This is a genomic window from Borrelia sp. A-FGy1, assembly GCF_014084025.1.
Taxonomy (GTDB): Bacteria; Spirochaetota; Spirochaetia; order Borreliales; family Borreliaceae; genus Borrelia.
The window spans coordinates 397,253-454,923 of sequence record NZ_CP043682.1 but is presented as its reverse complement, the minus strand read 5'-3'; the positions used below and the strand labels follow the sequence as shown (position 1 = coordinate 454,923).

43 protein-coding genes, 4 tRNA genes and 3 rRNA genes (2 of these 50 running past the window's edge) are annotated in these 57,671 nt (G+C 29.5%); 31 read left to right on the top strand and 19 right to left on the bottom strand.

Annotated features, from left to right (window positions below):
- Window positions 1-1,197, top strand: partial view of a DNA topoisomerase (ATP-hydrolyzing) subunit A gene (gene gyrA, locus F0310_RS02120; protein WP_182117314.1) — the final stretch only. It extends 1,236 nt beyond the left edge of the window; only the last 1,197 of its 2,433 coding nucleotides appear in the window; its start codon lies beyond the left edge, outside the window; the stop codon is at window positions 1,195-1,197.
- Window positions 1,198-2,841: 1,644 nt separating this feature from the next.
- Here the strand turns inward: gyrA and F0310_RS02115 are convergent.
- Window positions 2,842-3,420, bottom strand: a complete 579-nt coding sequence (locus F0310_RS02115) for a YigZ family protein (protein WP_182117698.1) — start codon at window positions 3,418-3,420, stop codon at window positions 2,842-2,844.
- A gap of 110 nt (window positions 3,421-3,530) precedes the next feature.
- Between F0310_RS02115 and F0310_RS02110 the strand changes: the two genes are divergently transcribed.
- A complete protein-coding gene (locus F0310_RS02110) occupies window positions 3,531-3,920 on the top strand; it encodes a DUF1893 domain-containing protein (RefSeq protein ID WP_182117313.1) in 390 nt (129 codons plus the stop codon).
- Window positions 3,921-3,926: 6 nt separating this feature from the next.
- Here F0310_RS02110 and F0310_RS02105 read toward each other — a convergent pair whose 3' ends face one another.
- Window positions 3,927-4,247, bottom strand: a complete 321-nt coding sequence (locus F0310_RS02105; RefSeq protein ID WP_182117312.1) for a hypothetical protein — start codon at window positions 4,245-4,247, stop codon at window positions 3,927-3,929.
- 260 nt (window positions 4,248-4,507) lie between these two features.
- On the opposite strand from F0310_RS02105, the gene rsmI reads away from it, so the two are divergent.
- From rsmI to F0310_RS02085, 4 genes are all read left to right on the top strand, one after another.
- Window positions 4,508-5,182, top strand: a complete 675-nt coding sequence (rsmI, locus tag F0310_RS02100; protein ID WP_182117311.1) for a 16S rRNA (cytidine(1402)-2'-O)-methyltransferase — start codon at window positions 4,508-4,510, stop codon at window positions 5,180-5,182.
- A 32-nt stretch (window positions 5,183-5,214) separates the two neighbouring features.
- A complete protein-coding gene (gene radA, locus F0310_RS02095) occupies window positions 5,215-6,615 on the top strand; it encodes a DNA repair protein RadA (protein ID WP_182117310.1) in 1,401 nt (466 codons plus the stop codon).
- A gap of 145 nt (window positions 6,616-6,760) precedes the next feature.
- A 16S ribosomal RNA gene (locus F0310_RS02090) occupies window positions 6,761-8,296 on the top strand.
- A gap of 56 nt (window positions 8,297-8,352) precedes the next feature.
- A tRNA-Ala gene (locus F0310_RS02085) sits at window positions 8,353-8,426 on the top strand.
- Window positions 8,427-9,992: 1,566 nt separating this feature from the next.
- Here F0310_RS02085 and F0310_RS02080 read toward each other — a convergent pair.
- A tRNA-Ile gene (locus tag F0310_RS02080) sits at window positions 9,993-10,066 on the bottom strand.
- A gap of 143 nt (window positions 10,067-10,209) precedes the next feature.
- Here F0310_RS02080 and F0310_RS02075 point away from each other — a divergent pair.
- The gene (locus F0310_RS02075) at window positions 10,210-10,770 is read left to right on the top strand and encodes a DNA-3-methyladenine glycosylase (RefSeq protein WP_182117697.1); all 561 of its coding nucleotides are present in this window, start codon (window positions 10,210-10,212) and stop codon (window positions 10,768-10,770) included.
- 6 nt (window positions 10,771-10,776) lie between these two features.
- On the opposite strand, the gene purB is transcribed toward F0310_RS02075, so the two are convergent.
- Genes purB through hpt form a run of 3 tightly spaced genes read right to left on the bottom strand, consistent with a single transcriptional unit; the run spans window position 10,777 to window position 13,973 of the window.
- Window positions 10,777-12,171 carry an adenylosuccinate lyase gene (gene purB, locus F0310_RS02070; RefSeq protein WP_182117309.1) on the bottom strand — a complete coding sequence of 465 codons (1,395 nt, stop codon included), beginning with the start codon at window positions 12,169-12,171 and terminating at the stop codon, window positions 10,777-10,779.
- Window positions 12,156-13,439, bottom strand: coding sequence for an adenylosuccinate synthase (locus tag F0310_RS02065; protein ID WP_182117308.1), 1,284 nt, complete (start codon window positions 13,437-13,439; stop codon window positions 12,156-12,158). The genes purB and F0310_RS02065 overlap by 16 nt, the downstream gene beginning before the upstream one ends.
- Window positions 13,440-13,448: 9 nt before the next feature.
- Window positions 13,449-13,973 carry a hypoxanthine phosphoribosyltransferase gene (gene hpt / locus F0310_RS02060; protein WP_182117307.1) on the bottom strand — a complete coding sequence of 175 codons (525 nt, stop codon included), beginning with the start codon at window positions 13,971-13,973 and terminating at the stop codon, window positions 13,449-13,451.
- A gap of 133 nt (window positions 13,974-14,106) precedes the next feature.
- Here hpt and F0310_RS02055 point away from each other — a divergent pair, with 133 nt between their 5' ends.
- The 5 genes from F0310_RS02055 (at window position 14,107) to F0310_RS02035 (ending at window position 24,176) form a co-directional block, all read left to right on the top strand.
- Entirely contained in the window at window positions 14,107-14,949 is an 843-nt protein-coding gene (locus F0310_RS02055) for a Cof-type HAD-IIB family hydrolase (RefSeq protein WP_182117306.1), read from the top strand.
- A gap of 725 nt (window positions 14,950-15,674) precedes the next feature.
- Window positions 15,675-18,611 (top strand): 23S ribosomal RNA (locus F0310_RS02050).
- A gap of 23 nt (window positions 18,612-18,634) precedes the next feature.
- A 5S ribosomal RNA gene (gene rrf, locus F0310_RS02045) occupies window positions 18,635-18,745 on the top strand.
- Between the two features lie 35 nt (window positions 18,746-18,780).
- Window positions 18,781-23,247, top strand: coding sequence for an ATP-binding protein (locus F0310_RS02040; RefSeq protein ID WP_182117305.1), 4,467 nt, complete (start codon window positions 18,781-18,783; stop codon window positions 23,245-23,247).
- On the top strand, window positions 23,247-24,176 hold the full coding sequence (locus tag F0310_RS02035; protein ID WP_182117304.1) for a diguanylate cyclase: 930 nt from the start codon (window positions 23,247-23,249) through the stop codon (window positions 24,174-24,176). The genes F0310_RS02040 and F0310_RS02035 overlap by 1 nt, the downstream gene beginning before the upstream one ends.
- A gap of 65 nt (window positions 24,177-24,241) precedes the next feature.
- Here F0310_RS02035 and F0310_RS02030 read toward each other — a convergent pair whose 3' ends face one another.
- The 5 genes from F0310_RS02030 to F0310_RS02010 all read right to left on the bottom strand — a co-directional run bounded on the left by F0310_RS02030 (window position 24,242) and on the right by F0310_RS02010 (window position 29,157).
- Window positions 24,242-24,406 carry a hypothetical protein gene (locus F0310_RS02030; protein WP_182117303.1) on the bottom strand — a complete coding sequence of 55 codons (165 nt, stop codon included), beginning with the start codon at window positions 24,404-24,406 and terminating at the stop codon, window positions 24,242-24,244.
- Between the two features lie 784 nt (window positions 24,407-25,190).
- Window positions 25,191-25,832: an adenylate kinase gene (locus F0310_RS02025; RefSeq protein WP_182117302.1), complete on the bottom strand. Its 642-nt coding sequence runs from the start codon at window positions 25,830-25,832 to the stop codon at window positions 25,191-25,193.
- A 36-nt stretch (window positions 25,833-25,868) separates the two neighbouring features.
- The gene (locus tag F0310_RS02020; RefSeq protein WP_182117301.1) at window positions 25,869-27,077 is read right to left on the bottom strand and encodes a TraB/GumN family protein; all 1,209 of its coding nucleotides are present in this window, start codon (window positions 27,075-27,077) and stop codon (window positions 25,869-25,871) included.
- A gap of 23 nt (window positions 27,078-27,100) precedes the next feature.
- Window positions 27,101-28,261, bottom strand: coding sequence for a chemotaxis-specific protein-glutamate methyltransferase CheB (cheB, locus tag F0310_RS02015; RefSeq protein ID WP_182117300.1), 1,161 nt, complete (start codon window positions 28,259-28,261; stop codon window positions 27,101-27,103).
- Between the two features lie 35 nt (window positions 28,262-28,296).
- Window positions 28,297-29,157 carry a CheR family methyltransferase gene (locus tag F0310_RS02010; RefSeq protein WP_182117299.1) on the bottom strand — a complete coding sequence of 287 codons (861 nt, stop codon included), beginning with the start codon at window positions 29,155-29,157 and terminating at the stop codon, window positions 28,297-28,299.
- A gap of 147 nt (window positions 29,158-29,304) precedes the next feature.
- On the opposite strand from F0310_RS02010, the gene F0310_RS02005 reads away from it, so the two are divergent.
- A complete protein-coding gene (locus F0310_RS02005) occupies window positions 29,305-30,324 on the top strand; it encodes a peptidylprolyl isomerase (RefSeq protein ID WP_232535937.1) in 1,020 nt (339 codons plus the stop codon).
- Window positions 30,321-30,917, top strand: coding sequence for a diacylglycerol/polyprenol kinase family protein (locus F0310_RS02000; RefSeq protein ID WP_182117298.1), 597 nt, complete (start codon window positions 30,321-30,323; stop codon window positions 30,915-30,917). Before F0310_RS02005 ends, F0310_RS02000 begins: the two co-directional genes overlap by 4 nt.
- Window positions 30,918-30,924: 7 nt before the next feature.
- Here F0310_RS02000 and F0310_RS05920 read toward each other — a convergent pair whose 3' ends face one another.
- The 3 genes from F0310_RS05920 to F0310_RS01985 are packed head-to-tail and all read right to left on the bottom strand — an operon-like array spanning window position 30,925 to window position 33,168.
- Window positions 30,925-31,695: a hypothetical protein gene (locus tag F0310_RS05920; protein WP_182117297.1), complete on the bottom strand. Its 771-nt coding sequence runs from the start codon at window positions 31,693-31,695 to the stop codon at window positions 30,925-30,927.
- Entirely contained in the window at window positions 31,692-32,573 is an 882-nt protein-coding gene (locus F0310_RS01990; RefSeq protein ID WP_182117296.1) for a DNA/RNA non-specific endonuclease, read from the bottom strand. The genes F0310_RS05920 and F0310_RS01990 overlap by 4 nt, the downstream gene beginning before the upstream one ends.
- A gap of 4 nt (window positions 32,574-32,577) precedes the next feature.
- A complete protein-coding gene (locus F0310_RS01985) occupies window positions 32,578-33,168 on the bottom strand; it encodes a hypothetical protein (protein WP_476577975.1) in 591 nt (196 codons plus the stop codon).
- A 227-nt stretch (window positions 33,169-33,395) separates the two neighbouring features.
- Here F0310_RS01985 and F0310_RS01980 point away from each other — a divergent pair, with 227 nt between their 5' ends.
- Both F0310_RS01980 and manA read left to right on the top strand, forming a co-directional pair.
- Entirely contained in the window at window positions 33,396-35,270 is a 1,875-nt protein-coding gene (locus F0310_RS01980) for a fructose-specific PTS transporter subunit EIIC (protein ID WP_182117294.1), read from the top strand.
- Window positions 35,267-36,382 carry a mannose-6-phosphate isomerase, class I gene (manA, locus tag F0310_RS01975; RefSeq protein ID WP_182117293.1) on the top strand — a complete coding sequence of 372 codons (1,116 nt, stop codon included), beginning with the start codon at window positions 35,267-35,269 and terminating at the stop codon, window positions 36,380-36,382. The genes F0310_RS01980 and manA overlap by 4 nt, the downstream gene beginning before the upstream one ends.
- Window positions 36,383-36,420: 38 nt before the next feature.
- On the opposite strand, the gene F0310_RS01970 is transcribed toward manA, so the two are convergent.
- Together F0310_RS01970 and F0310_RS01965 are read right to left on the bottom strand one after the other, a co-directional pair.
- A complete protein-coding gene (locus F0310_RS01970; protein WP_182117292.1) occupies window positions 36,421-37,143 on the bottom strand; it encodes a DUF3996 domain-containing protein in 723 nt (240 codons plus the stop codon).
- A 10-nt stretch (window positions 37,144-37,153) separates the two neighbouring features.
- Complete coding sequence (locus tag F0310_RS01965; protein WP_182117291.1) at window positions 37,154-37,765, bottom strand: DUF3996 domain-containing protein; 612 nt, start codon at window positions 37,763-37,765, stop codon at window positions 37,154-37,156.
- 1,177 nt (window positions 37,766-38,942) lie between these two features.
- On the opposite strand from F0310_RS01965, the gene proS reads away from it, so the two are divergent.
- Complete coding sequence (gene proS, locus F0310_RS01960; RefSeq protein WP_182117290.1) at window positions 38,943-40,409, top strand: proline--tRNA ligase; 1,467 nt, start codon at window positions 38,943-38,945, stop codon at window positions 40,407-40,409.
- A 35-nt stretch (window positions 40,410-40,444) separates the two neighbouring features.
- Here the strand turns inward: proS and F0310_RS01955 are convergent, their stop codons facing one another.
- Window positions 40,445-41,635 carry a dicarboxylate/amino acid:cation symporter gene (locus tag F0310_RS01955; protein WP_182117289.1) on the bottom strand — a complete coding sequence of 397 codons (1,191 nt, stop codon included), beginning with the start codon at window positions 41,633-41,635 and terminating at the stop codon, window positions 40,445-40,447.
- A 135-nt stretch (window positions 41,636-41,770) separates the two neighbouring features.
- Here F0310_RS01955 and F0310_RS01950 point away from each other — a divergent pair, with 135 nt between their 5' ends.
- Window positions 41,771-43,297, top strand: coding sequence for a hypothetical protein (locus F0310_RS01950; protein ID WP_182117288.1), 1,527 nt, complete (start codon window positions 41,771-41,773; stop codon window positions 43,295-43,297).
- On the opposite strand, the gene F0310_RS01945 is transcribed toward F0310_RS01950, so the two are convergent.
- Both F0310_RS01945 and F0310_RS01940 read right to left on the bottom strand, forming a co-directional pair.
- On the bottom strand, window positions 43,294-43,953 hold the full coding sequence (locus tag F0310_RS01945; protein ID WP_182117287.1) for an ankyrin repeat domain-containing protein: 660 nt from the start codon (window positions 43,951-43,953) through the stop codon (window positions 43,294-43,296). The genes F0310_RS01950 and F0310_RS01945 overlap by 4 nt on opposite strands.
- Before the next feature lie 44 nt (window positions 43,954-43,997).
- A complete protein-coding gene (locus tag F0310_RS01940) occupies window positions 43,998-45,266 on the bottom strand; it encodes a hypothetical protein (protein WP_232535935.1) in 1,269 nt (422 codons plus the stop codon).
- A gap of 75 nt (window positions 45,267-45,341) precedes the next feature.
- On the opposite strand from F0310_RS01940, the gene F0310_RS01935 reads away from it, so the two are divergent.
- The 13 genes from F0310_RS01935 to rpoC form a co-directional block, all read left to right on the top strand.
- A complete protein-coding gene (locus tag F0310_RS01935) occupies window positions 45,342-46,364 on the top strand; it encodes a tetratricopeptide repeat protein (protein ID WP_182117285.1) in 1,023 nt (340 codons plus the stop codon).
- A gap of 13 nt (window positions 46,365-46,377) precedes the next feature.
- On the top strand, window positions 46,378-47,223 hold the full coding sequence (locus tag F0310_RS01930) for a hypothetical protein (RefSeq protein WP_182117284.1): 846 nt from the start codon (window positions 46,378-46,380) through the stop codon (window positions 47,221-47,223).
- Between the two features lie 84 nt (window positions 47,224-47,307).
- Window positions 47,308-47,380 (top strand) — tRNA-Thr (locus F0310_RS01925).
- Window positions 47,381-47,401: 21 nt separating this feature from the next.
- Window positions 47,402-47,581, top strand: a complete 180-nt coding sequence (gene rpmG / locus F0310_RS01920) for a 50S ribosomal protein L33 (RefSeq protein ID WP_182117283.1) — start codon at window positions 47,402-47,404, stop codon at window positions 47,579-47,581.
- Window positions 47,582-47,600: 19 nt separating this feature from the next.
- Window positions 47,601-47,673, top strand: a tRNA-Trp gene (locus F0310_RS01915).
- Between the two features lie 26 nt (window positions 47,674-47,699).
- Window positions 47,700-47,870, top strand: coding sequence for a preprotein translocase subunit SecE (gene secE / locus F0310_RS01910; protein ID WP_182117282.1), 171 nt, complete (start codon window positions 47,700-47,702; stop codon window positions 47,868-47,870).
- A gap of 9 nt (window positions 47,871-47,879) precedes the next feature.
- Entirely contained in the window at window positions 47,880-48,434 is a 555-nt protein-coding gene (gene nusG, locus F0310_RS01905) for a transcription termination/antitermination protein NusG (protein ID WP_182117281.1), read from the top strand.
- Window positions 48,435-48,480: 46 nt separating this feature from the next.
- Window positions 48,481-48,915, top strand: a complete 435-nt coding sequence (gene rplK / locus F0310_RS01900; protein ID WP_182117280.1) for a 50S ribosomal protein L11 — start codon at window positions 48,481-48,483, stop codon at window positions 48,913-48,915.
- Complete coding sequence (rplA, locus tag F0310_RS01895) at window positions 48,915-49,589, top strand: 50S ribosomal protein L1 (protein WP_182117279.1); 675 nt, start codon at window positions 48,915-48,917, stop codon at window positions 49,587-49,589. Before rplK ends, rplA begins: the two co-directional genes overlap by 1 nt.
- A 10-nt stretch (window positions 49,590-49,599) precedes the next feature.
- Complete coding sequence (gene rplJ, locus F0310_RS01890) at window positions 49,600-50,088, top strand: 50S ribosomal protein L10 (RefSeq protein ID WP_182117278.1); 489 nt, start codon at window positions 49,600-49,602, stop codon at window positions 50,086-50,088.
- Between the two features lie 73 nt (window positions 50,089-50,161).
- On the top strand, window positions 50,162-50,530 hold the full coding sequence (rplL, locus tag F0310_RS01885; protein WP_182117277.1) for a 50S ribosomal protein L7/L12: 369 nt from the start codon (window positions 50,162-50,164) through the stop codon (window positions 50,528-50,530).
- An 84-nt stretch (window positions 50,531-50,614) separates the two neighbouring features.
- Entirely contained in the window at window positions 50,615-54,082 is a 3,468-nt protein-coding gene (gene rpoB / locus F0310_RS01880) for a DNA-directed RNA polymerase subunit beta (RefSeq protein ID WP_182117276.1), read from the top strand.
- A gap of 14 nt (window positions 54,083-54,096) precedes the next feature.
- Window positions 54,097-57,671, top strand: the 5' portion of a protein-coding gene (gene rpoC, locus F0310_RS01875; protein WP_182117275.1) for a DNA-directed RNA polymerase subunit beta'. It continues 559 nt past the right edge of the window; only the first 3,575 of its 4,134 coding nucleotides appear in the window; its start codon is at window positions 54,097-54,099; its stop codon lies beyond the right edge, outside the window.

Here is a 57,671-nt window from a genome sequence, read left to right as displayed (position 1 = left end):
AAGGAGTTTAGTTTATCAGAGATTCAATCTAATGCTATTCTTGATATGAAGTTACAAAGGTTAACATCTCTTGAAATAGAAAGAATTGAAGAAGAGTTTAAACTTATCTTAGCTTTGATAAAGGATTATGAAGATATTCTTTTAAATCCAAAAAGAATTGTTGACATTATAAGGGAAGAGGTGATTAATTTAGGTTTAAAATTTGGCGATAAGCGCCGAACAAAAATAATTTATGATGAGGAGGTTTTAAAAACAAGTATGGCAGATTTAATGCAGAAAGAAAACGTTATTGTTATTCTTACAAAGAAAGGTTTTATTAAGAGAATCTTACAGGATGAATATAAACTTCAAGGTATAGGTGGTAAAGGTCTTAGCTCTTTTGATTTGCAAGATGGAGATCAAGTTAATATTTCTTTGTGTGTAAGTACTCATGACTTTTTATTTATGATTTCAAATGAGGGAAAACTTTATGTAATTAATGCATATGAGATTAAGGATACTTCTAGATCTTCAAAGGGACAAAATATACGTGAACTTGTTAATTTGGGAGAAACAGAAGAAATATTAACCATAAAAAATTGCAATGAGTTAACAGAGAATAATTATTTGTTAATAACAACTGCTAGTGGAAAAGTAGCTCGTATTGAAATGGAAGGACTTAAAACAATTAAGGCAAGAGGAGTTATTATTATTAGGCTTGTTGATAAAGATTTCGTTACAAGTGCTGAGATTGTTTCTAAAGATGAGAAAATTATTTGTATTTCTAAGCGAGGGAACTCTTTTATATTTAATTCAAATGATATTAGACTTACACATAGGGGAACTCAGGGTGTATCTGGCATGAAGGTTAAAGAAGGTGATGTTTGCATTAAGTCTTTAGTTCATAGGCAAGGATCTTATCTTTTAATTGTTTCTGAAAATGGATATGGAAAGAGATTAAATATATCTAAATTAACTGAGCTTAAAAGAGGAGCTACTGGTTACACTAGCTATAAAAAATCAGATGAGAAAGCAGGTGAAGTTGTTGATGCTATTACAGTAATGCAGGGAGATGAAATATTCCTTATAAGTAGGAGTTCAAAGATTTTAAGAACATCGGCAGATAAAATATCTGAGCAAGGTAAAGATGCTAGAGGAATTCAGGTATTGTCTCTTGATGAGGATAAGTTAGTATCTGTTTCAAAATTTATTAAATGATAAGTTAATATTAACTGTATTTTTAGAATGTTCCAGGGAACATTCTTTTTTTTGTTAATTGATATTTATGTAAAGTAATTTTATAAAACTTCGTGGTGTTTTTAATAATATTATAATAGATAGATTTTATTTAAAAATAATGAGAAAAATATTTAGGCTTTATGTCTTCTATTTCTAATTATAAAATGTCTTTTAATAGTTAGAAAATAAAATTTTAGTACAATTTTATTGTGTTATATCCTTTTTAAGATTGAAAATAGTTTTTTATTTATCTCATCTAATTTAGTATCTTCTAATGCTTGTATTAGTAATTCTGTTATTTTTGCAATCCCTTCAGATTTGGTAGTGTTTTATTAGATTTGGTTTTGGTGTTTTTTATGATTTGCATTTTTTCATAGATGGATCAATAATTTTAAAGATTTTATTTTTTACTAAAGATTTTTTTTAAAAATAAGTAAGATGGAATTTTTGCAATTTATTAGGGCAATATATTTTATTACATTACAAATTGTTTAGGAATATTTGATAAGGAATTTATATCTCTGAATATTAATGAATAAGTTTTGTCCTTTTTGAATCCCATGCTCTGCTATATTAGTCAATTATTGATTGCTTTCAAGTAGTTTTTATAGTTATTTTTAATATCCTTTCAATTTTTGTATATTCTTTGTTGAATATATTAAGATCTCATACTGCTTCGTCTTTAAGAATTCAGCTATTACTTTTTTAATTGTCATATTTAAAATTCTTAATTTTGGTAATAGTTAATTATTGTTTTATAATTTTTGACCCTTAAATCTATTAATGTCCCTAGGTCATTTGACATTTTTATTCTTCAATTTTACAAATTATTTCTTTTGTAAGTTTTAAAAAGCCTCAAGATGTATTGTCTTCTTTGTTACACATATGTGCTGGTTATTTTTCCTTCTTTTGATTTATATATACTTATATTTTTCTTATTTTAGCATTTAAAGAAGTTTTAAAATATTTTTTAATTTTCTTTATTCTTATTTCTAACGGTAACGGTATTTATAAAAATAACAGTAATCTTTTTAGCTTTTCTTTATTTGCTAAGATACTTATTTTATCTAATATATGATTAGTTCCTTTAAAAGCAAAAGTTCTGTTTCTATTTGTATTGAAACTTTCAAAAAGAGTATTTATTGTTAGTATTGAGGTAGCATAGGATATCCATAAGGATAAAATCATAGTTGTCTTTTTATATTTCATGAGAAAATTTTTTAAAACTTTTCCCTTGTGATTCCATTTTTTAATTTCTTTTCAAGCAATGTTAAGTTTAAAACTTGAGTGAATTTTATTTAAATTAAAATTTTGAATAAATTGAATTTTTTGTTTTTTTAAATAAGCTTATAACTTAAATTTGATTCCTTACTCTTCTTTTTTAAGTTTTTAGTATACCATGTGTTTCTTTACAGATCAATAATCTATTAAAAAAAATATTAAGAAGAGGTGCCTTTCCATTGAATAAGCAATGTTTAGTTCCTATTTGTTTTAAGAATGCCTACTACTCTTTTAATTAATAATAGAAATTATTTTCATAAAAATTTTATCTTGTTGTAATTGTGGAGCATGAAATATATAAAATTTTATTAGAGTAATGAAATGAATTACAAATAAAAATAATTAAATTAAAGAATTTTCTTTTAAAAATAGTAAAATATCTGCTTTATTTTTTTGATTAAATGTTATTGTAGTATTTATTTTTTCTAAAAAACTTGCATCTGTAATTTTAATTCCTATTCTTTTTTTTATTCTTATAAGTAAGATATATTGATTATAGTTTAAATTTAGATTTAAAGTTTCCATTTCTTCTTTTTCTATTAATTTTGATTTATTTATTAATTCTCCTGCTGACTTGTAATATGCTTTGATTAGACTTCCTTTTCCAAGTAGAGTTCCTCCAAAATAGCGTATTGTGATTATTAGGGTGTCTGTTAAATTATTATTTAATATGGCATCTAGTGTAGGTTTTCCTGCTGTTAAATGTGGTTCTTTGTCGTCACTCATTCCATTTATAAAAGAAATTGAATTGCCTATTCTAAAGCCATATACAACATGCGATGCATTTTTAAATTTTAATCTATATTCTCTTAATATTTTATTTATTTCTTCTTTTTTCTCTACATGAAAAATATATGATAGAAAGATGGATTTCTTTACTTCAATTTTTGAGTGGATACTTTCTTTAGGAGTTAGCATTATATAATTTATAATATATCATATTTTTTATGTTGAAGTATTTTTAATTTATGTATATTATTAATAGTAATTGTTTTTAGTAAGTACTGAAATCAAGTTTTTGAGGCGTAGAAATGATATCAGGATTGAATCCTACATTAAGGTTATTTAAGGACCATAGGATACTTTATTCTAATATGGAAAGAGGTTTAAAACCGCTTTTAGAAGTTGACAATTTTATTAATAAGTATATTCAGAATAAGGAAGGTTTAGAGATATATGATAAAGTTGTGGGCAAGGCTGCTGCTATTATTATATATAATATTGGACTTCAAAATGTTCAAGCTGGTGTTATTTCTCAACCAGCAAAGGACTTTTTGGAAAGTAGGGGAATAAGAGTAACTTTTAAAAAATTGGTAGAGCGAATAAATGATAAGGCTGAAAATTTGATTGAAAGCTTAGAAAATCCAGAAGAAGTATATAAGTATATGATAAAAAGTGGAATTATTATGAATAACTTTTAATTAAGTTCACTTATTAGCTGATTTAGAGTATACAGAAAGGATTAACATTATATTATACGCTAATATTATTAAGCTACCCCAACTTAAATAAAAGTTGGTTTTTTCATAATCGAAAATCCACATACCCGCGTAAACTCCTAAAAAGCCTCCAATTGATGAAGTAAATATAAGTAGATTAGGTTCAATTTTATGTTTAATAATTTGGTTTTTTCCATTTTGAATACTTTCTTTTTCTGAAAATTTACTATCAAAAAAAACCATAACAAGTCCAACAAGAGTAATGCACAAAAAATAAATTATAAACATTTTTCTAATGAGCTTAAACATAAAACTTACCACCTTTGAATTTTTCAGTTGCCAATATTACCCAATAGCATAAATATAAATATAACATAAAATAAGCATTTTCTCATATAAATATATAATATTGAATATTTAATAAATTTAATATAATTAATTTTTGTATAATGTTTCTTTAAATGATAAAGTATAATTTTAAAAATTAATAAATTAAATAACTTTTTATAATATTAAGCTTAATATAATTGAGTAGTTATATTTGTTAATTTTAATATAAGGGAGATTGTGTGTTATATATTGTTGGAACACCCATAGGTAATTTAGGAGATATTACTTATCGTGCTATTAACATTTTTAAATTGGTGGATGTTATATTTGCTGAGGATACGAGAATTACTAAAAGACTTTTGTCTCATTATGGTATTGTTAAAAAGTTAATTTCTTGTAATGCAGTAACAGAAGGTAGGAAAATAGAATTATTATTGGAGTATTTATCTAGTGAAAAAAGTGTAGCTTTTCTTAGCGATGCAGGTACACCTTGTCTGAGTGATCCTGGTGGATTACTTGTTGATGCAGCATTGAAAAATGGGTATAGAGTTTCCCCTATTCCAGGAGTCAGCTCTTTTAATACAATTATTAGCGTAAATCCTTTTAAGGATAAGGTTATAGTATTTGAAGGATTTTTGCCAACTAAGGGAGTTAAAAGGGTGAAGAGGATTGAAGAACTTTATAGTAGAGGCGATGCATTTGTGATTCTTGAATCCTGTCATAGAATTTTAAAATTGTTATTTGAAATTTCTTTAGTTAATTTAAATGCCCATGTTCTTGTTGGACGTGAGATGACAAAAGTATATGAAGAATATAAAGTAGGTAAGCCTTTAGAATTAAAAAAATATTTTGAAGAGAATAAGAAAGTTAAAGGAGAGTTTACAGTTTTAGTGAGTAGGAAAATTAAGGGTTAAATTTATAGTCTTTCTGTTTAATAATTGGTACTATGGCAAGAAATAAGGAAAGGGAAATTTATAAGTGTTTAAATTGTGGATATAAATCTTTTAAATGGCTAGGTAAATGTCCTGAATGTTTAAGTTGGGAAAGTTTACAATCTTACACCGAAGTGAAATCTAGTTTTGTAAAAAATGTAGGTCATGTGAAAAATGAGATTTATTCTTTGAAGGAGTTTAAGCAAGTTGATAAAATTAGACATATGACAGGAATTGAAGAGTTTGATAGAGTTCTTGGTCATGGGATTGTGATTGGTAGTGCAATTTTAATAGTAGGAGAGCCTGGAATTGGAAAGTCAACTTTATTGCTTCAAATTTCTAATCTTATCTCACTAGCTAGTAAAAATGTACTTTATCTTGCGGGGGAAGAGTCAATATCACAAATTAAATTAAGATCAAATAGACTTAAACTTTTTATTGATATTTTGATAACTAACGAGGTCAATGTTGATTCTTTGATTGAAATGGTTAAAGGTATTAAGCTTGACTTTATTGTTGTTGATTCTATTCAAACTTTGCACTCAGAAGAGGTTCAAGGTGGACTTGGAGGAGTATCTCAATTAAAACATTGTGTTTATAAGCTTGTGGAATGGGCAAAAAGGAAAGATATAACTTTATTTTTAGTAGGTCATATTACAAAGGATGGCATTTTGGCAGGGCCAAAGATAATAGAGCATATGGTAGATGGTGTTTTTTATTTTGAAGAGGCAGAAAAATCTTTGCGAATGCTTAGAGCAACTAAAAATAGATTTGGTTCTATTAATGAAATAGGTATTTTCGAAATGACAAGTTTAGGGCTAAATGAAATTAAAGATCCTTCTTCTGTTTTTTTGGAAAAAAAAGAAAGTATATCTTCGGGGATTGCTGTTGGAATTATTAATAAAGGAAGTAGAGTTTTATTTGTTGAGATACAGGCTTTAATTACAAAGACAGGTATGAATATTTCTAGAATTTTTTCAGAAAAGATAGATTCTAAAAAAATATCAAGAATATTGGCAGTTCTTAGTAAATATTTGAATCTAAATTTTAATAATGATGATGTATATGTTAATGTATCTGGTGGTCTTAGAATTGATGATATAGAAATTGAACTTGCTATTTTGGTTGCATTGTTTTCAGCTAAGACAGACATTATCATAAATCAGGAATTTATTTTTACAGGTGAAGTTTCACTTTCAGGAGAAATTAAATCATCTTCTAATGTTGAAAATAAGGTAATAGCCTCTCGTAAAGCGGGATTTAAAATTCTTTTAGGTGGAAATGTAAGGGGGAATTGTTATGATGGATATGAAGGTATTAATAGGGTTTTAGATATCATTAAGAAGTTAGTGAGAGAAACTAAAAGAGAAAAAAGAAAGGATAATATATTCAAAAATCTTGATATAAAAAAATAAATTTAAAGTATTGACAAAGATTAATGTATGTTATAAAGTAATAAGAGTTAAAATTAGGAATTGGAAGAGAAGAGAAGGGAAGAGTTAAGTAAGGTTTTAAAAACCAAATATAATAACCTGTTAATTTTAAAGTAAAAAAATAAAAATAACGAAGAGTTTGATCCTGGCTTAGAACTAACGCTGGCAGTGCGTCTTAAGCATGCAAGTCAAACGGGATGTAGTAATACATTCAGTGGCGAACGGGTGAGTAACGCGTGGATAATCTACCTATGAGATGGGGATAACTATTAGAAATAGTAGCTAATACCGAATAAGGTCAATTAAGATGTTAGTTGATGAAAGGAAGCCTTTAAAGCTTCGCTTGTAGATGAGTCTGCGTCTTATTAGCTAGTTGGTGGGGTAAAGGCCTACCAAGGCTATGATAAGTAACCGGCCTGAGAGGGTGAACGGTCACACTGGAACTGAGATACGGTCCAGACTCCTACGGGAGGCAGCAGCTAAGAATCTTCCGCAATGGGCGAAAGCCTGACGGAGCGACACTGCGTGAATGATGAAGGTCGAAAGATTGTAAAGTTCTTTTATAAATGAGGAATAAGCTTTGTAGGAAATGACAGAGTGATGACGTTAATTTATGAATAAGCCCCGGCTAATTACGTGCCAGCAGCCGCGGTAATACGTAAGGGGCAAGCGTTGTTCGGGATTATTGGGCGTAAAGGGTGAGTAGGCGGATATACAAGTCTAACGTAAAATACCACAGCTCAACTGTGGAACTATGTTGGAAACTGTATATCTAGAGTCTGATAGGGGAAGTTAGAATTCCTGGTGTAAGGGTGGAATCTGTTGATATCAGGAAGAATACCAGAGGCGAAGGCGAACTTCTAGGTCAAGACTGACGCTGAGTCACGAAAGCGTAGGGAGCAAACAGGATTAGATACCCTGGTAGTCTACGCTGTAAACGATGCACACTTGGTGTTAACTGAAAAGTTGGTACCGAAGCTAACGTGTTAAGTGTGCCGCCTGGGGAGTATGCTCGCAAGAGTGAAACTCAAAGGAATTGACGGGGGCCCGCACAAGCGGTGGAGCATGTGGTTTAATTCGATGATACGCGAGAAACCTTACCAGGGCTTGACATATATAGGATATGGTTAGAGATAACTATTCCCCGTTTGGGGTCTATATACAGGTGCTGCATGGTTGTCGTCAGCTCGTGCTGTGAGGTGTTGGGTTAAGTCCCGCAACGAGCGCAACCCTTATTGTCTGTTACCAGCATGTAAAGATGGGGACTCAGATGAGACTGCCGGTGATAAGCCGGAGGAAGGTGAGGATGACGTCAAATCATCATGGCCCTTATGTCCTGGGCTACACACGTGCTACAATGGCCTGTACAAAGCGACGCGAAGCAGTGATGTGAAGCAAAACGCATAAAGCAGGTCTCAGTCCAGATTGAAGTCTGCAACTCGACTTCATGAAGTTGGAATCGCTAGTAATCGTATATCAGAATGATACGGTGAATACGTTCTCGGGCCTTGTACACACCGCCCGTCACACCACCCGAGTTGAGGATACCCGAAGCTATTATTCTAACCTGTAAAGGAGGAAGGTATCTAAGGTATGTTTAGTGAGGGGGGTGAAGTCGTAACAAGGTAGCCGTACTGGAAAGTGCGGCTGGATCACCTCCTTTCTAAGAGAAAGAATTTAATTAAATAAGTATTCGTTTAACTCTTCCCTTGTCTTTTGGGGGGTTTAGCTCAGTTGGCTAGAGCATCGGCTTTGCAAGCCGAGGGTCAAGGGTTCGAATCCCTTAACCTCCATTTATGTTGTGATGGAGGTTAGTTCTTTTAAGAGCTTATAATAATTAATATTCCTAAAAAAGTGAAGAAGAATTTTATTCTAATTTGAATTGTTTAATAATATAAATGTTTTATTGAATGATGGGAGTTTTATTTATAGCACAAACAATGAAAAATCCGAAAGTGTGATAGTTATTTTTGTCTTTTTGTTTTATTTAGTTTGATGCTGAGGGTACCACTTATATTTTTATCAGTAGTAAGTTTTGGTTTTGTAGATGTTTAGTGAATAATGATATAAGGTAGTTAGAAAATTTAGGCAAGTTTTTTAGATTTTTGCTATTGTTTCACCAATAAGCTTAGCAAAAAATGCGTGCAATAATCTTGTACTGAATATTTGTCTTACTTTTTGCTTTTTAATTATTTTATTTAAGCTATTTTAAGGTTTTATGGGCATGCTTTTGGTTAATCTATTCTATAAATATCTAAGAGCAGAGGCTATTAGATTTACTATCTTAGATAAGATTAAAACACTTTATGAGATAATATCTTTTAAACATGAAATTTTTGTACAATATAATATGTAACTAGGATTGAATGCTTATGGTATGCGCTTGTTTGGAAAAGTTACTTAACTTATTGGTTATTTTTAAAAATATTAATTTTTTTGGACATTAAATTATTTTAATTCTTCTGTAATTTTTGCTGAAGTTATAAGAAGTCCCTTCTTCTTAAATTTAAGATATCAAATATTTGTGATATGCCAGTTGGAATAGAAAATAATTTTATTGATATTTTAATATTAAAATCTAGAAATCTAAAAAATATTTGATTATAAGATATTAGGGTCTTAATCATTTTGAATGGAGGTGGGCTGAAGTTAGACATGTAAATGGTTATTATTTAATGTCAAAGTTAATAGAGCATTTAAAGGGGCATAAGGTCAGTCTTTCAGAAAAAGATATAGAACTGGGTCAGCATGTTTAAGCAAGTTGAGCTTTTATCTTTATAAAGATAAAAGATATTACTATTACTGATCTAGGTACATTGCTTAATAATTATTTGTATAGTGAGTATTAGCTTGCACATACTGATTTTGCTAAAATGATAGTTAAGTCAAAAAAGAAAAAATAGGGTAGGGGTATAGCTTATAATAATACTTTTGTTAATTTACCATTGAGATTGAGTAGAATGCATTTTGTATTGTTGATTTTGCTATATTAATATCTTTTATAGAGGTAGGAATAATTTTGATTATTGAAAATAATGGGATTGTTAAAAGCTTGCCTCTGCTATTCTGGTGAAAATTAATTGTATTGTTGCTTCTAATAACCCTGAGTATATTTTTATAGTAAGAAAACTTCAATTTCAGAAAGAGGGGTTATCGAAAAGCAATTTTTTGTTGAAAAATTTACATTTGAAGCTTGGGATGGAGAAATTATATATAAAGTTATTGAAATATTTAAGTATATTAAAATGGTACCAGGTTTATATGTTCCTAAGCTAATTCTTTAAAGCTATAAAGATTATTAGTCTCAATTTAAATAAAAAAGACAAGTTTAAAACTGTCTTTTTATAGCATTAATAAAGTGGGACCAGGATGAGTTGAACATCCGACCTCAGGTTTATCAGACCTGCGCTCTAACCACCTGAGCTATGATCCCTAAGATAGTTTATCTTTTAAGATTTTATTTAACTTTATTTTCTTTGTCAATATAAGTTTTGTTTTTATATGTGTGTAGTTACTAATTATTTTTACTGTTTACTTTAATGATTTTTAATTTAGTTTTGATTTAAAATTATGTCAATGAATAGAGAATTTTTTATACGTGATGCTGTTGTTGTAGCTAAGTCTCTACTTGGTCACTTTTTAGTGAGAAAAATAAATGGAGAAGAAATTATTGTAAAAATTGTTGAAACAGAGGCATATATGGGAACAATAGATAGAGCTTGTCATGCATATAGAGGAAAAAAGACTAATCGTACAAGTGCTATGTATAGTATTGGAGGATATGCTTATATTTATATGATTTATGGCATGTATTATATGTTAAATGTTGTATCATCTGATGAAAACAATCCTCATTCTGTTTTAATAAGAGCTGTTGAACCTATTTTACCTTTACTTAAGGGGAATTTCATGGTTACTAATGGGCCTGGTAAGCTTACTAGATACTTAAATGTAGATTTAAGATTTAATAAAGTAGATCTTATTGGTAATTCTGACCTTTTTTTAATGAATAAATTGACTTTTGATTTTGAAGTGGTATGCTCAAAGAGAATAAACATTGATTATGCAGGTGAAGAATATGCTAATAAACTTTGGAGATTTTATATAAAGGGGAATAGATATGTATCTAAATATTAATATTGTTTATATGTCTTTAAGAATAGGAGTTACTATTTCTTGCGTAAAATCTTCAACTTGATAAGGCGCAAATCCTATGTTTTCATTTGGATTTAAGATTTCATTTATATCCTTATTTGTTAATCTAAAACTTTTATCTTTAAGGATTAATTTAATTAAATCATTCTCTTGTTTACCTAAATAAATGTTTTTTCTTACCTGCATAGAATAAACTCTAATTTTTTCATGCAATATTTGCCTGTTGCCTCCATTTTTTGTTGCTTTCATTAATATATCTTCTGTTAGGATAAAAGGCATTTCTGCTTTTACGTGTTGTTTGATGATTTTTTCATTTATTCTAATATTACTTAGTATTTTATTAAGTAGTATTAGAATGGCATCAGCTGCTAAGAATGCTTGAGGAATATTTAACCTTTTACATGCTGAATCGTCTAAAGTTCTCTCGAGCCATTGGGTTGCGGCTATAAATCCTCCACTTGTTTGTAGGCTCATTACGAACTTGGCAAGAGAAGCTACTCTTTCGCTGTGAATAGGATTTTTTTTGTAAGGCATTGCTGATGAACCTATTTGATTTTCTTCGAAATTTTCTTCAATTTCTTTAAGGTGTTGCATAAACCTGATATCATTAGTGATTTTATGTGCACTCTGGGATAGGTTACTTAGAAAGTTCAATATTGACGAATCAATTTTACGATCGTAAGTTTGACTAGTTATTTTATAAACTTTATTAAAACCCATTTTTTTAGCAATACTTATATCTAGATTTTTTACTCTTTCAAAATTAGATGATAGTAATTCTTTGAAACTACTTTGATTGCCAACAGTGCCCTTTGCTCCTCTGAAGCAAAGGCTAGATAGAATGAAATTAAGTTCTTTAAAGTCAAAAATTAAACTTTGAAGCCACAAACTACTTCTTTTCCCAAGAGTTGTTAGTTGAGCTTCTTGTAGATGTGTGTATGAAAGTATTGCTAAGTTTTTATGCTTTATTGAAAAGTCATTTAAAGTTTTAATGAGAATTTTTAATTTATTCTTAATAAGCAATAATGCTTCTTTTATTTGAATTAAATCCGTGTTGTCCATTAAAAATGCACTTGTAGCACCAAGATGTAAAATTTTTTGAGCATCAACACCAACTAGGTCAGAATAGGCGTAAAGATGTGCCATGACTTCATGTTTAAATTTTTCTTCATACTTTTCTACAACTGTAAAATCAATGTTTTCAATATGTTTATATAGATTATCTAGCTGTTCTTGCTTAATATTTGCCCCTAATTCTTTTTGGGCTAAGGCTAGATTATACCACAATTTTCTCCATATTGTGTACTTAAATTTTGGTGAAAAAATGTAAAGCATTTCTTTACTTGAGTATCTTGATTTCAATGGGTTTATATATTTATCCATTTTTTATTCCTAAAAATAGTTTTTTCTCGTGCTTCTCCAATTGAAATAATTGAAATTTGAACTCCAGCTTCTCTTTCAATGAACTCTATATATTCTTTAGCTTCATCTGGAAGATCTAAATAACTATTTATGTTACTAATGTCTTGTTTAAATCCTTTGAAAGATTTGTATACAGGGTTGGCTTTTTCTAGTATTTCACAAGAAGTGGGAATATATTCATATATTTTTCCTTGATGTTCATAGGCCACACAAATTTTGAGTTCTTCTATATCTTTTAGAATATCTAGTTTGGTTAAAGCTAAATGGTTTAATTCATTGAGAGCTACTGATTTTTTGATGGTTAAAATATCAAGCCAGCCGATTCTTCTGGGTCTCCCTGTAGTTGTTCCATATTCTTTTCCCTTTTCTCTAATCTCATCACCAATAGAATTTTTAATCTCACTTACAAAAGGCCCTGCTCCAACTCTTGAAGAGAATGCCTTTATTATTCCAATTTTTTGTTTTATTTTTGAAGTGGGGATGCCACAACCCACGGCTGTTGTTATTAATGTGTTACTTGATGTTACGAATGGGAATGTTCCGTGTTCAATATCAAGCATCGTACCCTGAGCTCCTTCTATTAATATAGTTTTGCCTGAAATAATGGCATATTTTAGTATTTCTTCTGTGTTTGTGATTACAGGTTTAAGTATTCCTATATATTCTTTGTATTTATTTAAGATATTAGCATAATTCAAAGGGGTTTCATTATATATCTTTTCTATAATTTTATTTTTTTCATCTAAATTTATTTTTAATTTTTTTTCAAAAATTTTCATATTAAGTAGATCAACAGCTCTTATGCCTGTTCTGTTTATTTTGTCTGCATAGCAAGGCCCAATCCCTTTCTTAGTTGTTCCTATTTTATCATTACCCTTTTTTTGTTCGCTAAGCTCGTCAATTTTGATGTGATAAGGCATTATTATATGTGCTTTATCACTAATTAGTATATTTACTTTGATATTGTTTTTTTTGAGTATCTCAATTTCTTCAATTAAAACTCTAGGATCAATTACAACCCCAGGCCCAATTATACAATTTGAACCTTGTAAAGCTCCAGAAGGCAACAAGTGAAAGATAAATTTTTTATTGTTAGCAACAATTGTATGCCCAGCATTATTTCCACCATTAAATCTTATAACATAATCTGCTTTTGCTGATAAAAAATCTATTATTTTTCCCTTTCCTTCATCTCCCCATTGGGTACCAATAACCGCATAAATTGACATATTTGTCTCCTATTTATTTATTTTTGCTACTTCTTTTAGAGTTCTGTGTTTTTCATTAAAATCGATACCATATCCGACTATAAAATGATTATCGATTTCAAACCCCACATAGTCTATTTTTAGTTTCGTTAATCTTCTTGATGATTTATTGAAAAGAACACATGTTTTAATCTCTTTGGGATTTTTTGTTTTTAAATGTTCAATAATTTTTCTATATGTTAATCCAGTGTCTATAATATCGTCAAAGAGTATTACATAGCAGTTTTCTATACTAATATCAATGTCTTTTTTTATGATTACTTTTAATGAAGAATTGGCCTTATTCCCATAACTTGAAGCTTGAAGAAAATCTATTTTTGCATTGAGTCCAATTTCTCTTATGATGTCTGCAAAAAATATGAATGAGCCTTTAAGAAGAGATATAAAAACTACGTTATTTTTATCTTTGTAATGATCCTTAATCTCTTGTGCCAGCTCTTTAATTTTATTTTTTATTTTTTCTTCTGAGTATAAAGTTGAAATTTGATCATTCATTAAGATTGCATTTGACTCTCTATTTGTAGTGTTTAATAATAATTGTATTTTTTTTATAAGTTTAATTCAAGTTAAAATATAGTTAATATCCAATAAAAGTATGATATTCTTTATCTAAGAAAGAGATTTATACATGAATTCTAATTATGAAAAATATAAGATGCTAGTTTTTGATCTTGATGGAACTTTACTTAATAATGAACATAAGATTACACCATTAACTCTTAAAGTTCTTTTAAAGTTAAGTAATGATTTTCATATAATCATAGCTACTGGTAGGAGATTAAATGAAATTAAGGATGTTCTGGGTCAACTTAAAGATATTGATATTGAAAAGGGTTATATGATAACAACTAATGGAGCCGAAGTTTTTTTGCGGAGTAATCTAATCTTGAGATATAAAATGGAATATGACCTAGTAAGAGAAATTCTTAAACTTGAGAGAGGGGAAATTGATATTAATTTATATACTTTAAGCGATTGGTATTCTGATAGAGAGATTAGGAGTCCAATTATGAATTATTTTATTAGTCATTTAGGAATAAAGCCTGTTATTACTGATTTATTTTCTCTTCGAGTAGATTCTTTCTCTAAGATAGTTTATTTTTCTAAAAATATTGTTACTCTTAAGAATTTTGAAAATACAATAATAGAGAAGAATTTCAAAGACATAAGCGTATTTTACTCTGCTAGAGATCTCTTAGAAATTACAAATATTAATGCTAGTAAGTATAATGCTGTTAAAAGCATTGCTTTATTTGAATGTGTTAATATTGGAAATATTTTAGCATTTGGAGATAATGGCAATGATTATGAAATGCTAAAAAATGTTGGCAAGGGCATTGTGATGAAGAATGCAAATGATTTTGTGAGGGATAATTTACCAAATAATGAGGTTACAAAGTTTAGTAACGATGAAGATGGAGTTGCTAAATTTTTAATTGATTTTTTTAATCTTGATATTGATTTTAGTTAATCTTTTTAATTCAAGTTGTATTACTTTAGATGTTTAAAGTGGAATAACTAATATTTATTTAATATTTTGATTTTGTTATGTGTTTATTATAAAAATTTTTATAATTCATTTTTACTATATAAAGAATAGGGGTAGTCATTAGTATAAAGAAATGAAACTTTTTAATATAATTTATGTTTGCGAGAAGTCTCATCTTTAATAAATAGATTTTTATTATAGTTTTATATTTTATTTTTTAATCCATCTTCCGTGAATTTTTATCTTCCGCTTTCATTGTGTTTGCAGATTTAATATTGTCCTTTAATTATTTTTTTGTGATAACAAACCAATGTATTAGCTCTTTGATTTAATCTTAAGATATTTTAAATTAGTAGTTTCTTTTTCATTTGTATTTATTTGTGAGTAAATTGTTTTAATGATATGATTTCATCAACTTTTGGTTTTAGTAAATATCTTTTGAAGTTGAGATCCAACATGGAATAAATGAGTATAATGTTATATTCATTATTTTTTTATTCATATAAACCTTTTTAAATTAATTGTGTCATTTAATAAGTTATTATTAGGATTTTTGTTTTATAAATTTAGAATAGGCAATTTTATTTAAAGTAATTATTAATAAAAAATATTTTAAGGGTATTGACATGGAAAAAGTAAAAGTATATATTATCTTATATTGTATAAATGATTGAGATTGGCAAGTTAGAGACGGAAGATAAAAATATGGTCAAAGTAATAAGAGTCTATGGTGGATGCCTAGGAGCTTTAAGGCGAAGAAGGTCGTGGTAAGCTGCGAAAAGCTTGGGGGAGAAGCAAACATTTTATGATCCCAAGATTACCGAATGGAGTAATCCAATTAGCTAGATGCTAATTATCTATTACATGTGTAATAGAGGCTATACCAGGGGAAGTGAACCATCTAAGTACCCTGAGGAAAAGAAATCAAAGAGATTCCCTAAGTAGTGGCGAGCGAAAAGGGAGTAGCCCAAACTTTGGATGTGCCAAGCTACAGAGCATTGCATTCAGAGGGTTGTAGGACGCTTGAAGTTTAGTCTGTAATAAACTGAGAAGTTACAAAATATTTATATAGAAGAATAATCTGGAAAGATTAGCCAGAGAAGGTGATAGCCCTGTAATTTAAATGTAAATATCTTCTTAAAGATGTTCCTGAGTAAAACGAGACACGAGAAATCTTGTTTGAAGCTGGGGAGACCACTCTCCAAGGCTAAATACTAGAAAGCTACCGATAGTGAAGAGTACCGTGAGGGAAAGGTGAAAAGAACCCCGGGAGGGGAGTGAAATAGAACTGAAACCGTGGACTTACAAGCAGTCAAAGCCATGAATTTATTCATGGTGATGGCGTGCCTTTTGCATAATGAACCTGCGAGTTATCATGTCTAGCAAGGTTAAGGCATAGAAGTGCTGGAGCCTGAGCGAAAGCGAGTCTTAAAAGGGCGATGTAGTTAGATGTGGTAGACCCGAAGCCGAGTGATCTATTTATGGCCAGGCTGAAGCTTGGGTAAAGCCAAGTGAAGGGCCGAACCCTAGTCTGTTTAAAAAGGCAGGGATGAGCTGTGAATAGGAGTGAAAGGCTAAACAAACTCGGAGATAGCTGGTTCTCCCCGAAATGGATTTAAGTTCAGCCTTATTTTAGTGCAATAGAGGTAGAGCACTAATTGAGCTAGGGCCTGTCAAAAGGTACCAAACTCAGTTAAACTCCGAATGCTATTGTATGATGAATAGGAGTGAGACTATGGGCGATAAGGTTCATAGTCGAGAGGGAAACAACCCAGATCAACAGCTAAGGTCTCAAAAATGTGTTAAGTGGAAAAGGAAGTTTAAGTACGCAAACAACCAGGAGGTTGGCTTAGAAGCAGCCATACCTTTAAAGAGTGCGTAATAGCTCACTGGTCGAGTACTTAAGCGCCGACAATGTAACGGGGCTAAACACATTACCGAAGCTTTGGATTCTAATTCTAAGTTAGAGTGGTAGGGGAGCGTTCTGTAAGCCTGAGAAGTTAAACTGGAAAGTTTAATGGAGGTATCAGAAGTGAGAATGCAGGTATGAGTAACGAAAAAATGGGTGAGATTCCCATTCGCCGAAAACCTAAGGTTTCCTGGGTGAAGGTCGTCTTCCCAGGGTTAGTCGGCCCCTAAGGCAAAGCTGAAAAGTGAAGTCGATGGGAAACGGGTTAATATTCCCGTACCTCTTATAGTTTCGATTGGAGTGACGCATGAGGTAAACTACTGCTAGGCGATGGTTGTCCTAGTTTAAGCATTAAGGTATTAATTTTAGTAGGAAAATCCGCTAAGAGAGCTGAGATGTAATGATGAGTGTTGTTTAGGCAGCATGAAATGTAGGTAGTCAAGGTGCCAAGAAATAACTTCTAAGGATAGGCTATGAGGGACCGTACCGAAAACCGACACAGGTAGGTGGGATGAAAATTCTAAGGCGCGCGAGAGAATCCACGTTAAGGAACTCTGCAAAATACGTACGTAACTTCGGGATAAGTACGACCTAAGAGATTAGGTAGCATAAAAATGGTCCAAACGACTGTTTACCAAAAACACAGGTCTCTGCAAATCTGTAAAGAGAAGTATAGGGACTGACACCTGCCCGGTGCTGGAAGGTTAATAGGAGATGTTAGTATAAAAGCGAAGCATTGAATTCAAGCCCCAGTAAACGGCGGCCGTAACTATAACGGTCCTAAGGTAGCGAAATTCCTTGTCGGGTAAGTTCCGACCCGCACGAATGGTGTAACGATTTGGACGCTGTCTCAACGTGGAGCTCGGTGAAATTGAAGTATCGGTGAAGATGCCGATTACTTGTGGTTAGACGGAAAGACCCCGTGAACCTTTACTATAGCTTGGTATTGAAATTTGGTTAAGTATGTGTAGGATAGGTGGGAGACTTTGAAGCTATCTCGTTAGGGATAGTGGAGTCAATCTTGAAATACCACCCTTGTTTAATTAATTTTCTAACTCATAGATAATATGAGGAAAGTGCCAGGTGGGTAGTTTGACTGGGGCGGTCGCCTCCTAAAAAGTAACGGAGGTGTACAAAGGTTACCTTAGAGTGGTTGGAAATCACTCTGTAAGTGTAAAGGCATAAGGTAGCTTAACTGTGAGACTGACAAGTCGAACAGATACGAAAGTAGGTCTTAGTGATCTGGCGGTAGCGAGTGGAAGCGCCGTCACTTAACGAATAAAAGGTACTCCGGGGATAACAGGCTTATCCTCCCCAAGAGTTCACATCGACGGGAGGGTTTGGCACCTCGATGTCGGCTCATCGCATCCTAGGGCTGAAGCAGGTCCTAAGGGTATGGCTGTTCGCCATTTAAAGCGGTACGCGAGCTGGGTTCAGAACGTCGTGAGACAGTTTGGTCCCTATCTGCCACAAGCGTTGGATATTTGAGAGGAGCTATCTTTAGTACGAGAGGACCGAGATGGACGAACCTCTAGTGTACCAGTTATCCTGCCAAGGGTAAGCGCTGGGTAGCTACGTTCGGAAGGGATAACCGCTGAAAGCATCTAAGTGGGAAGCCTTCCTCAAGATGAGATATCCTAGAGGGTTCTGGAAGAATACCAGGTTGATAGGTTAGAAGTGTAAGTATAGTAATATATTAAGCTGACTAATACTAATTACCCGAATCTTTGGCCATATTTTTGTCTTCCTTATAAATACCCTGGTGGTTAAAGAAAAGAGGAAACACCTGTTATCATTCCGAACACAGAAGTTAAGCTCTTATTCGCTGATGGTACTGCGAGTTCGCGGGAGAGTAGGTTATTGCCAGGGTTTTTATTTTTAGAGATATATATGTTGAAAAGTATATGGTAAATATGAATATTTTTAATATTATTTTTTTTGTTTTTTTTTTAACTATTAATTTATTTGCCAATCAAGTTATAAAGTTTAAGCTTGTTGATCAATATTACCCTCTTTATTATAAAAATAAAGAGGGTAATACTGTTGGTGTTATTTTTCCTATTCTTTCTAAATGGGCTCAGGATCATAATTATGATATTAGCATAGAGACTATTAATTATATTGATGAAAATAAGATTGAAGATGATGTAATTTATTTAGGATTGACCTACAATTCAAATTTAAATGATTTTTTTTATTTTAAAAATGAAATTGGAAAGTGTGTTGCTGCTTTGATTTATGATAAAAAGGAGAATAATAATAAGTCTAATTTTTATTCTCTAAAAAATCTACGAATAGGTGTTGTAAAAAACACAATATATGAAGATATTTTAAAGCTTCATGGTCGTATTGATAATGTGCTTTTATTTAAAGACACTGAAGAATTGCTATTAGGGCTGAGAGATAATAAGATTGATTTAGTATATGGAAGTTGTAAGTCATTGCCTTGTGTATGGTATAATACTTTGTTTCCATATTTTATTAAAGTTTTTAATGATGACTATTTTTATAGTTTTAGTATAAGACTTGCTGTTAGTAAAAAAGCTAATATTAATTTAAAATCTTTAAACGTTGATCTTTTGAATTATATGAAGTCACTTTCTGTAGAAGAATATAAATCTTTTAAGGAATTTGATATTTTGTATAATCTTGATATTGGAATATATGATGATTATCCTCCTTTAAGTTTTATTGATTCTAGTGGTCAGCCTTCAGGCATTTTAGTTGATTTGTGGCATACTCTATCTAGGGAGTATGGATTTATAGTAAATTTTGTAGGATTCCCAAAAGAGAGTATTAAAAAAAGCATAGATGATAAGAATGTTTCTATCTGGGGTGGCATTATTAAAGAAAACGAGAGCTTAAATTCTAGAAATTATAAAGAAACTATTCCAATATACTCACTTAATTTTAAGCTTTATTTTACTAATGCTAAAAATAGTAAAAGAATAATAAATTCACAGATTATTGATTTTAATTTTGATAATTTTATTCTAGATAAAAATACGGATATAGTAAATAATTTTGCAGATATAGTAAATAAGTCGTATGGATTTATAGAGAATTCAATAACTACAAGATATTTATCAAAAGTGCATGGATATAACCATGTATTAAAATCTGAAGATTCAAATTTTAATCAGAAAAGATCTTTGGTATTTGCAACCAATAATAAAAGATTTAAATTGTTTGCGTATGTTCTTAATGCATTAATAGAAAATTTTTTCTTTGATACTTTATTACAAATAGATAATAATTGGCTTGATCAAGATGAAATTAAGGATTATCAAAGTAATGGATATGGCTATGTAGGTAAGAATGACTTTAATATTGAGGAAAAAATTTGGTTACTGAATAATGAGAAATTAAATCTTGCTGTAAAAGATTGGTATCCTATTGATTATTTTGATTCTAATGGTTATAGAGGAGTAAATGAAGAATTAATTAATAAAATACAAAGGTTGACAAATTTAAAATTCAATATAATCGAGGTAAGAAAAGAAGATAATATTGAGAATTTGGTTAAGTTAGGAAAAGTAAATGTTTTAGCTACTAATTTAGAAAATGAAAATATAGACTATGTTTTCAACATTAAGGCAAGTTCAGGAATTCCACTTTATGTTTTTTCGAATAAGATTAAAATATATCCTTTTAATTTTTCTGAACGATGTGCAATACTTAAATTTTTGTATACAAAGGAAATAGAAGCCAAGTCAGGAGTGCAATTAGTTCAGGTGGATAATTTTAAGGAGGCTTTAGATCTTCTTTACAGTGGTAAAGTAAATGGGATTATTAGTGATGAGTATACTGCTACTGTTAATTTTGAGGATTTAAACATCAGAGATGTTAAAAAACTTCCTACTCATATAAATTTAAAATTTGATTTGAATGTTGCAGTATATAACCAAGATTATATTTTAAGGGGAATCATACAAAAAAGTTTATATCGTGCAAATGTTAGTAATAGACTGTATTTTGATGATTGGGCATCTAATGTTTATAAGAGATCTAGGGATATAGGATTTAGAAAATCTTTTACGACATCAGTAATCATTGGTATTTTTATTTTAACTGTTTTTTTAGTTTCCTTGTTTAATTTGGGGCAGGAAGTAGATTTTAGAAAAAAGATGTATTTTTCTGCAATGAGTGAGAAAAGAGTTATTGAGAATGCTATTAATGCTAAGACTATTTTTGTTGCAAGCATGAGTCATGATATTCGTACTCCTATCAATGGAATAGTAGCAGCTAATGAACTCTTGGAACGTACTGATCTTTTGAGTTCTCAAAGAGAATATGTTCAAATTATAAATTATTCTTCTAAATCATTGCTATCTTTAATTGATGATATATTATACATCTCTAAAATAGATATGAATGAAATATACATTGAAAATAATGATATAGATTTAGAGCGTGAAATTGAAGATGTTGTAAAGAGTTTTCAGCCTCAGAGTGCAAAGCAGAATCTTGATTTAATTTTTTATTCGAAATCGAACTTAGAAAATTACTTAATAGGTGATATTTCTAGATTAAAACAAGTGCTTATTAATTTAATAGGAAATTCTTTTAAATTTACTGATGATGGAATTATAGTTTTAAATTATGAAAAGATATGTAATACAGAGGATAATAATGGGAATAAAATACTTACTATTGAGTTTAAAGTAATTGATACTGGGAAGGGAATTAAACAACATAGCATACCTGAAGTATTTGAATTATTTAAACAAGAGGATAACTCTGATGCAAGAATACACGGAGGCACTGGTCTTGGTCTTGCTATATCAAGAAAACTTGTTAGTTTAATGGGCGGACCTGGTATTTCAGTTGAGAGTGAAATAGGTATAGGAACAACTTTTTCATTTATGTTACCTTTTGTTTTAGGTAAAAAGATTAGCAACTGTAATAAAGATTTAAATGAATTTAAACTTGTAAGGGATAAAAAGATTTTAAGCTTAGTTTTAAGTAAAAAGTCTGTTAAGATTTTAAATGAAATAAGTGAGATCTTTAATTATAGAGATAACATCCACTACTCTTGTTCTTATGATGATGCGTATGAGATTTTTTATAAAAATCCTTATTATGATTTTGTTTTTATAAATGTAAATAGTACTTGTGTACAAGAAAGCATTAATGTTGCTAACAAAATAAAAAGTTTAAATTTCAGTACAAGAGTAGTTTTTGTACTTCCTTATTTATCAAATAATGAGATGATTAAATTTGAATATGAGTATATTCAAAAACCTTTTAGAAGATGGGATTTTTATTCTAGTTGGATTAATAATGATTCAAATATAGATGAGCCATTATTAAATGATTTTAGTGTTCTTGAAATAAAAGATAATGTACGTATTTTAATAGCTGAAGATAATGAAATTAATCAGAAAGTTTTAAAAAATATTTTAGTCGCTGTAGGAGTCAGAGAAAATTCTATTGATATTGTGGAAGATGGAGTCAGTGCTATTAAATCTTTGAAAAATTGTAGCTATGACATAGCTTTTATTGATATAAGAATGCCAGTTTGCGATGGATTTTCAGTGACTAAAGAGATACGTAGATATGAGAGTCAGAATAACTTAATTCCATGTGTTTTAATAGCTGTAACAGCACATGCGTTAGGAGAATATAAAGATAAATGTTTTGAGCATGGGATGAATGATTATATTGTAAAACCAATAAACATTAGGGGAATAAAGAATTTATTATCAAAGTATTTACAAATTAAGTTTGAAGAAACTAATAATAAAGAAGATATTAATTTAATTAAATATCCAGATTTACCTCATTTGGATATTAGTAAAGCTTTGGTAGAGCTTGATATCTCATATGATGAATATAGTGAACTATGCAGGGGACTTGTTGAAGTTATTTATGTTTTTATTTATGAATTAGATAAGGCTTTTAATGCAGGGGATTTGGAATTGGTAAAAAGTATTGCACATTCAATTTCAGGAGCCCTTGGTAATATGCGTAGTAGCTTATTTGAGAAGTTTAGAGAGATTGAGATGAGTAAAAGAGCAATTCATGAAATAAAGATATTTTACTATGAAACACGTAAAGATTTGCTTTTACTTATTGAAAATATAAAAAAATACATTTTAAATGTTGTTGATAATGTAAGCCAGGAAAAATTAAACTTTAAAAATAATGATGAGTTTTTGGATCTTATGCAAAAGCTTTTACATGGAATAGAGAATAGAAATCCAAAAGAATATAAAGAAATACTTGAAATTCTTAAAAAATATAATTTAGAAGATAAAAAAAAGGTATTGTTTGATTCTCTTCTTAAAAATTTAAGATTATATAAGTTTGAAAATAGTTATAATATTGTTCAAGATATGATTGGAAATAGTAAAATAGAGAAGACATAATGGAAGGGATAGTACTGGATGATTTTGAAGAAAATAGAATTGATGTTCAAAAATTACTTCTTGTAGATGATACTCCTACAAACTTAGATTTACTAATAAACATATTGCAAGATGAATATGAAATCAGAGTTGCAATAAATGGGCTTGATGCTTTGAAACAGGTTAAGATTGACAGTCCTGATCTTATTCTTCTTGATGTATTGCTTCCAGATATTAGTGGTTATGAAGTTTGTAAGAGGCTTAAGGGTGATCCTGAAACAAGAGATACTCCTATAATTTTTATTAGTTCAAGGGATTCTACAAATGCTCAGCTTGAAGGATTTAATGTTGGTGGGGTAGATTATATCTTAAAGCCTTTTAATGCAAGAATTATTGATGCAAGAATTAAAACTCATCTTGAGCTTAAAAGACTTAGAGATTATTTTAAAAACCTTGCAAGAATTGATGGGTTGACTCAAATTCCTAATAGAAGATTTTTTACAGATAAATTTGCTAAGTCTTGGATGAAAGCTTTGGAATATAAAGAACGCGTCATTGTGGGAATGTTGGATATTGATTATTTTAAAAAATATAATGATAATTACGGACATACCAATGGCGATGAATGTCTTAAGTTTATTGCAAAGAGTTTGAATAAAATTGCTGTGAGATATAAGATAGATGTTGCTCGTTATGGTGGAGAAGAATTTATTTTATTTTCTGTTAATAGGAGTTTAGAAGAAATGATTAACATCGTTAGTTTAATAATAGAGGAAATTAGAAATTTGGAAATAGTTCATGAATATAACAATGTTTCTAATTTTGTGACAGTTTCAATTGGACTTGCTGAGCAAATTCCTAATGATAGTAATTTTACTAATATTATTAAGCTTGCTGATGATAAGTTATATGAAGCTAAGGTATCTGGCAGGAATCAGTTTAAATATTGAAAATAGACCCGATAAAATCTTAGTTCATATATAGATTGTTTGTAATAATTTTTGGAGGGAAAATATTAGATTCCTATTTTATATTCACTATAAATAGTTTTGTTGACAATTTGAATTGCGTATCTAGGCTTAAATGAGATTTGAATTTCAAGTTTTGTAACAGAATAAATGTTGTTATAAAAGAAATCAATGACTTGTTCTTTATCTAATATTATTTTCATTTTTGGCATTACCTATTATATTCCCCTTCATATAAAATTCTATTATATTAATGAATAAAATCATTTTATAGGTTACTATTAGTATAAGGTTTGTTGTAAATCAATATTTTTTTCATGGGTTATAATGAATTACTATGATTTTAGTAATATTTTCATTACATTTTCCCCCAAGTATAAAATAAGACTCAAATTATAAGTCACCTTTCTCGTTGCTATTTCAGAATGAAATTCAGTATTTTTTGAATATTTTTCATTCCCATAAGCTCATTTCAACTTTAATTTATGTATATAAATTCATAAGGAAAACAGGATTAAAATTGATTTTACTTTTAAAAGGAAGAAGGAAATATATCGCAGTGCTTAAATCTAAATTTAGTGCATTGATTTGTAATAAAAGAGAAGTGGGTGGGAAGTATAAAACTTTAATAAATTTATAGCAACTAAATATGAAGTTAGATTAACATTTCTTCATGAACTGGTAAGATTTGATTATTTTATGTTGCTTGTTTTATCTAAGGAATTATGGAACTTGGGGGGGGGTAAACTGTGATTGCAAGTGTCTGAGAAGGATGATAAGTAGTTTTAAAGTTAATGTAAATATTGTTTGTATCTTGATTTTCATTTAAATAAATCTGAAAAGACTATAAAAATAGTAAATATATAAATAAAATGGTTATTACATAAGCTTTTGTTTTAATAATCTTCATGTCATCTTGAAATTAAATGAAGATTATTAAAAAGTCTATTGTTAGTTAAATCAATCTATATAATTGCTTTGTTTTTTAAGAATTTTCTATTGGGTTTCTACCCCTGTTATTATTTCCATCAAATTTTTTTCCACTCTATTAACATTTTGGGATGCATTTATATTAAAAAGTCTATTGCTAGTTGAGTAAAAATCTATTAGTGGCTTTGTTTGTAAATTATATTCTTTAAGTCTTATCTTTAAAGACTCTTCTATATCGTCTTTTCGTTGGTAAAGATTGCCTTTGCAAATATCGCAAACTCCATTTTCTTTTGTAGGAAATGTGTGTATATTAAATATTTCGCCGCAAGTTTTGCATATTCTTCTTCCAGAAAGTCTTTTGATAAGAATCTCTTCATCAATGAAAAAATTTATTATTTTAAGATTTTGTAAGAATTTATCTAAAGCCTGAGCTTGAGAGATATTTCTTGGAAAACCATCAAGAATGAAATTATCAGTATTACCAAGTGTTTTAATTTTATCTTCAACTATTTTAATTGTAATTGAATCGGGGACTAATTTCCCACTTTCAACTATTTGTTTTATTTCTTTACCAAGTGTTGTGGAATTTAGTATATTTACCCTAAAAAGATCACCTGTTGAAATGTGGTAATAGTTTAGTTTTTTCAAAATTATCTTAGCAATTGTACCTTTTCCAGAACCTGGAGGCCCTAAAAAAACAAGTTTCATAAATAACTCCTGTGTACCCACTACCCCTTTTAGTGTTTAGATGAAAATATTTAATAAAAATTTAAGACCAACAATTGTTCCAATAGAAGAGCCAATGTTTACAAAGAATACTATCAGTAAAATTTTTGTAACCTTGTTCTTAAAATATCCTTTTACATTATTTAAATCTTCTTGTAAGTTTTCAAAGTCTTTTATTTTTGGCTTATTTATATAAGCTTCGACAAGCCCTGCTACCATACCTGTTCCAATAAATGGAATTAGAGAAAAAATTGGAGCACCGATTGAAGCTGTAAATATTGTTATAATGTTAGCTCTTAGTAAAATAGCAGCAAGACCTGCAAACGAAGAGTTAAATATTATCCAGAGTTCTATATTTTTATAGGCAAAATCAAAACCCTTAAAATAAAATGAACTTACTATTAACGCAATGACTAAAATAGGTATTAAGTAAGATATTAGTTTTCCAAGTGAAAAGGTTTTCTTAGGTATATTGTTTAAGGAATCAATGTTTATTACTTTTTTGTTTTCTTTGATATTTTTCAAATTCGTTATTATTCCCTTTACGTGTCCAGCTCCCACAACAGCAAAGGTTATACCTGAACCATTAAGTATTTTGCTTGCTATAAATTTGTCTCTTTCATCAATTAAAATTTTTTTGACAGTAGGGATTTCTTTTGCAAGTTCTTCCATCATACTTGATAGAATATCCTGTTCTTTTAATTTTTCAATTTCATCTATTGTTACTTTTGTATCTGAGAAGGAAAGAAGAATTGATATTATTTTGATTTTTTCTTTAAAGGGAACACAATGCCAAGCTCTCTTTAGTGTTATTTCGATTTTTCTGTCTGCAAGTATTATTGGAATATTGTGTTCCTTAGCTTTTAAAATAGCTGTTTTCATCTCTTCTCCAGGACTAATTCCTTGATCTTTTGCTAACTTTTTTTGGAAGTTATTTAATGCTAGCTGTACTATTAATAAAAATGCTTTTCCTTGTTTTATAGCCTTATATATATCTAAGTCTTGCCATTTTTTATGCTCATCCGTGTTTAAGATTGCATTGTAGCGTGATTTATCAAGTTCAACAGCAATAAAGGATGGTTTTAACTTTTCAATTAAAGTAGCTGTATCTTGTGAGCTTTTTTTTGATACATGTGCTGTACCTAATATGTATATTTTATTGTTATCTATATCAATAGTACTAACATGTGAAAAACAATCTTCACTATTTTCTTCTATAAAGTCCAAATGGTATCCTTATCTTTAAAACTTCAACCATCAAGCAGAATGGCCTTTAATAATTTTACCACATGGTTTATTGAAACTATATAGTCTACGTTATTTTCTTCTATTGCTATTTTTGGCATACCAAAAACTACAGAGCTTTTCTTGTCTTGAGCAATAGTAAGTCCTCCGGCTTTCTTAATTTCTCCAATTTCTCTAGATCCATCACTGCCCATTCCTGTCATTATAAAGGCTATTGCTTTTTCTTTAGCGTTTTCTGATACCGATTTAAATAATACTCCGATAGATGGTTTATGTCCATTTACATTCTTGTCGTCAAATACTTCTATTTGATAGTTATCGTTAATTTTATTAATTCTTGTGTGATATCCGCTAGAACTTATGTATATGAATCCTCTTTTTAGTATTTCTTTATTGCTTGTTTCCTTTACAACTAAGCTGCAAATGTTGTTGAGACTTCTTGCAAATTCTGATGTAAATCCTTTTGGCATATGTTGAACAATTATTATTGGTATGGGAAAATTATCAGGGATTTCTGGTAGTATAGTCTTTAATGCTACAGGCCCTCCTGTAGATATTCCAATGACAACTATATCAAATTTCCTATTTTTGAGTTTTTTTAAATTTTCTTCATCTATTATTGTTTCTTGGTAAAAATATTTGTTTTCAAGTATGTCTTTTTTTATTATTAAATTTTCATCTATTATATATTTTGTGTTTAAAGTTTTTTCTTTGATTGTATTACTTGTTTCAATTTTCTTTGTTTTTAATTTTAGGTTAACACTATTAATAATTTTGCTTTTTATGGACTTTATGCCGTAAGCATAGAGCAGATCAATAATTTGATCTTTTATATATTCTATTTTATCATCAGATTTTATGATAAAATCATCTGCTCCTTTTAATAATGCGTTTTTTGCTATGTCTTTGCTTGATGATAGAATGATAACAGGAATTTTATTATTAATGTTCCTTTTAGATTGTAAAAAATTAATTTCTTTTATTGTTTCTGTTTCTAAATTGAATAGTATGACATCGGGTTGTTTATTAAGTTTTTTAAGGGCTAATTTTCCATTAGATGCGGTAGCAATAACTTCAAGTTTTAAAGATGAATTAATTATATCTGATATAATTTTCCTATTAGTAGCAGAATCTTCAATAACAAGCACATAAATTTTTGTTCTCATTTTTGATTTGCTCCTATAAATTTATGTTTATCAAATTATAACCTATATTTGGGCTGAAATTTAAACTTTCCTTTTGGAATACTTTGATCATCTTTTTCATATATTATAGACCAAGGGGTTTTTAGGAATTTAAAAGGAAGATCAAGTCCGAATAGTGATTCTGAATGTCCAATAAATAAGTAACTTTTTTCAGACATGGAAGAGTAGAACTTTTTTAAAACTTTTATTTTAGATTTTTCATCAAAATATATGAGCACATTTCTGCAAAAAACAACATCAATGTTTAAAAATCCACTTTCAAAATTTAAGTTATGATAATCAAATCGTATGTGTTTCTTAATGTCGTTTACCACTTTATATCCATTCATATAAGGGCTCATATATTTTTTATATTTTGTTGGAATGTGTTCACATTTTTGTATAGAATAAAGACCTTCTTTTGCTATCATTAGAGATTTTAAACTTAAATCAGAAGCTATAATAATGAAGTCAAAGTTTGCTGGGAGATTAGACTTAAGAACAAATGCCAATGAGTACGGTTCTTCTCCGCTTGAACAGCCAGCAGACCATATAATAATTCTATTCTTGTTTTTTTTGTTTTTAATTTTTACTAAATTTGGAACTATGAATTTTTCAAATGTTTGAAAATGTGCTTCGTTTCTGAAAAACCGTGTTAAATTTGTTGTAACAAGGTCTAGGAAATAATCTTTTTTAATTTTGTCGGAGATTATTAAATTATATAATTGGTTTGGAGTATTGATGTTTTCAAGCTCATGTATAGCGTCATTAATTCGTCCCTTTAGTACAATTTTATTTTTTTCATCAAAACAAATACCACTATTTTCGTATATAAAGTTACAAAACTTTAAGAGAAGTTCATTGCTAATGTCTAACATTTAATAAAACCTAAATTTTATAATTTTCCTTATTAATTAAGTATTACTTAATTATGATAAATTTCTAGTTAATTTTACAAATTTTACAAAATAATTGTAAAATTAGAACGGATTAAGTTTGTTTAATCACCATATAAGGAAGTGTCTGTGAAAAAATGTTCATTTTATTTTTTGTTTATTTTAATACTAATGGGTTGTATTAGTAAAAAGGAAAATACAGTGAAAAGCAATGGTATATTTGCATTGATTTATACAAATAAAGGTAATATAAAGATAGAACTTTACTATAAGGTTTCACCTTTGACGGTTATGAATTTTATTGGTCTTAGTGAAGGACTTTTTAAAAATGCTGTTACAAATCAGCCTTATTTTGAAAATATTGTTTTTCATAGAGTGATTGATGGGTTTATTGTTCAGACAGGAGATCCTACAGGAACGGGTACTGGAGGTCCTGGTTATTTTTTTCCTGATGAACTGGGGAGGGGTTTAAGTCATAATGCAATAGGAATTGTTTCTATGGCTAATGCGGGTTCTGATACTAATGGAAGTCAATTTTTTATAACTCTATCAGATACTCTTACTTACCTTGATTCTAAGCATTCAATCTTTGGTAAAGTAGTTGAAGGAATGGAGACAGTTTACAAAATTCGTCAGGGAGATAAAATAGAGAAAGTGGAAATCATTCGTATTGGTGATGATGCTGAATCTTTTAAAGTTAGCAATAAGGAATTTATAAAATTAAAAAAAAGTTATGAGTCAAAGAAGAAAGAAGAAATGGGAAAATACATATCTTCTCAACTTGAAATTATTTATAAAAAATATAGAGATTTTAAAAAGGATAATAATGATATCTTTTATAAGATCAATAAGCAGGGAAAAGGCAAAGGTGTTAAGAAAGGAGATATTTTAATAGTTGATTATGAAGGGTTTTTACTAAGTGAATTAAAGTTTGACAGTTCGATTGACAGGGGAGAGCCAATTGAGTTTATGGTTGGCTATGGGCAAGTGATTGAAGGATGGGACCTAACATTGTTAGATATGCATGAGGGTGAGGAAAGAATGGTGATAATTCCACCTAGTCTTGCTTATGGCAAGAGAAGTATTAGTGAAGTTATAAAACCAAATTCCTTTTTAAAATTTAATATCCTTTTAAGGAAGATTAAATGATTTATTCTCGATTTTTTTTTGAGGAAAATATTAAATATGAAATTTATAGAAAAATATTTCATATTTCTACTTTAATATTTTTGTTGTTTTATAAAATGAGTTTTTGGCTAGGTCTTTCATTTAGTCTATTTTTTATGATGATATACTTAATTTCAGAAATATTTAGGCTTATGAAAATAAATTTATTTTTTTTACAAGATATATCGGAGATAATAATGAAGACTAGAGAAATATCTTATTGTAAGATGGTATTATCTCCAATATTTTTAGTAGTTAGTATATCTTTTACTTATTATATTGTGCCTGAGCCTTTTAATTACATCGGAATATTTTCAGCCTGTCTTGGTGATGGACTAGCTAGTCTTTTTGGAAAGACAATTCCTTCTTTTAAACTTGTGAATAATAAAACATTTTCTGGTAGTGTTGCTATTTTTTTAGTTTCTTTTATTGCTTGTTATTATTTTTTTCCAAGCTTAATAATAGCATCAGTTGTTGGCATGGGCGCTGTTATTTTTGAACTTTTTGATTTTAAAAAATATGATAATTTATTTTTGCCTGTGGGTGTGTCAATGATATCTTTTGTTGTGTGTTGAGTTAATATTATAACCAGTAGAAGAAAAGTTTGCCTGCTTCTCTTAAGTATATTGATACTCCTATTAAGATTGGAATGAAAGCATAGGGTATTTCAATAAAGTTTAAGTATATGCCTAGTAATATTAAAAAAATTGACACAAGTAATAGAAGATAACTAAGGTTTTTTTTCCTTAAAAATGCGACTAAAAAATTTATTAAGATTAGTAATAAGAATAAATTAACATGAAATTTTTGATTTCCTATTGCAAATAGAAAATTATTCATATGAGTATACTCATATGCGTTGATAGGTACTAAAGAGATATAAATAATTGAAAAAGTGAAAATTAAATAAATATTGTAAGTGATTGATTTTATTTGGAAATCACATATATGTAGACTTAGAAAAAATAAGTTTAGTAACGAAAATACGGTCATTAGATTATATATTTTCATGTAGTAGTAGTATTCTATACTTAATTCATGATTTAAGAAGTAGTATTTAAAAATTGATAGAGATTCAAATATGTATGAACAGATAAAACAATAAAAAAATACAAATTGTATATTATTTGTTCTCTTATAATGGATGTATGTCCAAATAGAGCCTATTATGCCAATACTAAAAATAAAAAGAATATTGATTAAAGTTAATAAATTTCTGTTATAAACCTTAACAAGGTAGTTATAAAAATCTACTCTAAAGTTAATGTAGTACATAAATGTTGATATTACGGTTATTCCTAATGCAAAAATTGTTAATAAGAAGAAATTTAATTTAATGAAAGTTATTTTCATTTAAATATCCAAGAATGGTAATCTTTTTTCATTTTAATTATTTTTTTTAATCTGATATCAAGCTTTTCAAAAAAATCTATATTAGTTTTTTCCTCAATTGAGTAAACATTCACTACATAATTTCTTAAGTTTAAGACTTTGGCCTTTTCATTTGGAATAATAAAAGAAATTATGTCATAAGAATTATCATCATTTAATGATAACATTATTTTGTAAAAATTTTTTGGAATAAGTATTTTATTATTTCCAATAAATCCCTTGTTTTCTGTTAAAATTCCTGCACTAATAATATAAATCTTTCCCTTTAAAATTGCCCATTCTCTAACCAATTTTTCAAGTTTTAGCCAGATTCCAGAATTAAATTCTCTTTTTTGGGGAGATATGTTTGATAAAAAATAAGTATCTCTCATTGCATCTTCAGAAAAAGACATGTCGGCAGAACTGATAATATGGCCTTTGTCATATCCGCTCTTAAAGTAATCTTTTAATTTTGGAGCAATTCCTTTAATGTCTTTATCTTCAAAAAATTTATTGCTTCTCTTTATTTTTTTCTCCTTGAGTAGTGTTAAAGCTAGTTCAACCATCTCTCTTTTCAAAAGGTAAGCCACCCATTCTGCTTGTCTTGCACTTTCAGCATATCCTAAAGAATAGTATTTTTTATGTAGTACTTGAGTCGTAAGATATCCTTTTGGCAAGAGATATTTTTCTTTTAACTTAGTTGAATTTTGATGACTGTTAATCTTATCTTTAAATGTTTTTATATGATTACAAGCTATTTCTTTAAAATTTTTTAGAATTTTTGGATTTTGATTAAGAAATAAAAAACATAATAAAATTAATATGTAACAACATATTAAAGACATTGATTTTTGTTTCATGATTTTACCTCTGTACTTCAAAATTATATCTAATACCAAAATCGAAAGAAATATTAAATGTGTCAAGGAATAAGAAATCAATTCTAGAGTATAAACTTAAGTATGGTATAGATTTTTTTGTGGAGAGTTCAAAAAATATATAAGGTTCTATTATGTAAGGCAGTTTTTCATAAAATTTAAAGTCACCTATAAAATTTGTTGAAAGATAGAATCTTCCTCCAATGCCAAATGTTAATGAGAAATAATTTGTTTTATTTGTTAAATTTGAAATGTGCCAATTCATCCCTGTTCCGATATAAGAGCTTGAATATTTAAATCTTTTTGATATGTTATAATCTTCATGAATTGAAATCAAAATCACTGCTAGGAAATCAAAATTATTAATTGCAAAAATGTAATAAGGCCTGAATATTAAGTGATTTATCTTAGAATTTATGAAAAATCCAGTTCCAAGTCCAAGCCCTGATGAATGAGTAAATCCTCTTACCGTAGAAAAAAAGCTATATTCATTTTTGTTTGATGATTTTTCTAATCGTAGTTTTTTTTTATCATTTATCTCATCTTTTTGTTGTGTTGCATGTGAGAAAGGCAGCATTGTATATAATAAAAGTAAATGGAGTTTAATTATTTTTCTCATAGTTAAATTAGATTCAATAATATAAAATAAATTGTAAATAAAAAAGTAAATTAAAATAAGGCAAATTAATAGGTTTAATTTTAAAATATTGATAACATACTTTTATTAAAAAGTTTAATAAAAGTATCTAAATTTAATTATTATGCTGTGATACAATTATTTTAAGTGTTTAGGAGGTTGAAGATATGTTTTTAAATTTTTTGAAAAAAGAACTTATTTTTATATCGATGGAAATGAAATCTAAAGAAGATGCCATTAATTTTTTATTAGATAAAGTAAATGAAAAGGGTTATATAGATAATAAAGATGAATTTTTTCGGGGTATTTTTGATAGAGAAAATATTGGAGACACGTCTTGGGAGAATGGTGTTGCTATACCCCATTTTATAGGAGATTTTGTTAAGACAAGCTTTGTTTCATTGCTTTATGTGAAAGGAAATGGTATAAAGTGGTCTGATAATAATCCTCCTGTTAATTTAATATTTTTAATTTGTATGTCTAAAAATCAACAAGGTAATGATCATATTAAATCAATAGCTTTCATAGCTCAATTGTTTGAAAACGATGATTTTAAGAATATTTTGAAAAATGTAAATAGTCCTGATGAGATTTATTCTTACATGGAAAATGTTGAAAAGTCTTCTTATAGGGATGATATTGTGGTTTATTCTGAGTCAAAAAAAATAGTTGCTGTATCTTCTTGCCCTGTAGGAATTGCACATACGTATATTGCTGCCAGGAAGATTGAAACTGAAGCTAGAAAGCAGGGTTATAAAGTTAAAGTTGAGACTCAAGGCTCTATTGGTATTGAAAATGCCTTAACAGAAAATGAGATTAAAGATGCTGATGTTGTAATACTTGCCGTTGATAAAGATGTTAATGAAGAAAGATTTGATGGAAAGAGGGTTTATAAGATTTCAACTGCTAAAGCTATAAATAATATAGAAGATGTTATTAGAGAAGCATTTAATGCCCCGATATTTAATTATAAGAATATGAATCCTTATTTAAGAAGTACAATTAAAAAGACCAAATCTAATTTTTATAAATATTTAATGAGTGGGGTTTCTCCTATGATTCCAATTGTAGCAAGTGGCGGTATTTTGATTGCCATTGGAATAGCATTGGCTGGAATTGGCTCCGATGGTCCAAATTTTTCTGAATATCCTTTTTATAAGACTATTACTGATATTGGTGCTGTTGCTTTTGAGATGATGTTGCCAATACTTGCAGGGTTTATTGCTATGGCAATTGCCGATAAACCAGGACTTGCTCCAGGGCTTGTAGGAGGTGTTCTTGCTAAGGATATTGGATCAGGATTTTTGGGAGCAATACTTGCTGGGTTTATTGCCGGATTTGTTGCTAGATGGATAGCTCGGAGAAAAGTCCCTGAATGGATAAAGCCTGTAATGCCTATTTTTGTTATTCCTTTAATAAGCACTTTGATTATTGGATTTTTCATGATATATACTGGGGTCTATATTTCTCAATTTATGACATTACTTGAAAATGGGCTTAAATCATTACAGAATAATTCAGAGGCTTATGGTATTTTGGGAAAAGTTTTAATTGGTTTAATACTTGGTTCTATGGTGTCTATTGACATGGGAGGACCTTTTAATAAAGTTGCATTCCTTTTTGGTGTTGGGATGATTCCTCAAGTTCCGCAAATAATGGGTATGGTAGCATCAGCTATTCCTGTTCCTCCTATGGCTATGGGGCTTGCTACTTTTATTATGCCTAAATTATTTGGAGATGAAGAAAGGGAATCTGGTAAAGTATCATTTTTGATTTCTTTTATTGGAATTAGTGAAGGTGCCATTCCATTTGCTATTAGTGACCCTGCAAGAGTTCTACCGTCAATAATAGCTGGCGGTGCTGTTGCAAGTATTATTGCAGCTTTCTTAGGGGTTGCAGATCATGCACCGCATGGAGGACCCATAGTACTTCCTGTTGTTGATAATAAAGTAGGCTTTATTGTTGCAATGGCTTCTGGTGTTGTTGTTGCAACAATTTTAGTAATTTTTCTAAAATCTTTAAAATTTAAGGTATCTAAATGAGTTTTGACAATATATTTTTGATGAAAAATGAAATTAAAGAATATGATTGGGGCGGAACTAGTTTTATCCCTTCTATTTTGGGACAAAAACAAGATGGCTTACCCAAGGCTGAGATGTGGCTTGGCGCGCATAAGACATTCTCTAGTAAAATATTGATTAAAAATCGATATGTATCTCTTTGTAATTTTTTAGAGCAACATAGTGAACTTTTAAGAAAGGGGAATGAGTTATCTTTTTTGTTTAAGGTTTTATCAGCTGCAAAGCCTTTATCAATTCAAGTACATCCTTCAAAAGATATTGCTTTAGAGGGTTTTAAACTTGAAAATGATAGAGGAGTAAACATTAATAATCCAGAGAGAGTTTATAAAGATGAGAATCCAAAAATAGAACTTGTTTATGCTTTAAGTGATTTTTATGTTCTTAAAGGATTTTTACCTCTTATTGAAATTAAAGGTATGTGTAAAAAATTAGAATTAGATTTTAACTTTGTAAATCATAAAGAGTTTATAAGTAATATATTTAACTTGCAAAAATGTGACATTGAAAATGCTATTAGTAAAATACAGGAGAATTTAAGTTTTCTAGAAAGAGATAGGGCTTATTGGTTTAATGAAATATATAAAGTTTATGGAGCAGATATAGGTCTTTTGGTATTTTTGGGAATGCATATTTTTAAATTAAATCCAGGTGAGGTAATCTACACGGAAAGTCGAGAAGTACATGCATATCTTAAAGGAGAATGTCTTGAGCTTATGACTAATTCTGATAACGTAATAAGAGCAGGGCTTACTACTAAATATATTAATAAGAATGAGATGCTTAAGGTAGGTAAGTTTGAAGAAGGAAGATTTTCATTATTAAAAGTCGAGGAAATTGATAAATTTGATGCATTTAAGCTTCCAGGTACTAATTTGATGTTGCTTCACAGAAAAATTAATGAAGAAATTTGTTTAAAAAGAAACAGTGAGATGATCTTGTTAGTTATGGGTGGTCAAATTCATATAAATAATCATTTTTTCATTAAGAAGGGGGAGAGTGTATTTATAGGTATATGTGATGAAAAATTGTTAATCCGTGGAAATGGTGAAATATTTGTTGCACTTTCTGTTTAGAAATTTTTTATAGCTTACTCTAATAAAAATACTATTGCTTATATGGTAAATTTAATAAACCCGACTGCAAATAATTTGAACCTAATTCCTTCAAACATTATTTTTGGTTTTGTGAGCAATATGGTTGGGCCAAATGAAGGATAAACTTTAAGGCCTAGTGATAAATTTTTTGCGAATTTGTATTCCATTGTTATGGGAAGTCTAGATACTGTTCCTATTCTTTGGTAAGTAATAAATTTTTTACTACCTGGAGGAATGAGATCTACCTGAGACCAGTCTGCACCAATGCCAAATCCTCCTCCTACAACTACGGTAGGGCCTATTTCTTTTTTAAAAATTAAATCAAGACCAAGTAGCATGTAATGTTGAAAATTTTTAGGATTAAAATCAATGAAACTACCATATCCAAGGTCTATATCTACATATGGCATCGAAAATAGAATATTTCCTACTGGACTTCCGGTCCCTGCTCCTAATGCAAATGAGTCATATGCGGTTTTTTCTTTTTTTCCTTTAAATAAAAAAGGCTTTGCAATAGATATTTTAGTTTTTTTTTGATGGATAGACCTAGCTTTTGGAGGATGAGTAGGCATAGGTTTGTTGGGATGAACATTTTTATTATCATTTGTAGTACAAATAGTTCCATCATCTTCTGTATTGCATTTAATTTTGTAGGCAATGTCATTAGATTTAGAGAACGCAAAGTAATATATATTAAGCGTTAACAATAACATGAGTATTTTTTGAATATTTTTTTCCATTAGCTTTCCTTCATATATATATTTTGAGGTATCCAACACCAAAAAATCCAAATCTCATCCCTTCCATTGACTTAGAGTCTAATAGCATTACCCCACCAAGTGTAGCCACAGCTTTAAACCCTATTACAAGATTTTTTAAGAAACTGTATTCTAATGAAATAGGAAGTCTAAGCACAATACCTAGTCTATTTTTGTATGTGGATTTTTGTGGAGATATCTCTTCAGTATCTTCATCGCTATCGTCTTGTTCTGGTTTTTCTCTAGGAACTGTATTAGTCATATTTTCTTGAGACCAGTCTACACCTACACCAAAGCCACCACTTATTATTGTGTTTTGATAAAGTTCTTCTTTAAACATAAAATCAATCCCAGAAATAATATAGGGTACGAAATTATTGGGATGAAGACCATTAAATCCTCCATATCCAAACTCTATGTCTACATATGGAACAGAAATTGTAATATTTGTAATAGGATTTCCAATCCCAAAACCTATTCCAAATAGATTATTTAAGTTTTCCCTTTCTCTTAGTACATTATCAAGATCTAATGAACTAACTTGTTGAGCAAAAGAAGGGAGTGTCAATAACAAAAACATAATTAATATTAATAATTTTTTCATAAATTCTCCTTTAACTTATATCTAGCCAAATATTTACAATTGTTAGAATTGTATTCTATAAAGTATAAGATATAAAGAAGATTCCTGATAGATAATTTGCCTAAGAATAGCTTTATTGTATAATCCTTTAGCATTAAATTATTATTAATTTTAAAGAATCTATGACAATTTTTAGCCGTAAAAACCAGCATAACCTTTTGGAATTTGTAACTTGTTGTTAAGTACTTTGAAGTGGTAACTAATTCAAAAAAAAGTCTTATAGAAATTTTGTTAAAAGGTTTATTGCAATTTTTAAACATAATATCCAGCTTATAAAAAGAAATATTACAGCAAAGATTTATATTAAAAACATATTTGACATTTTTTTAATATAAAGATAAGCTTTAATCAAGGATTTTTGCTTACAGGTTTATTAGAAGATTTGTTTTGATATTTTTACTTTTTGTTTTTGCAAATTTTTGTGCCTTCTCGTATATATTTTTAATGATCTAGGCTTTTTTAGTAAAGGAGCTTACTTTATGTTTGTAAGTATAGTCTTTTTGAATGTAAGAGGAAGGATACAGTGTACTGCTCTTGAGTTTATTCTTTTAGATTTATGTTAAAAATAATTTTATAAAATATAAGGTATATGCTATAATTTAGCTAACATATCGATTATGTTAGTATTTATGATAAGAATCTTTATAATTTCTTGAGGATGATTGATTTAAAGTATTAAAGGCCTTGACATAAGTCATTTAAACAATAATAGGAATGTTTATGTTGATAATGGAGAATCTAAAGATAAATCTTTAGGCTTATTTAATTTTTAACAAGAGAATAAGTATCAGATTTATTTTAATTTAATAAGGTAAGGTATTTAAATTGTTTTTAGATCTTTATACTTTTACTATTTTTACTATTCCTTATATGTTAAGAATGAGGGTGTTTTTGTAGGAGGAGGGGGCGGGGCTAAGGGCTAAAGAAAATTGGAATAGGAGATAAAATGATAAAATAAGATAGATCCTTATTTAAAGAAGATTGTGTTTGTTTGTTGTAGATTATGTTGTAGATTATAGGGAAAGTTATGATGAATGCTTTTTATAAATAAATATAGTAGATTTGTGATTCAAATATATAAGATATTAGTTATTGAATTTGTGCAGTGAGGTTTAAAAAATTTTATCAAGGGCAGATTATGAGTAGTTTTATTATTTCAAAAGAAGAAGATTATTCCAAGTGGTATTTAAACATAGTACAAGAGGCAAAGCTTGTTGATTATAGTCCCATTAAGGGTTGCATGGTTATTATGCCTTATGGGTATGCTATTTGGGAAAGAATTAAAAGTATACTTGATGATAAGCTTAGAGAAACGGGACATGAAAATGCATATTTTCCATTATTTATTCCTTATGAATTCTTGAAAAGGGAGCAAAAACATATCGAAGGATTTTCTCCGGAGCTTGCTGTTGTAACAAATGCTGGTGGAGAGAAATTGAGTGAACCTTTAGTTATAAGGCCAACTTCTGAGACAATTATTTGGAATATGTACAGTAAGTGGATAAAGTCTTACAGAGATTTGCCTATTAAGATTAATCAGTGGGCAAATATTGTTCGTTGGGAAAAGAGAACAAGGCCATTCTTGCGCACAACTGAATTTTTGTGGCAAGAAGGACATACTGCTCATGAGACCTCAGAAGAAGCAGAGAGTGAAGCTTTATTTATTCTAAGTCTTTATAAGAAATTTGTTGAGGATTATTTGGCTATTCCTGTATTTCATGGAAAAAAGTCAGAAAAAGAAAAATTTGCTGGTGCTGTTTGTACTTATACAATTGAAGCATTAATGCAGGACAAGAAAGCTTTGCAAGCTGGAACATCTCATTATTTGGGGTTAAATTTTGCAAAGGCTTTTGATGTTAAATTTCAAAATAAAAAAGGAGAGATGGAGTATGTTTCAGCTACTAGTTGGGGAGTTTCAACTAGATTGATTGGAGCATTGATTATGGTTCACTCCGATAACAAGGGCTTAATATTGCCTCCCAAAATAGCACCCATAGAGCTTATTATTATTCCTATTTTTAAGAGCGATGATGAAGTTAATAAAAGAATTCTTGAATATGCTACTGCTATTTTTAATAGATTAAAAAAAGAAAAATTTAGAGTTGAGATTGATAAAGATATCAAGAATTCCCCAGGATTTAGATTTTCTTCCGCAGAACTTAAAGGAATACCAATACGTATTGAAGTAGGCTCTAATGATATTCTTATGGATTGTGTCACTATTGCAAGGAGAGACAAAGATAAAAACTCTAAATATCAAGTAGCAGTGAGAGAGTTATCATCTATAGTTAGAAATGAGCTTGAAAGTATGCAGAATGATTTGTTTAATAAAGCCTTAGAGTTTAGAAATTTGAATACCAAAGAAATTTTTGGAATGGGAAAAGATAGCTATAATTCTTTTAAGAATTATATTAATGAGCATTTGGGATTTGTGTTCTCTTCTTGGTGTGGTAGTGAAGTGTGCGAAGAGAGTATTCAAAATGATACAAAAGCTACAATAAGGTGTATTCCTGAGAATTTTAGAAGTAAATCTTTACATAATCTAAACTGCATTTATTGTAAGACAGAAGCAAAACATCTTGTTTTATTTGCAAAATCTTACTAATCATTTATGTCTTATTATCTAGTATTTACTAGTATTTAAGTTTCTCTTAATTCATTGAAGTTTACTATGTATATTATTGTCACATTTAATGTGAAGTCGATCATTAAGGCTAGGGATGTTAATAACGGAAGTATTGGAGTTATGTTAGAGTAGCTAAGTTCAATACCTTTTGTATAAGTTGAACATAACATTGTAATTATATAAGTTAAATTATTTGGTATATGTGGAAATGCAAAAATAAAAATAAATGCTAATGTGCTAATATAGCTTATTTCATAAATTGATATAGGTAAACTAGAATAAGATTTTAAAATAATAAAAAATGAAATTGTTGAAATGAAAATTGTTCCAAATTTGGAAATAAAGTTAATTAATGGTATATTTGTAATTATTGATTTTTTTATGTTAATTCTTTCATTTTTGATGTCTTCTATTAATACAGAATAAGGAGAATAGGAATCCATTGTCAGACCTGCAAATATTATGTTTTGAAACGAGATTGTTATGCTTTGATATGCTAATTTAAAGTTTTTAGTTAATTTGTAACTAATTATTGGAATTATTATTAAGATAATAATAAGTGTCCATGATGTGAAAAATAATATACTATTTAAGTAGTATTGATAATCTTTAAAATTTCTTAAGTTGCTAGTATATGCTGCTGTGATAAAAATGATCCCGAAATTTAATATATTAACTACTATTCCATTTGCATTATAAAAAAGGTTTGAAGTACTTAAAATAAGTTCTCTGGCAATTCTTCCCTTTTGTTTTGCATAGTAAAAACTAGTACCAATAATTATTGAGATAATGTAAATACTTAAAAGATTTGGATTGTTACTTGTAAGTATTGTAAAAATATTTTTTGGAAAAAATGTTTCAAGAAATTCTGATTTAACAAATATGTATAAATTTTTAATATTTTTATCTAAAATTGGAATTCTTTGTGGGATATATATTGTTGCGACTGTGATTGAGGTAATTACTCCCATGGCGTTGATTAAAATTCCATAATAAATTGTTTTTCCAAATAGTTTTTTGAATTGTTTGTTTTCAATAATATTTTCTATTCCGAGTGGTATTGAGAATATTAAAAAAGGAATCAAGGAGAAGTAAGCAAGTCTTATAAAAATGTGAGATAGTGCATTGTAAATATCAGAGGGAAAAAAGAGTCCAATAAATATTCCAATAGGTATTGTTAGAAAAAATTTTACTTTTGTGTTCATAATTTATCCTTAGAAGTTTTTAAAAAATAGAATTCTATAGTATATCAATCTTACTAGATTTTTTGGTAAATATAAACTTTGGTATTACTATTTATTAATAGATGTCATTTACAGTTCGGTTTTTGGGAGAAGGTCTTGTATAAGTATCCAGATTTAGTTAATACAGGTTTAAATTTAAGGTTGCCCGAAATTCTTAACTTAGAAGAACATGATAAATATTTTTTTACTGATGATTATTATAAGAATCTTATCTTAAGCGATAGAGAGATTGGTTCTAGGCTTCATAAGTTATTATTAGATTATTTAAATCCTTCTTCAACAGAAGAATGCAATAAGAATGATAAATATAGTCAGATAATTAATGTTTATTGGAAATTTTTGAAATCAATTGCTAAAAATATTTTAAATTTAACTCAAGAGCAGAAAGTTTTATTTAGGTTTGCAGCTCTTCTGCCAAATGCTCTTGGTAGCGAACTTAAATCTTTAATTTCAAAAACCATTTGGGATAATAATTATAATGAACCTTTTATTTATTTTGATGAATGGATATATGGAGTTAATGATTTAAAGTTCAGAAAGCTTGCTGTGGATGAACCAGTGAATAGCATTAAAGATAAAGATATGAAAAACATATTGCTTAATAAGCAAGAGAAGCTATTAGCCAATATTGATTTTTTAAGGAGTAGTCTTAAAAGGAACGATGCAATAAGAGTTGAGGCTATTAGCAAATTAAAGAATATGTTTGAATTTTTATTTATTGATGATACATCTCATGAAAATTTTATCTCTGAGTTTGGGATAAGAAGGTTTTATTCTGATGATATTTTAAAGCCTTTAAATTATGCTTCTAATTATATTGATGATCTTATTAAAGCTAGCAAAGAAGTTACGTCTTTGATTTCTAAAATTAAAGAGTCAAATAAGGAACTTGTTGAGATTAAGAATAAAATTCAAGATATTGATGTTTCTGTTTCATCTAACATTGCAGTAGAGGAGGTTGCTTCTTTAATGGAAGCTAATAAACTTACCATTGGTCCTAGAGGAAATCATTTTCCAATATTGCTTAAGAGTAATGTAGTTGCAAATCCTAATTTTTTTGGTAGTAGAGAAAGAGTTATTCAACTTGTTAAAGATATTGAAGATATTCAACCTAAAATTTTTCATAAAAATTACAGAGGAGATTTTTTAAGAATAGTTCCTTATTTTATCTTAATCCCGTCTTATGGTGATAGAGGGATTTGCTGGGAGCCTATAGATATTAAAAATCGAGCCAAAGGACGAGGCAAGATATTGATTCCTATGTATTCTAAGGACTTAAGAAGAGCTATTATTTTGGGCATTGGAGATTTCTTGTGGGAACTTGCTAAAGAACAGGCATCGTTTAGATGGATGGAAACAGGAATTACTGGTCAGTATTATGAATACTATTCTAAATTTATTAAAAAAGGTAATATTAAAAATCTTTTCTTAGATGATTATTTTCTTTGGATAGATAAAGAAAGTAAAGGAATACAAAAGATTGAGAAAATGGTTCGGGGTGTAATGTGGAGAAATACACCTTTTCCAAGAGATTTGAAAGAACAGCTTGGTAAGAAATCTTTTGTATATAAAGATCTGCTTGATAGAGATAAAAATATTGAAATTTCTAGTAGATATTATTAATATAAATTTTTCTTGTGTTTATTAAAAATATTTCTTATGTTTTTATTTTTGAGATTATTAATCTCTTTTTTATAATTGTCAGTAATATAAGTATTTTTTTTAAGTAATAATTTAATTAGATTGATATTTTCAATTTCTACTGCAGCTTGTAAAGGTGTTTTACCATTTTTAAGAGTAAAGCTTAAATCAGCTCCTTTTTCTGCTAAAAATTTGAATATTACTTCGTTATTTAAGTATATTGCCCAAAATATTGGTGGATGTCCTGTTTCATCTATTTTATTAATGTTTATTCCATAGTCTATTAATTTTTTTATGGTTTCTAAATCGTTGTTGATTATTGAAATTGTCAGTGGAGATAGTTTATATTGATAATTTATTTCTGCTCCAATATTTAGAGCAATAGTAGTTCCTTCTATATTTTTAAAATATATGGATATGATTAAAAAATCATTTTTTATATTTTGTAGGTATTTTAAATCATCGTTATTATTTAATTTTATTGATAATATGAAATTGTCTATTTTTTTTTTATTAGCTGTATATTCTTGGTTAGTAGTATGGTAAAGTGTTTTTACTAATTTTTGTATCATTGTAATATTTTCATTTGCATGTAAAGATATAATAAATTGTGTTAATAATATCAATATTGTTAACATTAATCTTAACCTTTAACAAATTTGGTAGATTTTTTAAATTTAGTTTAAACAGAATGCCCATTACTGAACAATATCACTGCAATTTTATTTTTGTCATCGATTATTATATCATCTTCAACGTTTTCAGGGCTTATAAATATGAGTTGCAAAGCATTTTGCGTATAGTCTAATAAACAAAAATATTCTTTATTATCATTAGTAATAAGCTTTATAGCATTTTTATATGAAATTTGTAAATTTGGAGTAAGTCCTATTATTTTAAACTTTCCAGAACTAGGTAAATTTTTTAATTTTAGATCTGTTTTCCAAATAAAAGTACCATCTTCTTTAAATTCAATATTTCCATATATTCCATTTTTTAATGTTTCATAAGATGTTAATTTGTATACTAAGTTTTTATTTTGTTTTTCTATTTCAAGTATAATTTTTTCAATAATTTGTTCAATAATGACAAATTTTGCTTTAAGATCGTGATCTTTGACCTTTATATATGAGCTATAGTGATTTAAGGATTCCTTTTCTATAAGAATAAAATCTTTTTCTGAATTTTTAGATCTGAATAAAAATCCGTTTGGTTTAACGGAGTCAACAATATCAAATTTGAAAGTTAAGCTTAATTCAGGAATATTTATTTTTATTTCATTTTGTGGAGTAAAAAATAAACCATAGTCTTTCTTAAATAGAATATTATCATAAGTACGCCTGGCAATCATTTTTTCATAGTAAAGAGGTCTTAAATATTTAATATTTTTAAATGTATTTATTATATTGTTCTGTGAGGATTGGTCTAGTAGATTTGTAATTATTTTACCCGTAATATTATCAAAAATTTCTAGTGCATAGTCAAAAACATAACCCTTATATCCATCTTTTGTTAAAAGATATATCCATCTACCTTGAAGAGAACCAGCTTTTGTTCTTTCTCCAATGCTTATTATCTTCAATATAGAATCCTTTGGGATTCTGTATATTATGTTGTCCTTATAGTTATCAGGAGATTTTCTTAAGGGTAGGATGTCTTTTTTGCTTATTGCATATTTGTTTATATATGGTTTAATGCTTAATCTAAATTTTTCTGCATCTTCTTTTGTATAAAATTCTTGTATTGTAAATTTATGTACTATAAATTTAATGTCATTATACTTTATTGTTATTGTTTTTTGATTTTGGTTTGTGTTCTCTATTATAACTAGAGATCCGTTTGGAAGTTTTTCTCTGTTTGTTGAATCTAAGACAATGCCGTATTTATTTGTTTTTTGAAAACAACATAGAAAAAATACGAGAAATACAATGTAAATTGATTTTTTATTCATATTAAAATGATTGATGATTTTATTGAATTTAGAATACTCTTTATTATACATAACTTACATTATATAATAAAGGTAATGAGGTTATTAATTCAATTATTTGGACTAATTTTAGCTTTAAGTGCTTGTAAAGTTAAGCAGGGAGAAATTCAAAATCTAATATATCTTTTGGAGGGGTCAAGTAAAAATGGATTAGATAGGTTTCTTATTGTTGATAGGATAGTGAATATTTATATTCGAAATAAGAATTATGAAAAAGCCTTAGTTATTGTAAATCAAGGTATTGCTAATGATGAAAGTAGAGAATATTATCCTTTATATTTATATTTGATGGGAAATATATATGCTGCTATGAAGGAGGATTTAGTATCTTTTACTTATTATAGATATGTTATTAATAATTTTGATGATTATATTTATGAAAATAGCTCTATAAAAGTAGAAATAGCGAAAAAAGTAGTCAGTTTAAATATTGAGGCTGATAATAAGATTCAGTATTATAAATTATTACTTAGTAGTAATTCTAATAGTTTTAAAGAAGAAGATATAGGTAGTTATTATTATAATCTTGCTCTAGATTTAGAGAGGATACAGGAATATGATGAGGCATATTTTTATTATAAAAAATTGCTTTCATTTCCAAGAGCAAGCTTGAAAATGGATTTAAGAGATTATTCGAATGTTAGTACTAAAGTTAATTATTATAATAATCCGGAATTTGTAGTTTATAGAAATTTGAGTGATTTAATTCAGGACGTTAAAAAATATATTTATTCTGGCAATACGACAAAGTTGCTAAGTATAAGAGATAAACATAATTTTTTTATTCAGAGCTGGGATCAGAGAGGAGGCAGAGGTAATTCAATTAATACAAATAGTTTTTTGACAACAATGATTAAACTTGGAAGTAGAAGAAAAAATGGAATACAATTTGCAAATAGCTTTGAAGCTGACTCTAGTGATGATATTTCTTATCTTGAATCTACAGGCTGGGAGCACATATGGGAGTGGTATTTTGTCTTTAAGAAAATTTCTTATCCAAAAGATCCAGAAATTAATAATGGTTGGGCTTGGATAGGAGTTTATTTGGGGAAAAAGTAAATGGAGACTTAATGTGAATTTTATTAGTGTTCTTTTTAAATTTTTTATTTTGTTTTATTCGAATATTTCTGTAATAAAGAATTTTAATTTCGGAGCGAGTATAAACAGAATAATTGATTGGAATAAAAAGGTTGTTTATTTTGATATTAGTAAAACAGTTGATGAAAATAAATTTGGTGGAGTTGGCCTCAATTCTACTTCTAGGTTAATGTTAAGTATTAATGATTTTAAAGATTCTTTAATAAGACAATCTCTTTTTGAGATGGTGATTGATTCTGATAATACTTTTAAAGATTATTTTAATTCAGATCCCCATTTAATACTTTATTTTTCAGGATTTGATAATATTTTAAAGAGAGGCTATATAAAATATTCAGAAGATTTGAAAAATATCACTGTTAGATATGAGCTTTATCTTTTCCCTGATTTTATTAACTTATTTTTGTCTCATGACAAACCTTATAAGGCTTTTTATCCATTGATGAATACAAGTGCTGATCAATTTTATACCGGTATTCTTATTTATGCAGGAGATGGATATGAATCTTCTTCTGGTCTTGTTAGACTGAGAGATTCTTTCTTTATTAAGATTTATGATGAAAATATTAAACTTTATTTTGATAAGAGGATGGTTGAGCCAGATGCATTAAGGAGATGGGGTATGCTTGAGTATACAGATGATATTTTTTATAAGAATAGAGATAGAGTGGGAGATTACCCTTTAAAATTAGTTGCTAAGGGAGTTTATGGTAAGAATAGATCAGACATAATACTTGATGAATGTTCTATTAATAAATTATTTTCAAATAAGAATAATATTAATCTTTTAAGAGAGGGTAAACTTGTTATTATAAGGTAATAGATAAAAATATAATTTGAATACTTGTCTTTTTTGGGATAATCAATTAACATGATACAAGAGTTTATTTTCAAGGGAAGTAACGCCCTTATAGCTCAGCTGGTAGAGCACCACCATGGTAAGGTGGGGGTCATCGGTTCAATTCCGATTGGGGGCTTTTATACAGAGGTATTTTGTTATGGGTAAAAAAAAAGGAAAGAGCGCTATTGAGCTTATAGCTTTAATTTGCGAAGAGACAGGTATTAGAAATTATACAACTACTAAAAATAGGCGTAATAGGCAAGAAAAATTAGAATTAATGAAATATTGTCCGATTCTTAGAAAACATACTCTTCATAAAGAGGGGAAGATAAAATAACTGTATAACTGTGAGTCATAGGTCAGTAGTTCTAATGGTAGAACGGCAGTCTCCAAAACTGCATGTTGGGGGTTCGAATCCCTCCTGACCTGTTGTCTTAAATATTAAGGGGCTTTTAGTGTTTAAATTTATTAGAGAAAGTGTGTTAGAGCTTAAAAAAATAACATGGCCTAAATATAGCGAAGTAATAGGTAATGGAAAGCAAGTTTTTTGGTTAGTATTTTTTATTTCAATTTTTTTGGGTGTAGTAGATTATGTTATGTATCTTGCTATATCTTATGTTTTTTAAGGGGAAATTATGTCTAGAGCATGGTATGTATTACAGACTTTTTCCCAATATGAAAAAAAGATAGAACAAGAGATAAAACTCTTAATAAATGATGGTGTTTTAGGTAGTGAAGTTTTGGATGTTAGAGCCCCTATTGAAAGGGTAGAAGAAATTAAAAATGGAAAAAAAAGAGTGAGAGAAAGGAGGATTTGGCCGGGATATATTTTAGTTGAATTAGATCTTCCTGAAGTGGGATGGAAGGATACTGTGGCTAGTCTTATTAAAATACAGGGTGTTATAAGTTTTGTTGGTACTGGCAAGGAACAGAAACCTCTTCCTATTAGTGATGATGAAGTTAAGAATGTATTTATGCTTACTGGAGAGATTAAAGCAGATAAATCTATTTTTATACTTTATGATTTTGAGGAAGGAGAGAGAGTTAGAATTAAGGGTGGACCTTTTGATTCTTTCGAAGGTGCTATTGGATCTATTGATTATGAGAAAAAAAAGTTAAAGGTTGCAGTTCAAATTTTTGGGAGATCAACCCCTGTTGAAGTCGATTTTCAACACATAGAGAAAATTTGATAATTAATGGGAGCTTTAAGAGCGTTATTACCATAAGGAGTTATTTATGTCTAAGAAGAAAAAAGAAATTGCTTGGGTTAAATTGCAAGTTCCAGCGGGGCAAGCTGTTCCCGGTGCTAAAATAGGTCAGGCGCTTGGGCCTCATGGTGTAAACGGGCCTCAGTTTGTTAAAGAATTTAATGAAAGAACAGCTAAAATGGAATCAGGGATTGTTGTTCCTGTTATTATTACTGTTTATAGCGATAAAAGTTTTTCATTTATTGTTAAAACTCCTCCTGCTTCTGTCTTAATTAAGAAGGCAATTGGAATTGAAACAGGCTCTAAGAGATCTAATACAGACAAAGTTGGAACTATATCAAAGGAAAAATTAGCAGAAATTGCAAAAGCTAAAATGCCTGATTTAAATGCAAAGACGGAGTTAGCTGCGTTTAAGATTGTTGCGGGAAGTGCTCGTTCAATGGGTGTTGAGGTGGAAAAATAATGGCTAAAGTTGGGAAAAAATATATGCAGGCTTTGGCTAAAATAGATAAGTCTAAATCTTATAGTGTAGATGATGCAATATCCTTATTGAAGGAAATTAAATTTGTTAAGTTTGATGAAACTATAGATGTTTCTATTAATCTTAACTTAAAGAAGAGTCATACAGTTCGAGATACAATCGTTTTGCCAAATCAATTTATGAAAGAGAAAAGAATACTTGTATTCGCAAAAGGGGATAGGGCAGAAGAGGCTAGGGAAGCTGGTGCTACTTATGTTGGTGATGATGATTTTATTAATAAGATTAAGAGTGGATTTGATGAATTTGATATTGTTGTTGCTACTCCTGATATGATGAAGGAAGTAGGTAAGCTTGGGCCTATTTTAGGCAAAAGGGGTTTAATGCCAAACCCTAAGACACAAACAGTGACAAATGATGTTAAAGGCGCAATTATTAGTCTTAAGAAGGGACGCATAGAATATAGAGCAAATAAAAACGGTGTAATAAATTTTTCTATTGGTAAATCTTCTATGGATAATAAGAAGATAATAGAAAATTATGATGAGTTTATTAAAGAATTACTTAAGAAACGACCTAGTGATTTAAAGGGTACTTTTGTGGATAGTGTTTATATTTCATCTACTATGGGACCTTCTATGAAGATTGATTTTGTTTAGGAGTTGGTTTATGAGTGCAAGGATAAATCCTAAAAAGGTAGAAATGTTTAATTTGTTTAAAGGCTTTCTAGATGGTAAAGATAATATTTTTTTTCTAGATTACAGAGGATTAACAGTAGCGGAACTTACTAGGCTTAGGAATAGAATAGAAAATGAAAAGGGTAATTTAAAGGTTGTTAAAAATAATATAATGAAGAGAGTTTTGAAAGAGAAGCAAATAAATGGCCTTGATTCTTATCTTTTAGGGCCAACAGCTGTTGTTACTGCTGTTGAAGAGGCCAATTCAATTGTAAAGATTTTTTATGAATTTGTTAAAGAGAGCACCTTAAAGGTTAAGGGTGGGTTTATTTTAGGTGAAATTTATGATGAGGCTAGACTTAATGAGTATGGGAAGCTTCCTACTAAGAAAGAGGCTCTTTCTTTATTTGCAAGTGTACTTAAAGCTCCAATTTCTAAGCTTGCAAGGACGTTAAAGGTTTTATCTGATATTAAAGTTTAATAAAAGCGGTGTTAGTCTTAATTAAGTGCATGCTATCGCTGTTTAGAATACATATAAAAGGAGTTAAGTTAATATGTCACTAAGTAAAGAAGATATTTTAACATGGCTTGAAGAAGCCAAAACAACTGAGGTTGTTGACCTTGTAGCAGCTATTGAGGAAAAATTTGGTGTTACTGCTGCTGCTACTGTTGCTACAGTACCTGGTACTGTGGGTAGTGGTGGGGAAGAGCAAACAGAATTTGATGTAGTTCTTTTATCTTTTGGAGATAGTAAGATTAATGTTATTAAGGAGGTAAGAGCTATTACTGGACTTGGACTTGGAGAAGCTAAGGCTTTAGTTGAGGCTGCTCCTAAGGCAGTTAAAGAAGGTGTTTCAAAGGTAGATGCTGAGGAGATAAAGAAGAGATTAGAATCAGTTGGTGCAAAAGTTGAATTTAAATAGAGTATTAAAAATATTTCAGATTTGTTATTCCACATACTGGTTTGTTAGTGTGTGGTTTATTGTGTCTTAAAAAGGAGTCTTTTAATGATAAAAAGGGTTCATCTAGGACAAGGCAAGGCAGAAGAAATTTTAGACTTGCCTAACCTAATTGAAATACAATTGAATTCTTATGAGAAATTTTTGCAGCTTGAGAGATTAAAAAATAAAGAACCTTTGCTTAATGAGGGACTTGAATCTGTTTTTAGAAATGTTTTTCCTATAAAAAGTAGTAATGGTGAAGTTGCTCTTGAGTATGAGAAATACTACATTGAGGATGATTCTCTTAGTTTTACAGAGAAAGAATGTAAGAGGAAAGGACAAAGCTATGAGGCTGTTTTGAAGATAAGGTTAAATTTGCAGTTTTTAACAACAGGGGAAATAAGACAAAAAGATGTATACTTGGGTACCATTCCTTTAATGACCAATAGGGGTACTTTTATTGTCAATGGAGCAGAGAGGGTAATTGTATCTCAAATACATAGGTCTCCTGGGGTTGTTTTTTATAGGGAAAGGGATTTGTATTTTGCTCGCATTATTCCTTATCGTGGTTCTTGGCTAGAATTTGAGATTGATTCAAAAAAAGATTACCTTTATGTTAAGATAGATAGGAAGAAGAGAATACTTGTTACTCTTTTCTTAAGAGCCTTAGGGCTAGATACTCGAGAGAAAATAATAGATACTTTTTATAAAATTAGAAAAATTGAGGTAAATGAAGATACAAAAAGAGAAATTGCAGGTCAATATTTAGCCGTAAATATTAATATAAAAGAAAATATGACTTATCGAGCTGGTGATAAGATAACTTTACAAGATGTTGAAGATTTTTTTCAAAATGGAATAAAACAAATAAAACTTATTGATTTTGATGGCTATGATAGTGTTCCTGGAAAATATTTTATTAGTTCTGATATTATTTTAAATTGCTTTGAAAAAGAAGATGCTTATTTTTCTTTAAAAGATGGGTTTAAGGAACTTTCACGGGAATCAGTGATGCTTGCTGTTTATAATGTACTTTTGCCTGGAGAACCAATCTCTATTGATAGTGCTGAGAATGACTTAAGAACAGTATTCTTCTCAGAGAAGAGATATGATCTTGGGCATGTGGGTCGATATAAGCTTTCTAAAAAATTTGGACTTGATGATTTAACAACTTCTGTTCTTACTATGACAGATATTGTAAATACTATAGCTCATCTTTTAAGGATATATGATGGTCATGATACTCTTGATGATATTGATCACCTTGGCAATAGAAGAGTTCGTTCTGTTGGTGAATTACTTACAAATATATATAAGGGAGCAATGACAAGAGTAGAAAAAATTGCAAGGGATAGAATGTCTAATAAAGAGGTATTTAATCTTAAACCTCAGGAATTGATAAGTGTTAAACCTATTGTTTCTGCTGTTAAGGAATTTTTTGCAACTAGTCAGCTTTCACAGTTTATGGACCAAGTTAATCCTTTAGCTGAATTAACACATAAAAGGCGACTTAATGCTTTGGGTCCTGGAGGACTGTCAAGAGATCGTGCAGGTTTTGAAGTAAGAGATGTTCACTATACTCATTATGGCAGGATGTGTCCTATTGAGACTCCTGAAGGACCTAATATCGGTCTTATTGTTTCTTTAGCTACTTATGCTAGAGTAAATGATTATGGATTCTTAGAAACTCCTTACAGAAAAGTGGTTGATGGGAAGGTTACTCATGAAATAGAATATTTGTCTGCAATTGATGAAGAAAAGAAAAGTATTGCACAGGCAAATGCTGATGTTGATGCTGATGGTAACTATATTGAAGATTTAATTTCTGTTAGGATTTCTGGTGATTATACTACTATGGTTCCAAAAAATATAGATTATATGGATGTTTCTCCTAGGCAGTTAATTTCTGTTTCTTCTGCATTAATACCTTTTCTTGAACATAATGATGCGAACCGTGCTCTTATGGGTTCAAACATGCAGAGGCAGGCAGTACCTTTATTGTTTCCACAGCCACCTATTGTTGGTACTGGTATGGAAAGAGTAGTTGCTAAATATTCTGGCGTTGTTATTAAGGCAAGGAGAGCAGGAACGGTCATATTGGCAACAAACAAAAAAATAATTATAAGACCTAGTGAAGCTAATGGTGCTTCTGATTTAGATGAATATTATCTTTCTAAATATGAGAGAACAAATCAAGATACTTCTTTTAATCAGTCAGTTTTAGTTAAAGAGGGCCAAGAGGTTAGTGTGGGTGAAATAATTGCAGACGGCCCTGCTACTAGATACGGTGAACTTGCTCTTGGAAATAATTTGCTGGTTGGCTTTATTCCTTGGAATGGATTTAATTATGAAGATGCTATATTAATATCTGAGAGAATTGTAAAAGAAGATCTTTATACTTCAATTCACATTAAAGAGTTTAGTATCGAAGTAAGAGAAACTAAGCTTGGACCTGAAAAGGTCACGGCAGATATCCCTAATGTAAGTTCGAAGATATTGAGTAAGTTAGATGAAAATGGAATTATAATAATAGGAACTTATGTAAAACCAGGTGATATTTTGGTTGGTAAAGTTACGCCAAAGTCAGAAGGAGATATTACTCCTGAATTTAAGCTTTTGACATCTATTTTTGGCGAAAAAGCAAAAGATGTTAAAAATAATTCATTGAAAGTTCCGCATGGTACTGAGGGCACTGTAATTGATGTACAAAGGATAACAAAGGATGATGTTGGAAATCTTCCCCCGGGGGTTGATGAAATATTGAAAGTTTATATTGCTAAGAAAAGAAAGCTTAAAGAAGGGGATAAAATGGCTGGAAGACATGGAAATAAGGGAGTAGTTGCAAAAATTCTTCCTGTTGAAGATATGCCTTATCTTTCTGATGGAACGCCTCTTGATATATGTTTAAACCCCTTAGGGGTTCCTTCTCGTATGAATATTGGGCAATTAATGGAATCACAGCTTGGGCTTGCTGGCAAATATCTTGGTGAGTATTATGATATTCCTGTTTTTGAGTCTGCTACAAATGAACAAATACAGGAAAATTTAAGAAAAGCTGGATTTAATGAAACATCAAAGGAAATTTTATATGATGGATATACAGGAGAACAGTTTGAAAATGAGGTTATGGTTGGAGTTATATATATGCTTAAGCTTCATCACCTTGTTGATGATAAGATGCATGCAAGGTCTACAGGCCCTTATTCGCTTGTTTCACAGCAACCTCTTGGAGGGAAAGCTCAATTTGGAGGGCAAAGACTTGGAGAAATGGAAGTTTGGGCACTTGAAGCATATGGGGCTGCTCATACTCTCCAGGAGTTGTTAACAGTAAAATCGGATGACATGTCAGGAAGAGTTAAAATATATGAGAATATTGTTAAGGGCATACCTACTAATGTATCTGGAATTCCTGAATCTTTTAATGTTTTGTTGCAAGAGTTAAGAGGGCTGGGGTTTGATTTGTCAATTTATGACGATAAAGGAGATCAAGTTCCTTTAACAGAGAAGGAAGAGGAATTAATTAATAAAACTTAGGTTTTGAGGTTTCTATGAAAGAAATAAAAGATTTTGAAAAAATAAAAATAAAAATAGCGTCACCTGATCAAATTAGGAATTGGTCTTATGGTGAGGTTAAAAAGTCTGAAACTATTAACTATAGAACTTTGAGGCCTGAAAAAGATGGGCTTTTTTGTGAGAGAATTTTTGGAACAACAAAAGAATGGGAATGTTATTGTGGTAAATTTAAATCTGTAAGATATAAGGGTATTATTTGTGATCGTTGTAATGTTGAGGTAACACATTTTAAAGTTAGGCGTGAAAGGATGGGGCATATTGAACTTTCAGCTCCTGTTGCTCATATTTGGTACTATAAGTATATTCCCTCTAGAATAGGTCTTTTACTTGATATTACGGCCTCTAATTTAAATTCTATTCTTTATTATGAAAAATATATTGTAATTGAACCAGGAGATACTGATCTTAAGAAGATGCAACTTTTAAATGAAGATGAATATTCTGAGGCAAGAGAAAGATATGGGATGTCTTTTAATGCTTCAATGGGAGCTGAGGCAATTAAAACTTTACTTGAAAATCTTGATCTTGATGAGCTTTCATCTAAGCTTAGGGTTCAAATGATTGATAAAGATGACAAGACGGATAAAAAGCTTTTAAGGCGACTTGAAATTATTGAGAACTTTAAAATTTCTGGAAATAAACCGGAATGGATGATTATGGATGTTCTTCCTGTTATTCCGCCAGAAATCAGACCTATGGTTCAGCTTGATGGGGGTAGGTTTGCAACTTCTGATTTAAATGACCTTTATAGGAGAGTTATAAATAGGAATAATCGCTTAAGAAAGCTTTTACTTCTGAATGCGCCTGAGATTATTGTTAGAAATGAAAAAAGAATGCTGCAAGAATCAGTTGATTCTCTTTTTGATAATTCTCACAAGAGAAAAGTTGTTAAGGGGTCATCCAACAGACCACTTAAATCTTTGTCTGACGCATTAAAGGGTAAACAAGGTAGGTTTAGACAAAATCTTCTTGGTAAGAGAGTTGATTATTCTGGTCGTTCTGTAATTGTTGTTGGTCCTGAACTTAAGCTTCATCAGTGTGGTATTCCTTCAAAAATGGCACTTGAACTTTTTAAGCCTTTTGTAATTAGAAGGTTAATCGAGAGTGAATCTGTATTTAATATAAAGAGGGCAAAAAGTTTGATTGAGCAAGAGGTAGATGAGGTATGGCAAATTTTAGACGATGTTATTAAAGAACATCCTGTACTTTTAAACAGGGCCCCAACACTTCATAGATTAGGAATTCAAGCTTTTGAACCTGTTTTAGTTGAGGGTAAGGCAATAAAGTTACATCCTCTTGTTTGTCATGCTTATAATGCTGATTTTGATGGAGATCAGATGGCTGTCCATGTTCCTTTAACTCCAGCTGCACAAGCTGAAAGTTGGGCTTTGATGTTATCAACTAATAATTTATTAAACCCAGCAAATGGACATCCTATTGTATTTCCGTCTCAGGATATTGTTTTGGGTCTTTATTACCTAACAATGCAGAAAAAGGGTGTAGTTGGTGAAGGACGTAAGTTCTTGAATTTCAATCATGTTCTTCTTGCAGTGAATAATAAGAGTTTAGATTATAATGCTAAGATTTACGTGAAGGTTAATGGTGATTATATTGAAACTACATCTGGTCGTGTTGTTTTTAATGAAGCTTTGCCAGATAATGTTGAATTTGTAAATAAAACACTTAGTGATTATGAGTTACAGGCTTTAATTTCTGATGTTTATGTTGTTCATGGTTCTTCTATTGTAATTGAAATGTTAGATATCATTAAAGAGCTTGGATTTAAATATGCTACTAAATTTGGATGTACAATAAGTATGAGTGATATTATTGTACCTCAAGAGAAGAAAATATATGTGGAAAAAGCTAACAGAGAAATTGCTAAAATACAAAATGATTATACTAAAGGTGTTATTACTGGAGAAGAGAGATATAATAATGTTATCTCTGTTTGGTCAAAAACGAACGAAGAGCTTACTACTAAGATGATGGAGATACTTAAGAGTGATAGAAATGGATTCAATGTTATTTACATGATGGCTGATTCTGGTGCTCGTGGAAGCAGGAATCAGATAAGACAGCTTGCAGGAATGAGAGGATTGATGGCTAAAACCTCTGGGGATATTATTGAGCTTCCAATTATTTCTAATTTTAAGGAAGGGTTATCTGTAATAGAATTCTTTATATCTACAAATGGTGCAAGAAAGGGACTTGCAGACACTGCTTTAAAAACGGCAGATGCTGGATATTTAACTAGAAGATTAGTAGATATTGCTCAAGATGTTGTTGTTAGGATAGAAGATTGCGGAACTATTAATGGTATAAAAGTTGAGGCCTTGAAAAATGGGGAAGAGGTAGTTGAGTCTTTAAGAGAAAAAGTTGTAGGAAGTTATTCAATTGAGAGAATAAAGCACCCTATTACGGGCGAGATTATTTTAGATGTAAATGAAGAAATTACAGAATATAAGATAAAATTGTTGGAAACTATTGGTATTAATAAGCTTGTAATTAGATCTGTTTTAACTTGTGAGGCTGAACATGGGGTTTGTCAGAAGTGTTATGGAAGAGATTTTTCCAATAATAAGCCTGTTAATATTGGGGAAGCTGTTGGAATCATTGCTGCTCAGTCAATTGGACAACCGGGGACACAGCTTACTATGAGAACTTTTCATATTGGGGGAGTTGCACAAGCTGGTAGTGAAGATGATAAGATTTCACTTAAAAATACTTTTATTCTTAATGGGATAGAAGGGTTTAATGTTAATGTTGATGTTGGTTTGCTTTTTACAAGAAAAGGAATTTTAAAGGTAATAAATGTTATTTATGAGGAAGATATTAGGCTTATTAAAGAAATTAAGGTCTTAGATGGTCAAAAAGTAATTAAAGGCATGCTTTTGTTTGTTGATAAAGAAGATAAAGAGGTATTATCGTCTTACATTGGTTTTATTAAGATTATGGAAGATAAATTTATGATTGTTTCTGAAGAGCAAGAAGTGCCTTTAAAGGCCGGCACAAGACTTGAGATTAATGTGGGTGATTATGTTAAAGCAGGGAGTGTTATTGGGACATTTGATCCATTTGCAGAGCCTATTATTGCTGAAGTTAGGGGAAGAGTTAAATTTAAAGATATTATTTTAGGTACAACTCTTAAAGAGGAAATAAATCTTGAAACAGGAAATATTGAAAAGAGAATTACAGATCAGGTTTTTGAGTCTCTTGATCCTAGAATTTTAATTATTAATGATAAAGGCGTTGAGATATCATCTTATGTACTTCCTGGAGATGCTTATCTTCAAGTTGAAGATGGACAAGATATTAATATTGGAGATATTATTGCTAAACTTTCTAAAGGATCTGAGAAAACTCAAGATATAACTGGAGGTCTTCCTAGGGTTAATGATTTATTTGAGACAAGAATTCCAAAGAACTTGACGGAGATGGCCAAGGTAAGTGGAGTTGTTCAGTTTAAGGCAATTCAGAAGGGGAAAAGACTTATTAATATTTTGGATGAATATGGGGTTGAGCATAAACATTATATTCCTGCTGGAAA

Coding starts and splice junctions, on each gene's coding strand:
- F0310_RS01985 (WP_476577975.1), bottom strand. CDS start 33,168: ATGCTGCCTTTCTCACATGCAACACAACAAAAAGATGAGATAAATGAT.
- rplL (WP_182117277.1), top strand. CDS start 50,162: ATGTCACTAAGTAAAGAAGATATTTTAACATGGCTTGAAGAAGCCAAA.
- radA (WP_182117310.1), top strand. CDS start 5,215: ATGGCAAGAAATAAGGAAAGGGAAATTTATAAGTGTTTAAATTGTGGA.
- F0310_RS01990 (WP_182117296.1), bottom strand. CDS start 32,573: ATGAAACAAAAATCAATGTCTTTAATATGTTGTTACATATTAATTTTA.
- F0310_RS02010 (WP_182117299.1), bottom strand. CDS start 29,157: ATGTTAGACATTAGCAATGAACTTCTCTTAAAGTTTTGTAACTTTATA.
- F0310_RS02105 (WP_182117312.1), bottom strand. CDS start 4,247: ATGTTTAAGCTCATTAGAAAAATGTTTATAATTTATTTTTTGTGCATT.
- purB (WP_182117309.1), bottom strand. CDS start 12,171: ATGGATAAATATATAAACCCATTGAAATCAAGATACTCAAGTAAAGAA.
- proS (WP_182117290.1), top strand. CDS start 38,943: ATGAGTAGTTTTATTATTTCAAAAGAAGAAGATTATTCCAAGTGGTAT.
- rpoB (WP_182117276.1), top strand. CDS start 50,615: ATGATAAAAAGGGTTCATCTAGGACAAGGCAAGGCAGAAGAAATTTTA.
- F0310_RS02110 (WP_182117313.1), top strand. CDS start 3,531: ATGATATCAGGATTGAATCCTACATTAAGGTTATTTAAGGACCATAGG.
- manA (WP_182117293.1), top strand. CDS start 35,267: ATGAGTTTTGACAATATATTTTTGATGAAAAATGAAATTAAAGAATAT.
- hpt (WP_182117307.1), bottom strand. CDS start 13,973: ATGAATGATCAAATTTCAACTTTATACTCAGAAGAAAAAATAAAAAAT.
- cheB (WP_182117300.1), bottom strand. CDS start 28,261: ATGAGAACAAAAATTTATGTGCTTGTTATTGAAGATTCTGCTACTAAT.
- F0310_RS01970 (WP_182117292.1), bottom strand. CDS start 37,143: ATGGAAAAAAATATTCAAAAAATACTCATGTTATTGTTAACGCTTAAT.
- F0310_RS02040 (WP_182117305.1), top strand. CDS start 18,781: ATGGTAAATATGAATATTTTTAATATTATTTTTTTTGTTTTTTTTTTA.
- F0310_RS02030 (WP_182117303.1), bottom strand. CDS start 24,406: ATGCCAAAAATGAAAATAATATTAGATAAAGAACAAGTCATTGATTTC.
- F0310_RS01945 (WP_182117287.1), bottom strand. CDS start 43,953: ATGTTAACAATATTGATATTATTAACACAATTTATTATATCTTTACAT.
- F0310_RS02075 (WP_182117697.1), top strand. CDS start 10,210: ATGAATAGAGAATTTTTTATACGTGATGCTGTTGTTGTAGCTAAGTCT.
- rplA (WP_182117279.1), top strand. CDS start 48,915: ATGGCTAAAGTTGGGAAAAAATATATGCAGGCTTTGGCTAAAATAGAT.
- F0310_RS02065 (WP_182117308.1), bottom strand. CDS start 13,439: ATGTCAATTTATGCGGTTATTGGTACCCAATGGGGAGATGAAGGAAAG.
- F0310_RS05920 (WP_182117297.1), bottom strand. CDS start 31,695: ATGAAAATAACTTTCATTAAATTAAATTTCTTCTTATTAACAATTTTT.
- F0310_RS02055 (WP_182117306.1), top strand. CDS start 14,107: ATGAATTCTAATTATGAAAAATATAAGATGCTAGTTTTTGATCTTGAT.
- F0310_RS02000 (WP_182117298.1), top strand. CDS start 30,321: ATGATTTATTCTCGATTTTTTTTTGAGGAAAATATTAAATATGAAATT.
- F0310_RS01955 (WP_182117289.1), bottom strand. CDS start 41,635: ATGAACACAAAAGTAAAATTTTTTCTAACAATACCTATTGGAATATTT.
- F0310_RS01935 (WP_182117285.1), top strand. CDS start 45,342: ATGAGGTTATTAATTCAATTATTTGGACTAATTTTAGCTTTAAGTGCT.
- rplJ (WP_182117278.1), top strand. CDS start 49,600: ATGAGTGCAAGGATAAATCCTAAAAAGGTAGAAATGTTTAATTTGTTT.
- rpmG (WP_182117283.1), top strand. CDS start 47,402: ATGGGTAAAAAAAAAGGAAAGAGCGCTATTGAGCTTATAGCTTTAATT.
- nusG (WP_182117281.1), top strand. CDS start 47,880: ATGTCTAGAGCATGGTATGTATTACAGACTTTTTCCCAATATGAAAAA.
- F0310_RS01980 (WP_182117294.1), top strand. CDS start 33,396: ATGTTTTTAAATTTTTTGAAAAAAGAACTTATTTTTATATCGATGGAA.
- F0310_RS01940 (WP_232535935.1), bottom strand. CDS start 45,266: ATGAATAAAAAATCAATTTACATTGTATTTCTCGTATTTTTTCTATGT.
- F0310_RS02035 (WP_182117304.1), top strand. CDS start 23,247: ATGGAAGGGATAGTACTGGATGATTTTGAAGAAAATAGAATTGATGTT.
- F0310_RS02025 (WP_182117302.1), bottom strand. CDS start 25,832: ATGAAACTTGTTTTTTTAGGGCCTCCAGGTTCTGGAAAAGGTACAATT.
- rplK (WP_182117280.1), top strand. CDS start 48,481: ATGTCTAAGAAGAAAAAAGAAATTGCTTGGGTTAAATTGCAAGTTCCA.
- F0310_RS01965 (WP_182117291.1), bottom strand. CDS start 37,765: ATGAAAAAATTATTAATATTAATTATGTTTTTGTTATTGACACTCCCT.